Source organism: Burkholderia sp. BCC1998 (assembly GCF_905339875.1).
GTDB lineage: Bacteria > Pseudomonadota > Gammaproteobacteria > Burkholderiales > Burkholderiaceae > Burkholderia.
In genome coordinates, this window is the sequence record NZ_CAJPHE010000017.1 from 1 (window position 1) to 57,366 (window position 57,366).

The 57,366-nt window shown below is 68.8% G+C and carries 51 protein-coding genes and 1 riboswitch (1 of these 52 only partly in view); of the genes, 28 read left to right on the plus strand and 23 right to left on the minus strand.

Annotation, left to right across the window (positions count from 1 at the left end; all coding sequences use genetic code 11):
* Nucleotides 1–163 precede the first annotated feature (163 nt).
* Complete coding sequence (locus tag U5A56_RS25570; RefSeq protein WP_044849149.1) at nt 164–673, plus strand: hypothetical protein; 510 nt, start codon at nt 164–166, stop codon at nt 671–673.
* Nucleotides 674–804: 131 nt separating this feature from the next.
* On the opposite strand, the gene U5A56_RS25575 is transcribed toward U5A56_RS25570, so the two are convergent.
* Nucleotides 805–1,443 carry a lytic transglycosylase domain-containing protein gene (locus U5A56_RS25575; protein WP_044849148.1) on the minus strand — a complete coding sequence of 213 codons (639 nt, stop codon included), beginning with the start codon at nt 1,441–1,443 and terminating at the stop codon, nt 805–807.
* A gap of 531 nt (nt 1,444–1,974) precedes the next feature.
* Between U5A56_RS25575 and U5A56_RS25580 the strand changes: the two genes are divergently transcribed.
* Nucleotides 1,975–2,754: a response regulator gene (locus U5A56_RS25580; protein WP_044849151.1), complete on the plus strand. Its 780-nt coding sequence runs from the start codon at nt 1,975–1,977 to the stop codon at nt 2,752–2,754.
* Between the two features lie 13 nt (nt 2,755–2,767).
* Here the strand turns inward: U5A56_RS25580 and U5A56_RS25585 are convergent, their stop codons facing one another.
* On the minus strand, nt 2,768–3,886 hold the full coding sequence (locus U5A56_RS25585) for an ATP-binding protein (RefSeq protein WP_321811764.1): 1,119 nt from the start codon (nt 3,884–3,886) through the stop codon (nt 2,768–2,770).
* Nucleotides 3,887–4,559: 673 nt separating this feature from the next.
* Between U5A56_RS25585 and U5A56_RS25590 the strand changes: the two genes are divergently transcribed.
* The 13 genes from U5A56_RS25590 (at nt 4,560) to U5A56_RS25650 (ending at nt 16,022) form a co-directional block, all read left to right on the plus strand.
* Entirely contained in the window at nt 4,560–5,201 is a 642-nt protein-coding gene (locus U5A56_RS25590) for an SCO family protein (protein WP_415749235.1), read from the plus strand.
* Between the two features lie 29 nt (nt 5,202–5,230).
* Entirely contained in the window at nt 5,231–5,905 is a 675-nt protein-coding gene (locus U5A56_RS25595) for a response regulator transcription factor (protein WP_321925204.1), read from the plus strand.
* 216 nt (nt 5,906–6,121) lie between these two features.
* Complete coding sequence (gspG, locus tag U5A56_RS25600; protein ID WP_257776050.1) at nt 6,122–6,538, plus strand: type II secretion system major pseudopilin GspG; 417 nt, start codon at nt 6,122–6,124, stop codon at nt 6,536–6,538.
* 56 nt (nt 6,539–6,594) lie between these two features.
* Nucleotides 6,595–7,797, plus strand: a complete 1,203-nt coding sequence (locus U5A56_RS25605) for a type II secretion system F family protein (protein WP_321925205.1) — start codon at nt 6,595–6,597, stop codon at nt 7,795–7,797.
* A gap of 17 nt (nt 7,798–7,814) precedes the next feature.
* On the plus strand, nt 7,815–9,533 hold the full coding sequence (locus tag U5A56_RS25610) for a GspE/PulE family protein (protein ID WP_124894398.1): 1,719 nt from the start codon (nt 7,815–7,817) through the stop codon (nt 9,531–9,533).
* The gene (locus U5A56_RS25615; protein ID WP_321925207.1) at nt 9,514–10,389 is read left to right on the plus strand and encodes a hypothetical protein; all 876 of its coding nucleotides are present in this window, start codon (nt 9,514–9,516) and stop codon (nt 10,387–10,389) included. The genes U5A56_RS25610 and U5A56_RS25615 overlap by 20 nt, the downstream gene beginning before the upstream one ends.
* On the plus strand, nt 10,386–10,916 hold the full coding sequence (locus tag U5A56_RS25620) for a membrane protein (RefSeq protein ID WP_044849141.1): 531 nt from the start codon (nt 10,386–10,388) through the stop codon (nt 10,914–10,916). Before U5A56_RS25615 ends, U5A56_RS25620 begins: the two co-directional genes overlap by 4 nt.
* Nucleotides 10,913–11,479, plus strand: a complete 567-nt coding sequence (locus U5A56_RS25625; RefSeq protein ID WP_321925209.1) for a hypothetical protein — start codon at nt 10,913–10,915, stop codon at nt 11,477–11,479. Before U5A56_RS25620 ends, U5A56_RS25625 begins: the two co-directional genes overlap by 4 nt.
* Nucleotides 11,476–12,105 (plus strand): hypothetical protein, encoded by a 630-nt coding sequence (locus U5A56_RS25630; RefSeq protein WP_321925211.1) that lies wholly within the window; start codon nt 11,476–11,478, stop codon nt 12,103–12,105. Before U5A56_RS25625 ends, U5A56_RS25630 begins: the two co-directional genes overlap by 4 nt.
* Nucleotides 12,106–14,448 (plus strand): type IV pilus secretin PilQ, encoded by a 2,343-nt coding sequence (locus U5A56_RS25635; RefSeq protein WP_321925213.1) that lies wholly within the window; start codon nt 12,106–12,108, stop codon nt 14,446–14,448.
* A 3-nt stretch (nt 14,449–14,451) separates the two neighbouring features.
* Nucleotides 14,452–14,985, plus strand: a complete 534-nt coding sequence (locus tag U5A56_RS25640; RefSeq protein WP_044848032.1) for a type II secretion system protein — start codon at nt 14,452–14,454, stop codon at nt 14,983–14,985.
* 9 nt (nt 14,986–14,994) lie between these two features.
* Nucleotides 14,995–15,411: a type II secretion system protein gene (locus U5A56_RS25645; protein WP_044848031.1), complete on the plus strand. Its 417-nt coding sequence runs from the start codon at nt 14,995–14,997 to the stop codon at nt 15,409–15,411.
* Nucleotides 15,408–16,022 (plus strand): type II secretion system protein, encoded by a 615-nt coding sequence (locus U5A56_RS25650; RefSeq protein WP_082088716.1) that lies wholly within the window; start codon nt 15,408–15,410, stop codon nt 16,020–16,022. The genes U5A56_RS25645 and U5A56_RS25650 overlap by 4 nt, the downstream gene beginning before the upstream one ends.
* Nucleotides 16,023–16,223: 201 nt before the next feature.
* On the opposite strand, the gene U5A56_RS25655 is transcribed toward U5A56_RS25650, so the two are convergent.
* From U5A56_RS25655 to U5A56_RS25665, 3 genes are all read right to left on the minus strand, one after another.
* Nucleotides 16,224–18,182, minus strand: coding sequence for a PhoX family protein (locus U5A56_RS25655; protein ID WP_321925216.1), 1,959 nt, complete (start codon nt 18,180–18,182; stop codon nt 16,224–16,226).
* A gap of 191 nt (nt 18,183–18,373) precedes the next feature.
* Nucleotides 18,374–19,567, minus strand: coding sequence for an ammonium transporter (locus U5A56_RS25660; RefSeq protein ID WP_321925218.1), 1,194 nt, complete (start codon nt 19,565–19,567; stop codon nt 18,374–18,376).
* A gap of 253 nt (nt 19,568–19,820) precedes the next feature.
* A complete protein-coding gene (locus tag U5A56_RS25665) occupies nt 19,821–20,156 on the minus strand; it encodes a hypothetical protein (RefSeq protein WP_321925219.1) in 336 nt (111 codons plus the stop codon).
* 194 nt (nt 20,157–20,350) lie between these two features.
* On the opposite strand from U5A56_RS25665, the gene U5A56_RS25670 reads away from it, so the two are divergent.
* The 4 genes from U5A56_RS25670 (at nt 20,351) to U5A56_RS25685 (ending at nt 22,870) form a co-directional block, all read left to right on the plus strand.
* On the plus strand, nt 20,351–20,779 hold the full coding sequence (locus U5A56_RS25670) for a hypothetical protein (protein ID WP_124487519.1): 429 nt from the start codon (nt 20,351–20,353) through the stop codon (nt 20,777–20,779).
* A 90-nt stretch (nt 20,780–20,869) separates the two neighbouring features.
* Entirely contained in the window at nt 20,870–21,325 is a 456-nt protein-coding gene (locus tag U5A56_RS25675; protein WP_124487520.1) for an Rrf2 family transcriptional regulator, read from the plus strand.
* A 139-nt stretch (nt 21,326–21,464) separates the two neighbouring features.
* The gene (locus U5A56_RS25680; RefSeq protein ID WP_044848025.1) at nt 21,465–22,106 is read left to right on the plus strand and encodes an NAD(P)-dependent oxidoreductase; all 642 of its coding nucleotides are present in this window, start codon (nt 21,465–21,467) and stop codon (nt 22,104–22,106) included.
* Between the two features lie 293 nt (nt 22,107–22,399).
* Nucleotides 22,400–22,870, plus strand: a complete 471-nt coding sequence (locus tag U5A56_RS25685; RefSeq protein ID WP_044848024.1) for an Lrp/AsnC family transcriptional regulator — start codon at nt 22,400–22,402, stop codon at nt 22,868–22,870.
* A 94-nt stretch (nt 22,871–22,964) separates the two neighbouring features.
* Here U5A56_RS25685 and U5A56_RS25690 read toward each other — a convergent pair whose 3' ends face one another.
* Genes U5A56_RS25690 through U5A56_RS25700 form a run of 3 tightly spaced genes read right to left on the minus strand, consistent with a single transcriptional unit; the run spans nt 22,965 to nt 26,449 of the window.
* Nucleotides 22,965–23,738, minus strand: a complete 774-nt coding sequence (locus U5A56_RS25690; RefSeq protein ID WP_044848023.1) for an ABC transporter ATP-binding protein — start codon at nt 23,736–23,738, stop codon at nt 22,965–22,967.
* A gap of 4 nt (nt 23,739–23,742) precedes the next feature.
* Nucleotides 23,743–25,419 (minus strand): iron ABC transporter permease, encoded by a 1,677-nt coding sequence (locus U5A56_RS25695; protein WP_321925222.1) that lies wholly within the window; start codon nt 25,417–25,419, stop codon nt 23,743–23,745.
* Nucleotides 25,409–26,449: a Fe(3+) ABC transporter substrate-binding protein gene (locus U5A56_RS25700; protein ID WP_321801323.1), complete on the minus strand. Its 1,041-nt coding sequence runs from the start codon at nt 26,447–26,449 to the stop codon at nt 25,409–25,411. Before U5A56_RS25700 ends, U5A56_RS25695 begins: the two co-directional genes overlap by 11 nt.
* Before the next feature lie 243 nt (nt 26,450–26,692).
* On the opposite strand from U5A56_RS25700, the gene U5A56_RS25705 reads away from it, so the two are divergent.
* Nucleotides 26,693–26,854, plus strand: coding sequence for a hypothetical protein (locus tag U5A56_RS25705; protein ID WP_124487525.1), 162 nt, complete (start codon nt 26,693–26,695; stop codon nt 26,852–26,854).
* A 164-nt stretch (nt 26,855–27,018) separates the two neighbouring features.
* Here U5A56_RS25705 and U5A56_RS25710 read toward each other — a convergent pair whose 3' ends face one another.
* Both U5A56_RS25710 and U5A56_RS25715 read right to left on the minus strand, forming a co-directional pair.
* On the minus strand, nt 27,019–28,386 hold the full coding sequence (locus tag U5A56_RS25710) for an amino acid permease (protein WP_124571816.1): 1,368 nt from the start codon (nt 28,384–28,386) through the stop codon (nt 27,019–27,021).
* Nucleotides 28,387–28,685: 299 nt separating this feature from the next.
* Nucleotides 28,686–30,977, minus strand: coding sequence for an FUSC family protein (locus U5A56_RS25715; RefSeq protein ID WP_044848019.1), 2,292 nt, complete (start codon nt 30,975–30,977; stop codon nt 28,686–28,688).
* A gap of 181 nt (nt 30,978–31,158) precedes the next feature.
* Between U5A56_RS25715 and recC the strand changes: the two genes are divergently transcribed.
* Genes recC through arfB form a run of 4 tightly spaced genes read left to right on the plus strand, consistent with a single transcriptional unit; the run spans nt 31,159 to nt 40,902 of the window.
* Nucleotides 31,159–34,497, plus strand: coding sequence for an exodeoxyribonuclease V subunit gamma (recC, locus tag U5A56_RS25720; protein WP_321925226.1), 3,339 nt, complete (start codon nt 31,159–31,161; stop codon nt 34,495–34,497).
* Complete coding sequence (gene recB, locus U5A56_RS25725) at nt 34,494–38,198, plus strand: exodeoxyribonuclease V subunit beta (protein WP_321925228.1); 3,705 nt, start codon at nt 34,494–34,496, stop codon at nt 38,196–38,198. Before recC ends, recB begins: the two co-directional genes overlap by 4 nt.
* Complete coding sequence (locus U5A56_RS25730; RefSeq protein WP_321925230.1) at nt 38,195–40,501, plus strand: AAA family ATPase; 2,307 nt, start codon at nt 38,195–38,197, stop codon at nt 40,499–40,501. The genes recB and U5A56_RS25730 overlap by 4 nt, the downstream gene beginning before the upstream one ends.
* Complete coding sequence (gene arfB, locus U5A56_RS25735; protein ID WP_044848015.1) at nt 40,498–40,902, plus strand: alternative ribosome rescue aminoacyl-tRNA hydrolase ArfB; 405 nt, start codon at nt 40,498–40,500, stop codon at nt 40,900–40,902. Before U5A56_RS25730 ends, arfB begins: the two co-directional genes overlap by 4 nt.
* Nucleotides 40,903–40,945: 43 nt before the next feature.
* On the opposite strand, the gene U5A56_RS25740 is transcribed toward arfB, so the two are convergent.
* From U5A56_RS25740 to thiC, 5 genes are all read right to left on the minus strand, one after another.
* Nucleotides 40,946–42,226 (minus strand): EAL domain-containing protein, encoded by a 1,281-nt coding sequence (locus tag U5A56_RS25740; RefSeq protein ID WP_044848014.1) that lies wholly within the window; start codon nt 42,224–42,226, stop codon nt 40,946–40,948.
* Nucleotides 42,227–42,682: 456 nt separating this feature from the next.
* On the minus strand, nt 42,683–43,609 hold the full coding sequence (locus U5A56_RS25745; RefSeq protein WP_321925232.1) for a DMT family transporter: 927 nt from the start codon (nt 43,607–43,609) through the stop codon (nt 42,683–42,685).
* A gap of 220 nt (nt 43,610–43,829) precedes the next feature.
* Complete coding sequence (locus U5A56_RS25750) at nt 43,830–44,090, minus strand: hypothetical protein (RefSeq protein WP_321925233.1); 261 nt, start codon at nt 44,088–44,090, stop codon at nt 43,830–43,832.
* Nucleotides 44,091–44,299: 209 nt separating this feature from the next.
* Complete coding sequence (locus U5A56_RS25755) at nt 44,300–44,515, minus strand: glycine zipper 2TM domain-containing protein (protein ID WP_044848011.1); 216 nt, start codon at nt 44,513–44,515, stop codon at nt 44,300–44,302.
* A 253-nt stretch (nt 44,516–44,768) separates the two neighbouring features.
* A complete protein-coding gene (gene thiC, locus U5A56_RS25760; RefSeq protein ID WP_044848010.1) occupies nt 44,769–46,700 on the minus strand; it encodes a phosphomethylpyrimidine synthase ThiC in 1,932 nt (643 codons plus the stop codon).
* Nucleotides 46,701–46,824: 124 nt separating this feature from the next.
* A riboswitch (TPP riboswitch) is annotated at nt 46,825–46,941 on the minus strand.
* Nucleotides 46,942–47,211: 270 nt separating this feature from the next.
* Between thiC and U5A56_RS25765 the strand changes: the two genes are divergently transcribed.
* The 3 genes from U5A56_RS25765 to U5A56_RS25775 all read left to right on the plus strand — a co-directional run bounded on the left by U5A56_RS25765 (nt 47,212) and on the right by U5A56_RS25775 (nt 49,038).
* On the plus strand, nt 47,212–47,478 hold the full coding sequence (locus U5A56_RS25765; RefSeq protein WP_044848009.1) for a pentapeptide MXKDX repeat protein: 267 nt from the start codon (nt 47,212–47,214) through the stop codon (nt 47,476–47,478).
* Nucleotides 47,479–47,587: 109 nt separating this feature from the next.
* Complete coding sequence (locus U5A56_RS25770) at nt 47,588–48,220, plus strand: cytochrome b/b6 domain-containing protein (RefSeq protein ID WP_044848008.1); 633 nt, start codon at nt 47,588–47,590, stop codon at nt 48,218–48,220.
* A gap of 29 nt (nt 48,221–48,249) precedes the next feature.
* Entirely contained in the window at nt 48,250–49,038 is a 789-nt protein-coding gene (locus tag U5A56_RS25775) for a molybdopterin-dependent oxidoreductase (RefSeq protein WP_124487535.1), read from the plus strand.
* Nucleotides 49,039–49,080: 42 nt separating this feature from the next.
* Here the strand turns inward: U5A56_RS25775 and U5A56_RS25780 are convergent, their stop codons facing one another.
* Together U5A56_RS25780 and U5A56_RS25785 are read right to left on the minus strand one after the other, a co-directional pair.
* The gene (locus tag U5A56_RS25780) at nt 49,081–49,362 is read right to left on the minus strand and encodes a helix-turn-helix domain-containing protein (protein ID WP_124487536.1); all 282 of its coding nucleotides are present in this window, start codon (nt 49,360–49,362) and stop codon (nt 49,081–49,083) included.
* Nucleotides 49,359–49,712, minus strand: coding sequence for a type II toxin-antitoxin system RelE/ParE family toxin (locus U5A56_RS25785; RefSeq protein ID WP_044848006.1), 354 nt, complete (start codon nt 49,710–49,712; stop codon nt 49,359–49,361). The genes U5A56_RS25780 and U5A56_RS25785 overlap by 4 nt, the downstream gene beginning before the upstream one ends.
* A gap of 502 nt (nt 49,713–50,214) precedes the next feature.
* On the opposite strand from U5A56_RS25785, the gene U5A56_RS25790 reads away from it, so the two are divergent.
* On the plus strand, nt 50,215–51,414 hold the full coding sequence (locus tag U5A56_RS25790; protein WP_044848005.1) for an EamA family transporter: 1,200 nt from the start codon (nt 50,215–50,217) through the stop codon (nt 51,412–51,414).
* 21 nt (nt 51,415–51,435) lie between these two features.
* On the opposite strand, the gene U5A56_RS25795 is transcribed toward U5A56_RS25790, so the two are convergent.
* The 6 genes from U5A56_RS25795 to U5A56_RS25820 all read right to left on the minus strand — a co-directional run.
* The gene (locus U5A56_RS25795) at nt 51,436–52,635 is read right to left on the minus strand and encodes an MFS transporter (protein WP_321925237.1); all 1,200 of its coding nucleotides are present in this window, start codon (nt 52,633–52,635) and stop codon (nt 51,436–51,438) included.
* A gap of 396 nt (nt 52,636–53,031) precedes the next feature.
* Nucleotides 53,032–53,856 carry a phosphodiesterase gene (locus U5A56_RS25800; protein WP_321925239.1) on the minus strand — a complete coding sequence of 275 codons (825 nt, stop codon included), beginning with the start codon at nt 53,854–53,856 and terminating at the stop codon, nt 53,032–53,034.
* A 38-nt stretch (nt 53,857–53,894) separates the two neighbouring features.
* A complete protein-coding gene (locus U5A56_RS25805; protein ID WP_124487540.1) occupies nt 53,895–54,926 on the minus strand; it encodes an ABC transporter ATP-binding protein in 1,032 nt (343 codons plus the stop codon).
* A 24-nt stretch (nt 54,927–54,950) separates the two neighbouring features.
* Nucleotides 54,951–55,847, minus strand: a complete 897-nt coding sequence (locus U5A56_RS25810) for an ABC transporter permease (protein WP_321925240.1) — start codon at nt 55,845–55,847, stop codon at nt 54,951–54,953.
* 10 nt (nt 55,848–55,857) lie between these two features.
* On the minus strand, nt 55,858–56,682 hold the full coding sequence (locus U5A56_RS25815; RefSeq protein WP_044844947.1) for an ABC transporter permease: 825 nt from the start codon (nt 56,680–56,682) through the stop codon (nt 55,858–55,860).
* 15 nt (nt 56,683–56,697) lie between these two features.
* On the minus strand, nt 56,698–57,366 hold the 3' portion of the coding sequence (locus tag U5A56_RS25820) for an ABC transporter substrate-binding protein (protein WP_321925242.1). 360 nt of this gene lie beyond the right edge of the window; 669 of the gene's 1,029 nt are visible here — the last part of the coding sequence; its start codon lies beyond the right edge, outside the window; it ends in the stop codon at nt 56,698–56,700.

A 57,366-nucleotide genomic window follows, 5' to 3' on the forward strand; every position in this document is an offset into this window, starting at 1 on the left:
GGGGCTGCACAGCTACGGGCAACTCTGACGCATGCGCGGCGTTGCCTACCATGTTCTACCCATGCGCTTCGGCGAGCATTACCCCTACCCGCCGCCGGCGTGCCGGACCAGAATGTCCGAACGAGCATCGCCACATTCCGGATGCGACGCAGGAGGAACTGCCATGAGACGCGTCTATTTTCTGTTGCCGACGGCGCAATGCGCGCGATCGATCGTCGGCGAGCTGCTGTCGCTGCGAATCGAGTGGCGACATATCCATTGCCTCGCGAATCACGATGTCTGGCGCGACGACTTGCCGGAAGCCACGCTGGTGCAACGCAGCGACCTGCTGCCGTCGCTCGCGCGCGGCACCGCGGTCGGCTCCGCGACCGGCATGCTGATGGGGCTGATCCTGCTGCTGGTCCAGCCCGCGGGTTTGCCGATCGGCGGCGGCATCGTCGTGGCGATCACGCTGTTCGGCGCGGCCTTCGGCGCATGGGTGGCGACGATGATCGGCATCGACATGCCGAGCACGCGCCTGAAGCGTTTCGAGGAGGGCATCGAGCATGGCGAGCTGCTGATGATGATCGACGTGCCGACCGACCGCGTTCGCGAGATCGAAGACGCGATCAGGCTTCACCATACGGATGCGCATCTGCAGGGAGAGGATCCGACGGTCCCGGCATTTCCATGAGTGGCGGGGCGGCCCGAATGCCGGCCGCTACGGCGCTACACGTTGCCGGACGCCATCGCTTCATGGCGCCCGGCAGCGCGCCGTGCGCACGCTGCCGCGGGTCGCGCGTGTTGCGCGTTTTTCAGCGTTTTTCAATTCGCGGCGAGCAGCCGCTTGTAGCGCGCGAGCACGCGCGGCACGTACTCGCGCGTCTGCGGCATCGCCGGGATGCGATACCCGGCCCGAATCACGGCATTCTCTCCGGCGTTGTACGCAGCGAGCGTGAGTTCGACGTTTTCCTTGAACAGGTCGAGCAGGAAGCGCAGATACCGTGCGCCGGTCAGCACGTTGGCGCGCGGATCGAACATGTCGCCGCCCGAGAAGCGCCGGGCCGTTTCCGGCATCAGTTGCATGAGCCCGAGCGCGCCTTTGTCCGATACCGCCTTCGGGTTGTATCCCGATTCGACGTCGATCACGGCGCGAAGGAGTTCGGGCGGAACGTTGAACGACCGGCTCGCTTCGGCGATCACGTCCTCGAACGACGACGCGACGACGTGTTTCGGCGCGACACGCTTCGTCGTGGATGCGGCCGGCCTGGCGGCTGGCCTCGCGGCCGCGACGATCACTTTCAGATTGACCGTAGTGGGCACGTTGGTCAGGACGATGACCCCGTTCTTCGCCACCATGCCGAATATCTGCGCGTGAGCGGCGCACGACCATGCCGAGCCGATTCCCGCGCATGCTGCGACGATGATGGTCTTTCGTAATCCGGACGAAGGTTGGCAGTGCATCTTTCAGGCCTCCTGCATCTGCATTTTCGTGGCCGGGTGTTCGCATCGGCAATGGGGCATCCTCCTACAATTCGATGCCGGAAGAGACGCGCCGCGCGGCGCTGCAAAACTGTTACACAAGTAATCGCCGGTAGGATCCGGTAATCCGGCGAAGTTGACGATCCTTACGCGCAACAGTTGTTTTCTGCTCGATGCAACCGTGGGTGCAGAAGAAATCATTTCTCGCGCGGCGAAAGCGATCGGATAGTCCCGCCATCCGTAGTCTTACTGATGCGACGCACCACCCCGAAACGATTCACGCCTGAAACATTCCCGTCGTCGCACGACGTTTCCGCAGATGCATGCCCGGCGCGGGCGCTCGCGCGCGGCGCGGTGGCGCGATCCTTGCTCGGACGAGGAGCGTGGCCAATCGCTCGCGAGGCGGGCCACCAGACCGGACCGAGGAAATCATCAGAAAGGGCGTCCGGCACCGTGCAACCGAGGCATCGATGTCCAACGGGGGTGCAAGCGCGGGAACATTTGGGGGAAGTCGTGAATACTAAATATCGCGTGATAATTGCAGAAGATCACGATCTGCTGAGAAACGGGCTCCGGTCGATGCTTTGCGCACAAGGCGACTACGAAGTCGTCGGCGAAGCGCGGGACGGCAAGGAGGCATGCCATCAGGCAATGACGCTCGCGCCGGACCTGATCCTGATGGATCTGTCGATGCGCGGGATGAACGGCATCGATGCGAGCGCGACGATCAAGCGCCGAACGCCGTCCGTCCGGATCGTCGCGCTCACGGTGCACCAGAGCGAAGAGTATGTGCGCGAGGCGCTGCGCGCGGGTGTCGACGGCTACGTGCTCAAGGACGTTTCGTTCGACGAATTGCTGCTCGCGATGCGCATGGTCATGCAGGGGAAGAAGCACCTGAGTGCCGACGTGTACGGCTACATGGTCGACTCGTTCGTCAGCGGTCGCGAAATGCCCGCGCCGAAAAAGGCGTGGGACATCCTGACCGCACGCGAACGCAGCGTGCTGAAACTGATCGCGGAAGGACGCACCAACCGGCAGGTCGGTCAGTACCTGAACCTGAGCCCGAAGACGATCGAGAAGTACCGGGCGAGCATGATGCACAAGCTCCATCTCGCGAATCTGACGGAGCTGGTGCTCGTCGCGATGAACATGGGTCTGTTGACGACACTCGCGGCGAAATGCGCGGAGCCGAATGTGGACGAGGTGTCGACGCACGCAGTCGCCGACGGCGTGCAGGCGGCAGGCGCCGTCGCGCGGCTGGACGACTATCCGGCGGGCGGCGTGAAGGGCTGAGCGCGGCTGCGCGTCAGAGCGGCCAGGTTGCCGAGACGCGCGTACCCGTCGCGGCGGACGACTGGATCGCAAACGTGCCGCCGTGCGCCTCGATGCGGTGCTGCATGCCGATCAGGCCGAGCCCGGCCGTGCGCGCGTCGTCCGTCGAAAGCGGGCGACGTTCGTAGCCGACGCCGTCGTCGTCGATCGTCAGCATCAGGCTGCCGGCATCGTGTTGCAGGCTGAGCACGATCTCGGTGGCCTGTGCATGCTTGACGATGTTGTGGAGTGCCTCCTGCGCGACTCTGAACGCGTCGGCCTTCAGATGATCCGGTATGTCGTCGTCGTCGACGTCGCAATTGAACTCCACCGACAGCGGGTCCGCGTCGCGCTCGATGCGCCGGCACAGCGAAGCGAGCGCGGCCGGCAGTCCGAGCTTGTCGAGTATCGGCGGCCTCAGTTCGCCGCAGATCTGGCGGACTTCGCCGATCGTCTCGCGAATGCGCAGCACGGCGTCGTCGAGCAGCGTCGTCGCGTCCGCGATCTCGCCGCGGCGAATGCGCATGAGCGCGTCCTCGTTCATCAGCTTGATGAGCGTCAGCGCCTGGCCGAGCCCGTCGTGCAATTCCGCGGCAAGCCTATGCCGTTCCTTCTGCTGGCCCATCAGGAGATAGGTGTTGCAGGCATGCACGCCCGCATCGTTCGCGGCGGCGCCGCGCCGTTCGGGCTCGGGCGTCGACGGTTCCTCGAACAGCGTCAGCGACAGGTGCGTGTCGGGAAGTGCCTGCTGATGTACGACGAATCGCGCGGGATGGCCGCTTCGCCCGCTGAGCATCGCAGTGAACGAATGATGCTGAAGGGCGACGCTCGTGGACAGCTCGCTCGCCAGCTCGGCGTGGGCGTCGTCGGGCGCCAGGTCGGACAGATGCCGGCCGACGAGTTCGGCGGCCGTGTAGCCGAACAGCGCCGCGGCACTGCGATTGACCGATACGAAGGTGCCGTCGTCGGCGAGAATGGCGAGCGCCGCTCCACGCGCATCGGTGACGACAGCACTGCGGCGATCATCGGGACGCACCGCGCTGCGCAGCTTGCGCATCGCATCGATCAGATCGAGCAGCCTGATTCGTGGTCCTTCCGGCTGGCGTTCAGTCATGGTATCTCCCGAAGCGCAGTTTTCAGGAAACCGTAAGGTTTCGGTCATTCTAGGACGTGACCGACTCGGCCCGCAACATGGGGATTTCGCGCGTACGTCTTGGGGAAATACCTTCCGTATGCAACGGGAAATCCCGCCAAGCGGGCATGTCCTACCGGCCTTTGGGGGGCGTCATCCCATGACGCTCGCGACCGGATTCATGACACTTCAGTGGCGGGGCACGGAATTGTCCGCTGCCTGGGCGCGTCTCAGGGAGGCTGGTATGAACAGGATCGGAAGATCGACGATGGGCGCACTCGTGGTCGCGGGCGTTGCGCTTGCCGCGACGCCCGCGTGGTGTGCACCCGATGGCAGCGCGATCGAGAACGCCGGCGGTGCGGCCGCGGAAAACGCCGCCGCGAGCACGAGCGTCACGGAGAATGGTGCGCCGGATGCCGTCGAGAGCATGACGGGAATGAACATGCAGAACGGTGGCGAAGATTCCGTCGGAAACGCCGCCGATGGCGCGGCGACGCACGCCGCGGAGCACGCGATGGAGCCGGCCGCGGAGCACGCGACGGAGCCCGCCACCGAACCCGCAATGCAGCCCGCCGCAGGGCACGCGATGGAGCCCGCAACCGAACCCGCGATGCAGCCCGCCGCGGAGCAGGCGACGGAGCCCGCAACCGAGCCCATGACGCAGCCCGCCGCGGCGCCCGCCAACGATAGCCCCGCGCCGGCCGCACCCGCCGCAAAACCGGCGGACAAGGCCGCCTCGCAGATGACCGACGGCGCGACCGGAGCCGCCGGCATGCACATGCATCATCACGCCGTGATGCCGGGCACCGTGCACACGATGGTCCAGTATGTCGAGCCGTCGGTCCAGCTCGTGCGCGACGACGGCCGGACCGTCTCGCTGGTCAAGGAACTGGACGACGGCCGGCCGGTGATCCTGACCTTCATCTACACCAGTTGCACGACCATCTGCCCGATGATCAGCCAGACGCTCGAGCAGCTGCAGGGCGAACTCGGCGCCGACCGCGACAAGGTGCACATCATGTCGATCTCGATCGATCCCGAGGCGGACACGCCCGAGCGGCTCAGGACCTACGCGGCACGCTTCGAAGCCGGCCCCGAATGGCAGCACTACACCGGTACCGTCGATGCGAGCGTCGCCGCGCAACGCGCGTTCAACGTGTATCGCGGCGACAAGATGAACCACACGCCGGTGACGTTCGTGCGGGCCGCGCCGGGCCAGCCGTGGCTGCGTATCGACGGCTTCGCGACGCCGACCGAGCTGCTCGCGGCCTATCGCGATGTCGTTGCGTCCAACTAGGTATCGCGTCTCTGAAAGGAGCGTCGAAATTGGACAACAAGCACCGTGTGCTGATCGTCGAGGATCAGCATCTGTTGCGGGTCGGCCTGAGTCACCTGGTTTCCGAGCTGGCCGACTACTGCATCGTCGGCGCGGCGAGCGGCGGGGTCGAGGCCTGCCGTCTCGCCGAGAAGACGCGGCCCGACCTGATCCTGATGGATCTGTCCATGCCGGGCGGCAGCGGCTTCGAAGCGATCGCGACGATCAAGCGCGACGTGCCGCATGCGCGGATCATCGTCCTCACGGTTCATCGCAGCGAAGACAACGTCAGGGAAGCGTTTGCCGCCGGCGCGGACGGCTACGTGGTCAAGGATTCGCCGTTCGCCGACCTGGTGCGCGAGATGCGCTTCGTGATACAGGGCAAGTGCGTGGTCAGCCTCGACGCCTATCGCGCCCGCGCCGGCCTGCACGGGCTGCACGACGCGAACGCGCACCGGGCGCGATTGTGGAACGCGCTGACGAATCGCGAGCGCACGGTGTTGCGTCTCGTCGTCGAGGGGCACACGAGCCGGCAGGTCGGCGAGTGCCTGAAGGTCAGCCCGAAAACGGTGGACAAGCACCGCGCCAATCTCATGCGCAAGCTCGGCGTCGTGAACCTGACCGGCCTCGTTCACTTCGCGATCGACGTCGGTGTGCTCGCGCTGAACGACGACGACCGTGTGTAAATCCCCTCCATTCGGGCAGGGCCCAACAGGGGGGGATTTACCCATGGGGATGGACGGCACTCCCTACTTCTGACCCGTACCGGCGTGAACAAGAATGCAATCAACGGCATCGGCGGCGCCGGTGCCGCGGGTCGATACAGGGAGGCAGCCGTGAGCCACGAATCGTTCTCGATCCCGGCCGGCGCGCCGGGCCGGCGGCAGCGTGACGCACGACGCGTGTGCCGCGCGTGTGCGAGTCGCGGCTTCACGCTGCTCGAGCTGCTCGTCGTGATGGTCATCATCGGATTGCTGGCAGGGCTCGTGGCGCCACGGTATTTCGAACAGGTCGGCAAGTCCAACGTCAAGATCGCGCGTGCGCAGATCGTGTCGCTCGGCCAGGCGCTGGATCAATACCGGCTCGACGTCGGTACCTATCCGACGACCGAGGAGGGGCTGGATGCGCTCGTGAACAAGCCGCAAAGCGCATCGCGGTGGAGCGGCCCCTATCTGCAGAAGGCCGTCCCGGTGGATCCGTGGGACCGGCCCTATCAGTATCGTTCACCGGGCGAGCACGGCGACTACGACCTGTTCTCGCTCGGCAAGGACGGGCGCGGCGGCGGTACCGGCGAGAACGTGACGATCTCGTCGTGGTAGAGGCGCATGGCCGCGGTCGCGGCGCGCGTCGTGAGCAGCTCGCAAGGAGGCTCGACGTGAAATTCGTGCTGCATGTATTCGATACGAGCGGCTCGGTGCAGACGCTTCGCATCGACAGCGATTCGCCGGCGAACGCGGCCTCGCTCGCGCGTGCGCGCGGCCTTCGCGTCGTATCGGTCAGCACGGACGCCGGGCGGCAGCGGCGCGGCGCGAACCGGCTCGGCATGCCGCGTGCGCGGTTCGACGTCGACATGTTCGCGCGCGAGCTGGCGGCGCTGCTCGATGCGGGTGTCGGCCTCGTCGACGCGTTGCGCACGCTCGGCGGCAACGCGCGGCGCGAAGCGTCCGCACAGGTGTGCCGCGACCTGCTGCGGCAGCTCGAGGAAGGGCAGTCGCTGTCGGCGGCGCTCGAGCACGCGAGCCCGATCTTTCCGCCGGTGCTGGTGGCGTGCGTGAAGGCGAGCGAGCAGACCGGCGGCCTGGCCGACAGCCTGACGCGCTATTCGCACAACAGCGCGACGCTGCGCGAGTTGCGCGCGCGGGTCGTGTCGGCGGCGATCTACCCGACGGTGCTGCTGTTCGTCGGTGCGGCCGTCGTGCTGTTCCTGCTCGGCTTCGTGGTGCCGCGCTTCGCGACGCTGCTCGAACACAGCGGCCGCGAGCTGCCGCTGATGTCGCGGCTGCTGATGGCGTGGGGCGGCATGGTGCACGCGCACGGCACCGAGCTGGCCAGCGGCCTCGCGGTGCTGGCGGTGGCCGCCGGTATCGCGCTGCGGCGGCCGGCGCTGCGCATCTGGCTCGCGGATCGGCTGCTGGCGCTGCCCGGCATCGGGCAACACTTCCGCGTGTTTCGCCAGTCGCAGTTCTATCGCACGACGGCGATGCTGGTCGACGGCGGCATTCCCGCCATTCGTGCGTTCGATCTCGCACGCGGCCTCGTCGGCCGCGCGGACCAGGCAGCGCTGGCGCGCGCGCTGCAGCAGGTCCGCAACGGCGCGAAGATGTCCGACGCGTTCCAGCAGGCCGGTCTCGCGAATGCGATCGGCTACCGCCTGCTGACGGTGGCCGAGAAGACCGGCGGGCTCGGGCCCGTCCTCGACCGGATCGCCGCGTTTCAGGAAGCGCAGGTGTCGCGCACGATCGACCTGATTTCGCGGCTGATCGAACCCATGATGATGATCGTGATCGGCGTGGTGATCGGCGGCATCGTCGTGTTGATGTACATGCCGATCTTCGAGATCGCGTCGAGCATTCAGTAGCCGCCCCGGAGACGCGCGTGGACACCCTCACATCCTCCCCCGACAACCCGCCCGACGCGGACGCCGAACTGCGCGACCTGCTGCGCACGCTCGGCGAACGGCACGGTTCGGGCCTGCGCGCGCTCGAGGCATTGACGGCGCAGACGGCGCTGGGTGCGGACGAGATGCGCGAGCGGCTCGCGTCGCAATTCCGGATGAAGCCGATCGGCATGCGCGAACTGAATCGCCTGGAGCCGGATTTCGAGCTGGTGCCATTCGTCGAGGCAACGGCGCGCCTTTGCGTGTGCCTGCGCGATCCCGACTGCGGCGCGCTGCTGTTCGCGATCGCCGATCCGCTCGATGCCCGCACGCGCGGCTGGATCGAGCACCGGATGCGTGCGCACCCGGCGCTGCCGTACGGATGGGCGCTCGCGAGCGCGGGCGACCTGGGCGCCTATCTCGCCGTGCGGGAGAAGGACATCCGCGCGATGGATTCGCTCGCGTTCGACGATCCGATCCAGAGTGCGCCCGATCCGGCGTCGCTCGCGTTGACGCTGCAGGGCATCAGCAGCGACGACAGCCCGGTGGTGCGTCTGCTCAACTCGACGATCTACGACGCGCTCAAGATGCTGGCGAGCGACATCCACCTCGAATGCCGGGCGAACGGCTTGATGATCAAGTGCCGGGTCGATGGCGTGCTGACGGTGGTGGGGCGCGTCGAGGGCCGCGACGTCGCGGACCAGGTGCTGTCGCGCGTGAAGGTGATCTCCGAGCTCGATATCGCGGAGCGCCGCATTCCGCAGGACGGGCGCTTCAAGGCGATGTACGCCGGACGCGAGATCGATTTTCGCGTATCGATCATGCCGAACCAGTTCGGCGAGGACGCGGTGTTGCGGATTCTCGACCGCTACCAGCTGTCCCAGGCGTCGGGCGGCCTGACGCTCGAGGCGCTGGGGTTCCAGCCCGCCGACACGCGCTTCATGCGGTCGGTCGCGTCGATGCCGTACGGGATGCTGCTCGTCACGGGCCCCACCGGCAGCGGCAAGACCACGACGCTTTATGCAATCCTCACCGAAATCAACAACGGGCTCGAGAAGATCGTGACGATCGAGGATCCGGTCGAATACCAGCTCGGCGAGATCCTGCAGATACCGGTCAACGAGGCAAAGGGCCTGACGTTCGCGCGCGGCTTGCGGTCGATCCTGCGGCACGATCCGGACAAGATCATGGTCGGCGAAATCCGCGATCCCGAAACCGCGCAGATCGCCGTGCAGGCCGCGCTGACCGGCCACCAGGTGTTCACCACCGTGCATGCGAACAACGTGTTCGACGTGATCGGCCGTTTCACGAACATGGAGGTCGATCCGTACAGCTTCGTATCGGCGCTGAACGGCGTGATCGCGCAGCGGCTGCTGCGCCAGTGCTGTCCGGACTGCCTGGACGAGGACACGGTCGACGCGGATGCGCTCGCCCGCTCGGGCATCGACCCGGACACGGCCGGCAGCTACCTGTTTCGCCGCGGTACCGGGTGCGCGATGTGCCGCGGCAGCGGCTATCGCGGCCGGCGCGCGATCGCGGAAGCGCTGCGCATGAACGACGAACTGCGGCAACTGCTGTCGGAGCGCGCGCCGCTCGGGCACATCAAGGCGGCGGCGCTGCGCTACGGCATGACGACGTTGCGCGCATCGGCGATCGACCTGGTGAGGCGCGGCGAAACGACGCTCGAGGAGATCAATCGTGTCACCATGGTCGAATGATCGGCTCGCGATCGGCGTCGGCACGCGCGAGATCGTCGTCGGCATCCGCCCGCGCGCATTGTGGCGGCCGGGCCGGCGCGGGTTCGCCGCCGATCCGCTCAGCGTCGTCATCCCCGACGAACGGTTCGGGAGCGAGACGGGGGTGCTCGATGCGCTGGCTGCCGCGCTGGCCGCGACAGCCACGACAGCCGGCAGCGACGGCAACGCGAAGCGGCCGCCCGCGCGCGGCGCGCACATCGTGCTCGACGATTTCTGGTGTTGCCATGCGATCCTGCGCGGCGACTTCCGCGCGCTGCACGCGCGCGAGCTCGAGGACATCGCGCTCGCGCATTTCTCCGACACCTACGGGGTCGCCGCCGAGTCGCTGGTCACGCGCTTCGACGTGCGGCGCGGCGGCCGTGTGCTCTTTGCCAGCGCGCTGCCGCGCACACTGTACGACGGCATTCTCGGGACGGGCGCAGCCGGCGCCGTCCGCATCCGCTGCCTGCGCGCGGGGCTTCCGGAGACGCTCGATCGGGTCGCGGTGAAGCCGGACGGCGACGCGATGCTGCTCGTCGTCGGCGAGGCGTTGCTGCAGGCGGTCATGATCGAGCGCGGCGAGTGGACCGCGTACGACGCGCAGCGCCTCTTTCCGGGCGAGTCCGGCGATGCGTCGAGGCTTGCCGAACTCGCCGAGCAGCTGTTCGAGCGCTCGGCGACGCGCACGGGCCTGACGCGCGACGACTGCAAGGTCTATCTGTCCGGCGTCGACACGGATGCCGCGCCGTTCGAGGCGCGTTTTGCCGCGGCCGTGCTGCCGGGCCCCGCGGCGCTCGACGGTTCGCCTGCGCGCCGGTTGCTGGAGTACGCATCATGAGCCGCACGCTCGACATCGATTTTTGCCGGCGCCGCGCCCGTATCGGCGTGAGCGGCGCGATCCTGCTCGGCGTCGCCGCGCTGTTGTGGGGCGCGTGCGCCGTCCGGCTCTGGCACGCGTATGCGGAGAACGATCGCATCCGGGACGCGCTGGCGCTCGTTCAGCATCGCACGTTCGCGCAGCAGCACGTCGTGAAGCCGCCGCCGACCGCGGCCGCGCGGCTCGCGGAAAAGCAGAGCCAGGCCGTGCTGCGCGAACTGACCGTGCCGTGGCAGACGCTCTTCTCGATCGTCGAAGACTATCCGGGCCATGACGTCGCACTGATCGGCATCGACCAGAACCCGGCACAGGGCCAGATTCGCATCACGGCCGAAGCGAAGGACCCGGACGCGATGATCGCGTACCTGAAGTACTTGCAGACGAGCGACGTGCTGCGCGAGGCGACGCTCAACGGCCACCTCGTCGAGGAGAACGTGGCGGGAAAGCCGGTGCGTTTCCAGATCACGGCCGTCTGGAGGAAATCATGAAAGCCGATCGTTTCGCGGACCGCCTGCTCACGCTTCAGTTCGCGTGGCGCCGTGCATTCGGCCTGCCGGGGCTCGCCGGGATCCTGATGCTCGGTGCCGCGGGCATCACGTATGCGGCGCTCGCCGGCGTGGAGGCCGACACGCGCGCGATGCAGGCGCCGGCGGGCGTCGTGCGCGCCGCACGCGGCCATCGTCCGGCCGACGTGCGCGGCACGGCGGCGGACGCGACGACGCTCGACACGTTGCCGGCGCTCTTTCCGCGCTTTTCGCAAAGCGCGGACGACATCGCGTCGATCTTCGAGCAGGCGCGCGACAGCCATCTGGCGCTCGGCTCCGCCGAGTACCAGATGACGACCGAGTCGGGGGCGCGCTTCACGCGCTACCAGGTGCTGCTGCCCGTGAAGGATCAGTACGGCGCGATCCGGCATTTTCTCGCATCGGTGCTGAACCACGTGCCGAACGCGGCGCTGCAGGAAATCCACGTCGAGCGTCCGGCGGTGGGCAGCAGCATTCTCGACGCGCGGGTTCGTTTCGAACTCGTCTATCGGAGCGCCCAGCCATGATCTCCGCCGTCATGAAACCCGCGTCGCGCAATCGGCTCGTGCTCGTGCTGGGCTGCCTCGTCGTCGCCGGTACCGGATATCGCGTGCTGGTGGCGGCGATGCAGCAGCCGGCTCCGGCCGCTGCAAGCGGCATCGTCCATCGCGACGGTGCGCGCGTGGCGCCGGTGCCGGCACGCGCACATGTCGCGGTGGCCTCGCATGCCGCGGCGCCTGCGCCCGCGTCGTTGCCCGCGGCGCATGACGTACCCGCGCCGCATGACGCGGCGGCGACCGCGCGGGAACAGCTCGCCGCATTGCGTGCGCCCGTGTCCGTCGAAGCTGCGCACGATCCCTTCACGGCGTCGTCATGGCTGCCGCCGCCGCCCGTCGAGCCGCCGCCGCCGGAAACGCGTCCGGCGCCGCCGACCGCGCCGCCGGTGCCGTTCATCTATCTCGGCCAGCAGGATGCCAAGTCGGCGAAGCCGCAAGTGTTTCTCGGCAACGGAGACCAGTTGCTGATCGTTTCGCCGGGCGATGTGATCGACAGCCAGTATCGCGTCGAGTCGGTGTCCGAGTCGAACGTGGTGCTCACCTATCTGCCGCTGAACCAGATCCAGATGGTGCCCATTTCAGTGGAAGGAAAGTAAATGGAAACCGTACTGACACGGGATGTGCGCCGCAACGGGGACGGCGGCCCGTCGACACGCCTTTGCTCCGTCACCCCGGCCGGTGCGCGACCCGCACCGGCGCCCCGCTGCGCGACGCAACGCGCGCTGGCGATCGCCGTGGCGCTGCTCGCGTGCGGCGGCTGCGCGCATGTGCCGAACCTTCAGGACGATCCGACCAACGCGCAGGTGAAGATCGACGCCTTGCACGAGCGCAACGACGCGATCGGCCAGCTGCTCGACAACGCGGACGCGTTTCGTCAGCAGAACGAATTCGACGACGCGGCGCGCTCCGTCTACATGGCGAAGCAGCTCGATCCGACCAGCGAGCGCGCGCGCCGGATCGGCGCGATGATCGACCAGGACCGCAAGCATCTCGCGATCCTGCAGGAAGCGGACCGCATGATGAAGCGCGGTTCGTACACGCAGGCCGCCGAACGCGTGCATCGCGTGCTGGTCGAGGATCCGGCCAATGCGATGGCGATGCGGATGCAGGCGGAACTCGACGAAAAGCGCCGCCAGCAACACGCGGACCGCGACGACAAGCTCGCGGCGTCGTCGATCATGCGCACGCCGGTGTCGCTGCAGTTCCGCGACGCGAACGTGCGGATGGTGTTCGAGGCCTTGTCGCGGACGTCCGGGCTGAACGTCATTTTCGATCGCGACGTGCGCGCCGACCTGAAGACGACGATCTTCGTGCAGAATGCGTCGCTGCAGGACACGGTCGACATGATCCTGTTGCAGAACCAGCTCGACAAGAAGCAGATGAATGCGAACACGCTGTTCATCTACCCGGCGACGCCGGCCAAGGAGCTCGAATACCAGGAGCTCAAGGTGCGCACGTTCCAGCTGTCGAACGTCGATGCTAAGCAGATCCAGTCGCTGCTGAAGAGCCTGCTGAAGGTGAAGGAGGCCGTGATCGACGAGCGCGCGAACTCGGTGACGATCCGCGGCACGCCGGACACGATCAAGGTCGCCGAGGAAATGATCACCGCCCAGGACTTGCCGGAGCCGGAGGTGATGCTCGAGGTCGAGGTGCTGGAGGTATCGCACGACCGGATATCGCAACTCGGCATCAACTGGCCGAACTCGTTTACGGTGTCGACGCCGAGCTCGGCCGATACCTGGGGCGTGCTGCATCATCTGCCGATCAATGCGCTGAACGTGAGCGGCCTGTCGGCCACCGCGGACTTCAAGCTGACCGACACCGACGCGAACCTGCTCGCGAGCCCGCGCATCCGCGCGCGCAACAAGGAGAAGGCGCGCATCATGATCGGCGACAAGGTGCCGGTGATTTCGAGCTCGAGCACGCCGAGCACCAGCGGCCCGTCATTTACGCAGATGATCCAGTACCTCGACGTGGGCATCAAGCTCGAGGTCGAGCCGCAGGTTTATCGCGACGGCGACGTCGGCATCAAGCTGAATCTCGAAGTCAGCAACATCACCAACACGATCTCGAGCGGCAACTCGCAGGGGCTGAGCTCGCTCGCGTATCAGATCGGCACGCGCAGCGCGTCGACCAGCCTGCGGCTTCGGGACGGCGAAACGCAGATCATGGGCGGCCTGATTTCGGACGAGGACCGCCGCAACGCGAACAAGGTGCCGGGTCTCGGCCAGTTGCCGGTGCTCGGCCGCCTGTTCTCGGATCACGGCGGCGATCACAAGAAGACCGAGATCGTGCTGCAGATCACGCCGCATATCGTCCGCCCGCAGGTTGCGGCGGATGCGGACACGCAGGAAGTGTGGTCGGGCACCGACGTCAACGTGCATGCCGACCAGCTGCGACTCGATCCGGTGGCGCTGAATGCGGAGGCGCCCGCGGCGACGGACGCGAAGGCGCCGGCGGCGCCAGAGGCGAAGGCCCCCGCGGCGCCGGAGGCGAAGGTCGTTCCGGGCAGCGTGGGCGGCGGGACTTCGGGCGGCGCGGCGCCGTCGCCGCTGGAGGCCGCGGCGAACCGTGCGCAGCCATCGCCGCAGAGCGGCGCGTTCGGGCAGCTGCCGGCCGCACCGCGCACGACGCCTCCGCCCGACCCGTACGGCGGGCGGTTTTCGAGGTCTCAGCCGGGATTGCCCGCGCCGGCCCCCGGGGCCGCCGCGGCGGAGCAGCCGGCTGGCGGCGTGGCGCAGGCGGCCGCGCCGGCGGGCAATGAAGCGGCGCCCGCGCCGGGCACCACCGTGACGCCGGTTGCGTCGCCGGCACCGGCCGAGCAGGCGGCCGCGGCGGCCAATGCGCCGGCCGCCGCGCCGGCGTCGCCCGCTCCGACGCTGCAGATGCCGGCGGGCGATATCCCGAACGAAAACCCGCTTCGCCCGATCGGGAAGTGAGCCGTGAACGCCCGCCGCGCAGCGCCTCGCATTGGCCGCGTCGGTCGGCGCGGCTTCACGTTGATCGAGATGGTCATCACGCTCGCGCTCGTGTCGATTCTCGCGCTCGCGATCATGCCGTTCTCCGAACTGATCGTGCAGCGTCAGAAGGAGCAGGAGCTGAGTGCCGCGTTGCGCGAGATTCGCACGGCGCTCGATGCGTACAAGGATGCGAGCGATGCGGGGCAGATCGAAAAGGAGGCGGAAGCGTCCGGCTATCCGCCGTCGCTGGCCGTGCTCGTGACGGGCGTGAAGAACGTCCGCGACCCGAAGGGCGGCATGATGACGTTCCTGCGCCGCGTGCCGCGCGATCCGTTCTTCGCCGGCGATCCCGATACGCCGGCCGAGGACACCTGGGATGTGCGCGCGTACGGCACGCCGCCGGACCCGTCGGCCGACGCGGCTCCTGCCGGCATGGAGCCCGGCAAGGACGTGTTCGACGTGACCTCGAAATCCGCTCGTGTCGGCATCAACGGCATTCCGTACAAACAATGGTGACGGTTCATCATGAAACCCGCTCGCATGCGCAGGATCCGCGGCTTTACGCTGATCGAAATCGTGGTCGTGATGGCCATCATCGGGCTGCTTCTGACCTTGGCCGTGCCGCGCTACATGCACAGCATCGAGCGCGGGAAGGAACAGGTGCGGCGGCAGAACCTCGCGGTGATGCGCAATGCGATCGACCAGTATTACGGTGACAACGGGCAATACCCCGACACGCTCGACGAACTGGTCGCGAAGCACTATTTGCGGGCGGTTCCGGTCGATCCGGTGAACGGCGACGACAAATGGGCGACGATCGCATCGCCGGACGACACCAAGCCGGGCGTCTACGATGTGGGGCCCGCGAGCGGTGTGCAAGGCGCGCCGCCGGGCGTGGCGGGAACGGCGGGAACGGCGGGCGTGGCCGGGGCGGTGAAATGAGCCGGTCCGGCCGGGCCGCGCGCGCGCGTGCGATGCATGCCCGCCTGCGCGGCGGGCGGCAGCGCGGGCTCGTGCTGCTCGCGCTGCTGATCGCGCTGATGCTGATGTCGATCGCGCTGGCCGGCGCGCTGGATGTCTGGTCGCTGCAGCGGCGCCGCGAACAGGAGCGGCAACTGCTGTTCGTCGGCGATCAGTACCGCAGGGCCATCGTCGCGTACTACCGTGTCGGGCGCGTATATCCGCAAACGGTCGACGACCTGCTGGACGATACGCGCTTTGCCACGCCCATGCATCATCTGCGCCGCGCATATCCGGATCCGGTCAGCGGCAAGAACGACTGGTCGTTCCTGTGGCGGGCCGACCGGTTCTACGGCGTATCCAGCAGCTCGGATGGCGCGCCGATCAAGCGCGCGGGATTTCCGGATCGATACAGGGACTTCGAGGGCCTCGAAACCTATCGGCAATGGAAGTTTCTTTACCTCGCACCGGGTATGGCCGCATCGGCTGACGAAGCGTCGCCGGCGGCGCCGGCGCGGCCGGCCAGTGCGCCGAGCCTGTCCGGTTTTCCGGGCGGCTCGCTGCCCGGACAGGTGCCGACGGGCTTGCGTTGACGCGGATTCGGCACCACGCGATACAGGCCGCACGCAAAAAAGCGCGACGCCCGCAACGGGCATCGCGCGTAAAACGGCGTGGAGCGCCGACGAATGAAACGTGATGAAGAAAGGGGCGCCCGGCTAGGGACGCCCGGTTAGGGACGTCCGACCAGGGACGCCCGGTTAGGTGCGCCCGGCCAGGGACGCCCGGCCAGAGGCTCAGGCCTTCGCGAGCTTGATGCTGGTCGGCTCGGCCGTCAGGTAGCCGACGCTCGCGCCGAAGCGGTCCTTGTAGTTCGCGCGCACCAGCGGGTCGAGCGTCGCCTTGACCTTGTCGTGCAGCGGCGTCTCCCAGTCGCCCACGTGCTGGAAGTTGCTCATCACGTAGGTCCAGCCGTTGATCTCGTCGACCGCGTGCAGGCCGGTCGATTCGGCGCCGGCCGGGCACGACAGCACGCGCGCGAGCGATTTCGTGTCGACGTTGTACGCCCACAGGAAGTTGTTCACGTGCATGCCCGAGTCTTCGCCGATGAACAGCGTGCGCAGCTTTTCGGAGAACTTCAGGTTGTCGGGGTTCGCGATCTTGTCCGGGTTCGCGAGGTTGCCGAGCGCATCGGCCGCGGCGAGGTCCTCGCCGACGAGCGCGGCCGGCGCGCTCATGTCGACCGGCACCCACTCGCTGTCGATCGCGCTGCCCGACTTGTCGCGCTGGCCGGCCTTCAGGTTCAGCGCATAGACGGCGCCCGCGGCGATCTTCTTGTCCACCGCGACGTCGCGCGACACCGCATTGCCGCTGACCATCGACGTCTCGATCCGCGACATCGCCGTGTAGACGATCTTGTCCTTCGCGTTGACCGTCGTGCCTTCGAGCTTCGTGAACGCCATGCTGCCGCCGATCAGCGCCGCGTAGCGGTGCGTCTCGAGGAACGCGGCCGCCTTTTCCATCCCGGGCTTCACGCGCATCCAGTTGAACTTGCCGCCGAAGTGGATCTTCGTGTAGCTCGCGTCGTTCGGGTCGGTCGTCGTCAGGTCCATGATGTCCGACGCCTTCAGCGTGTTCGCGAGCGTCTCGATCTCGCTGCTCGTCGCGTGTCCGATCCTGATCCACGTGAGCGTCGCGCTGCCCGCGCCGGCGGACGACGTCTGCGTCCACTTCGCGACGTAGAGCGTGCCGGCCGACAGGTCGGCCGCCTTGTCGGCGACGAACATGAACAGGCCGCCGTTGGTGGCGTCGTCACCCATCATCACGGTGCGCTGGTCCGGCATCACCTGGATCAGCTCGTGCGAGATGCGGCCGAGACAGTAGTGCTTCTTCACCGTGCCGGTGCCATCCGGATTCACCGTGATCTCGGGCAGGTGGCCGTAGTGGTAGGGGTTTGCCTTCGTCTCGTCGCCGAACGTGTTCCGGCTGAATGCCTTGAACTGGGCGTCGGTCGCGGCCTTCGTCGCATCCGGCTCGTATTCCTCGCTCGACAGGTGCGTGCCCCACGGCGACAGGCTCGCGCCGCACGTGATCCACAGGCCGTGCGCTTTCGACGTGTCGACGTTGTGATACTTGACGACCTTCAGCGCGCCGCTGGACGGATCCTGGTCGAGCGTGATCACCGCGATCGGCGACGGCAGCTGGCCGTACTGTGACGCGCTTGCCTGGTCGCGCGTCGTGTATTCGAACTGCACGACCGCGAACACCGTGTTGCCCTTCACGCCGGCGACGCTGGCGTTCTTCAGCGTCAGCAGCGAGCTGCCGTCCGGGCAGTCCGAGTAGAACTGGCGCTCCTTGCCTGCCACCGAGCGGTCGATGATCGGCTGGTTGTTGATGTCGTAATAGCCGCCCGCGAGGGTCGTGCCGCCCTTGCCGTCCGGCACCATGTCGCCGGTCACGAAGAACGGCCGGTACGCGAGCTTGAAGTTGCGCGACGAGCCGTCCGAGAACGCCACCGACAGCGTTGAGCCGACCGTCGTCGTGGCCATCGCGGCCGCGTTGTCGAGCGTGGGCGCGGCCATCGCCGAGAACGTCGCCGACGTGTACGCGGCGGCCGGCGTCGCCGCCACCGGATTGTCGTCGCCGCCGCAGCCGGTCAGCAGGGCCGGCAGCGCGAGGCCGGAGAGGGGCAGCATGGGCGCGCCGGCGAGGATCTTCAGGGCCTGACGACGGGAAGCATTGGGCAACGCGGGCATGTGGAGTCCAGTTTCAGATATTGGAAGAATGGCCTTCCGCGAAGCAGGCGATCAGCAAGCAAGGCGAAGGCAAGTTGAAAACTGGACCGAAGTGTAGGGACGCTAGATGAAAGTTTTTTGAATAGAAAACGTAATGATGTGTCGGGCGTCCGTCAGGCGGGCTGCCGGACGCCGGTCGCAAGCGTTTGCGCTCAGTCGCGCTCGGGCGTCGCCGAGATGCGGTGGATCGACAGGTCGGCACCGTCGAATTCGGCTTCGCGATCGAGGCGCAGCCCGACGGTCGCCTTCAGCGCGCCGTACACGAGCGTGCCGCCCGCGCTGGCGATCGCGATGCCGCCGAGCGTGCCGATCAGCTGCGACACGAACGACACGCCGCCGAGGCCGCCGAACGCGGGTTGCCCGAACACGCCGGCCGCGATGCCGCCGAGCGCGCCGCACATCCCGTGCAGCGGCCACACGCCGAGCACGTCGTCGATGCGCCACTTGTTCTGCACGCAGGTGAACATCGCGACGAACAGTGCGCCGGCCGCGGCACCCGTGACGAGCGCGCCGATCGGGTGCATCACGTCGGAGCCCGCGCAGACGGCGACGAGGCCCGCGAGCGGGCCGTTATACGTGAAGCCCGGATCGTTGCGGCCGGCCATCCACGCGGCGAGCGTGCCGCCGACCATCGCCATCAGCGAGTTCACGGCGACGAGGCCGCTGATCTTGTCGAGCGTCTGCGCGCTCATCACGTTGAAGCCGAACCAGCCGACCGCGAGTACCCACGCGCCGAGCGCGAGGAACGGGATGTTCGACGGCGGATGCGCGGCGATCCGGCCGTCCTTCGCATAGCGGCCGTGGCGGGCGCCGAGCAGCAGCACGGCCGGCAGCGCGACCCAGCCGCCGAACGCGTGCACGACGACCGAGCCCGCGAAATCGTGGAACGGCGCGCCGAATGCATGCGTGAGCCAGGCTTGCACGCCGAAGCGCTCGTTCCATGCGATCCCTTCGAAGAACGGATAGATGAAGCCGACGATGATCAGCGTCGCGACGAGCTGCGGATTGAATTTCGCGCGCTCCGCGATGCCGCCGGACACGATCGCGGGGATCGCCGCCGCGAACGTCAGCAGGAAGAAGAAGCGGACGAGCGCGTAGCCGTTGTGCTGCGACAGCGTGCCGATGTCGTCGAAGAACTCGACGCCGTACGCGATCGTATAGCCGATGAGGAAGTACGCGAGCGTCGACACCGAGAAGTCGACCAGGATCTTCACGAGCGCGTTGACCTGGTTCTTCTTGCGGACCGTGCCGAGCTCGAGAAATGCGAAGCCCGCGTGCATCGCGAGCACCATGACGGCGCCGATCAACAGGAACAGTGTATCGACGCCGGATTTCAGACCATCCATGCCGTGGCTTCCTTGCGCAAAAAACGGGCGAGGAATGCAAGTATCGGGCCAACTTGGTGAACGGCTGCGTGCAATTGGTGCAGAGGGCCGTTTGGTGCGGCATTCCGGTGATGCCTGCACGATGGCGGGGCAGGCCACATGCGCCGCGGCTGCCATAACGAATGCACGTGCGTGGTGCGATGCGTGCGCAATTGGTGCGTTCGATGCGCGCCGCGGTGCGGCGTGGTGCGCCGCGATGCACCGGTGTGGCGCGTCAGCGGCGCGCGAACAGCGCGCGGGGGCGCCGCAGCCGCCACGCGCTGGCGCACCAGTAGACGGCGACGCTCGAGAGTCCGAGCGCCGCGAACGACAGCGCGGCGAGGCCCGCGCGCGACGGGTCGTCGCCGTCGGGGCCGAGGATCCCTTGCTGGACGATCAGCGCGGCCGTCCAGAAGCCGATCACCGCCTTCGCGAGCAGCCGGGCGCACGCGACGCGGCGCCTGTGCCCGGCATCACGCAGGCGTGTCGCGGAGGGGGCGCGAAGACACAGGAACAGGGTGGCGGCGAGCACGGCGGCCAGCGTGATGAACCAGTCGATGAGGAAAGCCATGAAGGAAGCGGAAAGCGCGTAGAGCGGATTGGAGCCTGCCCAATTCAGTGTCGGCGCGCGTGCGATTGAATCAGACAATTCCGAAATTGAAAGGCATTCTTAATCGGGAGTCGGCGTTGGCCCCGTTGCGGAGGCGGTATCATCGACACCGGTCCAACCCTGCAGGCCGTGCGGCGCACGGCCGGAGATTGCTGATGAAGATGAAGACTTCGCGGGCGCGTCGCATGCCCGGGTCCGTGCTGGCGGCCGCGGCCGTCGGCGCGGTGTTGTTGCTCGCAGGCTGCGAGAAGTCCGGCACGCCGGCCACGCAACCCGATACGGCCGCGAGCGCGGCCGCCGATGCCGCGAACAACGCGGCCAAGGCGCTCGACCAGGTGGCGAGCACCGTCAACCAGCAGATCAATGCCGCGAAGGCCGGCATCGCGAGCGCGGCATCGGCGGTGCCGCCGCTGTCGGCGAGCGGCCTCGCGTCCGCCGCGCAGGCGCAGATCGATGCGGCCGCTTCCGCGGTCGTCGCGCACGCGGCATCGGAAGCCGGCGCGAAGATCGCGGAGGCCGGCAAGAAGCTCCAGCAGTGGAGCCAGCAGAACGCATCGGGTGCGAAGCCGGCCAGCGGCGAGTAGCGGCCCTTGCGCAATCCGAGAAATGTAATTATAGTAGTTACACATTGTCGCCGGCTGCCGTTCGGGCCGGCGTCGCCGAGTGAGTGAGGAATGAATACCAGCAGCCGGTTCGCGTTTGCCGTTCACGTGCTCGCCTTGCTGTCGATGCAGGAAGGCGCGCCGCTGTCGTCCGACATCATCGCGGGCAGCGTGAACACGAATCCGGCGCTGATTCGCCGTCTGTTGTCGATGCTGGCGGCCGCCGGGCTGACCACGTCGCAGCTCGGCGCTGGCGGCGGGGCGCTGCTGGCGCGCGAGCCGGGCGAGATCACGCTGCTCGACGTGTATCGCGCGGTCGACGATGCGCAGCTGTTCGCGCTGCACCGCGAGGCGCCGAATCCCGCGTGTCTCGTCGGGCGGCACATCCAGGGCGTGCTGATCGACTATATCGGCGACGCGCAGCGCGCGATGGAAGCATCGCTTGCCACGCGCACGCTCGCGGACGTCACGGCCGACGTGCTCGCATCGGAGCAGCGCGGCCGGCCGGCGGGGAACGCGAGCGGCTGAGCGCAGGCAGCGGATGAGGTAGGGCAGGAGGCCGGGTGGCGCGCATTGCGTGGCGCCCGGCACAGCGGAGTGCGGCTCCGTTTTTTTTCGGTCTTATATGTAATTGCTGTAGTTACTTATTTATTTCTGGAGAATCGACATGACGCAACGTTCCTTGAACATCGCACTGTTTGGCGCCACCGGGATGATCGGCTCGCGCATTGCCGCGGAAGCCGCGCGCCGCGGCCATCGCGTGACCGCGCTGTCGCGCCATCCGGGGGCGGCGGCCGACGGCATCACCGCGAAGGCGGCCGACCTGTTCGATGCGGCCAGCATCGCGGCCGCGCTGCCGGGCCACGACGTCGTCGCCAGCGCGTACAGCCCGAAACAGGACGATCCCGCCAAGGTCGTCGCCGCGGCGAAGGCGCTGGTGGAAAGCACGCGCCAGGCGGGGCTGAAGCGGCTCGTGGTGGTGGGTGGCGCCGGGTCGCTCGAGGTGGCGCCGGGCAAGCAGCTGGTCGACACCGAAGGTTTCCCGGACGCGTACAAGGCGGTCGCGCTCGCGCACCGCGATGCGCTCGACTATCTGAAGACGGTCGGCGATCTCGACTGGACGTTCTTCGCGCCGGCCGCGCTGATCGCACCGGGCGAGCGCACGGGCACGTTCCGCACGGGCGTCGGCAAGCTGATCGTGGACGCGCAGGGCAACAGCAAGATCTCGGCGGAAGACTATGCGGTCGCGTTCGTCGATGCGCTCGAGCAAGACAGCTTCGTGCGCGAGATCGCGACCGTCGCGTATTGAGCGGCATCGTGGCGAGGCGGCACGCGAGTGCCGCATTCGCCGTGAGCGGCGCGCGGCACGCAGCGCAGCGCAGCCGCAGTGACCACGGGCGATTCCATCTCGACGGGTGGAATCGCCCGTTTCGTTTGGGCGCCGATGATTCATGGAGCGATGCGCACGCGACCCGTGCGCGACGCGGATCCGTCCCAGCCTGATTGGTATTTATCCCGGTCGACGCCGCGCAGCGGTTTCCATATTGTTCCCCGTCATGCAGGATGCATAGAAAAAATTTCTATCTACGAGGGACTGGGTAAATGGATGCCATCGATCGCAAGCTGCTGGAGCTGTTGCAGGCAGATGCCACATTGCCGATCGCGGAACTCGCGCAGCGCGTGAACCTGTCGCAGACACCCTGCTGGAAGCGCGTGCAGCGGCTCAAGGAAACCGGCGCGATCCGCGCGCAGGTCGCGCTGTGCGATCCGCGCAAGCTCGGGGTCGGCACGACCGTGTTCGTCGCGATCCGCACGAACCAGCACACCGAGGAGTGGGCGCAGCGTTTCACGCAGGTCGTGTGCGACATGCCGGAAGTCGTCGAGGTCTACCGGATGAGCGGCGAGACCGACTATCTGCTGCGGGTGGTGGTGGCCGGTATCGACGATTTCGATCGCGTGTACAAGCAACTGATCCGTGCGGTGCCGCTGTTCGACGTGAGCTCGTCGTTCGCGATGGAGCAGATCAAGTATTCGACCGCGCTGCCGGTGCGCGATCTGGCCGAGCCGGCGTAGCGCGCGGAACGGCAACGCGTCGCGGCGCATCGCGTCGGTGCGGGTGGGTTGCGTGTTCCCGCCGCCGTGGCCCGACGTCGTCGTAATGGCCCGCTCAGCGGCCGCGCGACATGGCGCGTGCACGTTCGTCCGCCAGCGCGTCGCGGCGCACGAACTCCGCGACGAACGGGCTGGCCGGATGGTGATGCAGCGCGTACGGCGTGTCCCATTGCGCGAGCCGGCCGTCCTTCATCACGCCGATCCGGTCGGCGATCGCGAACGCTTCAGCCTGGTTGTGCGTGACGAGGATCGCGGTGTGACCCGTGCGCTTGAGGATGTCGCGCAGCTCGAATGCGAGCCGCTCGCGCGTATCGACGTCGAGATTCGAGAACGGCTCGTCGAGCAGCAGCAGCTCAGGCGACGGCGCGAGCGCGCGGGCGAGGGCGACGCGCTGCTGCTGGCCGCCCGACAGTTCGTGCGGATACGCGCTGCCTGACGCGGCGAGGCCGACGAGTTCGAGCAGGTCCGCGACGCGGGCGCGCCGTTCGGCCTTCGGCATGCGCCGCAGGCCGAACGCGACGTTGTCGGCCGCGCTCAGGTGCGGGAACAGCGCATAGTCCTGGAACATCATGCCGATGCGGCGCCGCTCGGGCGGCACGTCGAGCGACGGTGCCGAGACGGGCGTGCCGTCCAGCACGATGCGCCCCATGCGCACGGGCTCGAAGCCCGCGATCGCGCGCAGCACGGTGGTCTTGCCGCAGCCCGATGCGCCGAGCAGGCAGCCGATGTCGCCGCGCGGCAGCGCGAGGCTCAGCCCGTCGACCACCGAGCGGCGGCCGTGCGGCGTATCGTAGGCGACGCAGAGGTCGTCGAGTTCGAGCAGGTTCACGGTGTCAGGCTCCGATCTTGTGACGGGTGCGCGCGAGCAGGATCACGGGCACGAGCCCGGCCAGCACGATCGCGAGCGCGGCGACCGCGCCTTCCTCGTAGGTGCCGCGCGCGGCTTCCGCATACAGCCAGGTCGCGAGCGTGTCGAAATTCAGCGGACGCAGCAGCAGCGTCGCCGGCAGCTCCTTCATCGCATCGACGAAGACGAGCAGCGCGCTCGTCGTGAGCGCGGGCCGCAGCAGCGGCAGGTGCACGCGGCGCAGCGTGCCGCCGGCCGTCTCGCCGAGCGAGCGCGCGGCCTGTTCGAGCGACGGCGGAATGCGCGCGAGGCCGGCTTCGATGCTGCCGGCCGAGATCGCGAGAAAGCGTACGGTGTACGCGATCACGAGCGCGGCCGCCGACCCCATCAGCAGCAGCCCGTCGCGGCCGAGCGCGGCACCCAGCAGCCGGTCGGCGGCCGCGAACGGGATCAGCAGGCCGATCGCGAGCACCGTGCCCGGCACCGCGTAGCCGAGGCTCGCGATTCGCGCGCACACGCGGGCCGGGCCCGCGCGCGCGCTGTCGCGCTGCGCGCGCGCCGCCCACGCGACGACCAGCCCGCATGCGAGCGTCGCGACCGTTGCGGCGGCGGCGATCGTCAGCGTATTCGCAAGCCCGGTCAGCAACTGCGCGGATACGCCGCCGACGAGATGCAGCCGCTTGCCGGTCTCGACCGCGAGGTACGCGGCCGGCGCGCCGAAGCCGAGCAGCACCGGCAGCCAGCCGAGCGCGGCGGCGCTCCACGCGGCCGCGCCGGTCAGCTTGCGTGGTGCGAGCGGACGCATGCGGCGGCTGTGCGCGTAGCGCTGGCGGCGGCGCCCGTGGCGTTCGAGCGCGATCATGCCGACCACGATCGCGAGCATCGCGAGCGCCACCTGCGCGGCGCCCGCGAGATCGGAGCGCGTGATCCACGTGGTGTAGACCGAGACGGTCAGCGTCTGCACGCCGAGGAATTCCGATGCGCCGATGTCGTTCAGCGTTTCGAGCAGTGCGAGGCTCACGCCGACCGCGATCGCGGGCCGCGCGAGCGGGACGACGACGCGCCAGAACGTCGCGATGCGTCCGGCGCCGAGCGTGCGCGCGGCTTCGAGGAGGCTCGCGGACTGCGTGACGAACATCGCGCGCGTGCTCAGGTACACATACGGATACAGCACGAAGCCGAGCACGAAGATCGCGCCGGGCAGCGAGCGCAGGTCGGGCAGGCGGAACTGGCGCGGGCTGTCGAAGCCGAGCAGCCAGCGGATCGCGCCCTGCACCGGGCCGATCGGGTGGAGCAGGTCGAGATACGCGAACGCGACGATGTAGGTGGGCACCGCGAGCGGCAGCAGCAGCGCCCAGGTCAGCGTCCGGCGGCCCGGAAAATCGTACGCGGTGACGAGCCACGCGCAGCCGGTGCCGACTATCGTGACAATCGCGCCGACGCCCGCGAGCAGCAGCAGCGTATTGGCGAGCGCCTGCGGCAGCACGAATTCGGCGAGGTGCTGCCAGTGCGCGAGATCGGCGCCGAGCGCGGCGGCGACCAGCACCGCGAGCGGCGCGGCGACCGCCGCGGCGATCGCGACGGCCGCGCCCAGCCAGAGGCTGCCCGCGCGCGAACCGAGCGGCCGGCGGCGCGCGCGCACGAACGCTGCATCAGTTGTCAAAGCCGACCTTGTCGACGAGCTGGCTGGCCGCCTTGCGGTGCTTCGCGATGTCGGCCAGCGGCAGCGGGTCGACCTTCAGCGTGCCGAAGCTCGCGATCACCGGATCGAGCTTCACGTTCGCGCGCACCGGGTATTCGTAGTTCGCCTGCGCATACAGCGCCTGCGCTTCCGGCGACACGAGGTACTCGAGCAGTTTCACCGCGTTGGCCTTGTGCGGCGCGTGCTTCGCGACGGTCGCGCCGCTGATGTTGACGTGCGTGCCGCCGCTCTTCGCGTTCGCGAACGTCGGCCGCACGACCTTGATCGCGTCGCCCCACTTGCGCGCGTCGCTGCCGGCTTCCGCGTTCTTCATGTGACCGACGTAGTACGCGTTCGCGAGGCCGACGTCGCAGATGCCGCCGAGAATGTCGCGCGCGACGTCGCGGTCGCCGCCCGTCGCCTTGCGCGCGAGGTTCGCCTTCACGCCGCGCAGCCACTTTTCGGTCGCGGCTTCGCCGTCGTGCGCGATCATCGCCGCGACGAGTGCCGTGTTGTACGGATGCTGCCCCGAGCGGATGCAGACCTTGCCCTTCCATTTCGGATCGGCGAGATCCTCGTAGCGGAACGCGTCGACCTTCAGGTCCTTCTCCACGTACAGCACGCGATCGCGCAGCGACAGCGCGTACCAGTCGCCCTGCGCGCCGCGCAGGTTCGCGGGGATCGCGTCGTCGAGCACCTTCGAGCGCACCGGCTGCGCGAGCCCGCCGTCGACGAGATCGAGCAGGTTGCCGATGTCGACCGTCATCAGCACGTCCGCCGGCGACTGCGCGCCTTCCGCCTTCACGCGCTCGAGCAGGCCGTCCTTCACGAACACCGTATTGACCTTGACGCCGCTCTGTTTCGTGAACGCGTCGATCAGCGGCTGGATCAGCTTCGGTTCGCGGGTGGTGTACAGGCTCACTTCCTCGGCCGCGTGGGCCAGCGGCGCGAACGCGGCGGCAAGGGCGAGGGCGCCGGCGAGCGGCAGCAGGCGGGTGCGCGGATTCGACATGGAGACTCCGATGAGGCAGGCGGACGAGGAAGCGTTCCGGGGCGTGCCTGCCGCCCGAGCGACCCGGAACATTACAAAGCGAAAGATTTCGGATTCTAGATCGAAATGGGAATGATTATCAAATGAAAGGTGATGGAAAGTGATGCGGAAGGAACGGGGAGGGACACGGAGACGGGGCGTCGCGGCACGGGCGCAAGCGCGTAGAATGCCCGCTTCAACGAATTCGACGGAGCCGCACCGACCATGAACGATCAGCGCAAGAAGAACCCTGTCCGCAACGTGAGCATCCTGATCGTCGTGGTCGTGCTGTTCGTGATCGGGACGATCCTGTACAACGCGATCTCGCAGAAGCGTGCGTACGACGAGGCCCATCCGGCCGAGGCCGCGAGCGCAGCGTCGCACTGACGCGGACACGGATGCGCATGATCGCTGCGTGGCCCGGTCGGGCGGCCAGCGATGTGTCTGTGGGAAGCGGGAAGCGGCGGCGGGCGACGCGCGAAGCGCCGCGTTACGCCAGGAGAGACGCGGGCGCCGAAGCCGGCGCGCCGCATGCAAGGATCAGGCGTGCGTCATCGTGACGCAGGCGCAAACTTCGGGCGGATCCGAGCGTAGAACACGGCCGCGAGCAGCGCGAGCCATGCCGCGCCGACGTAGAGCGCGACACGCGTATCCTCGAACCAGCCGAGCATCACGATCACGAAGCCCATGAACGCGATCGTCAGCGCGGGCGCGACGGGCCACAGCGGCACCTTGAACTTCAGCGCCGCGACTTCCGCGCTCGACAGGCGACGGCGCATCGCGACCTGCGACAGCAGGATCATCAGCCACACCCACACGGTCGCGAACGTCGCGATCGCCGCGACCACCAGGAACACGTCCTTCGGCATCAGGTAGTTGAGCAGCACGCCGACCAGCAGCGCGCCGGCCATCACGAGCACCGTGACCCACGGCACGCCGTGCCGCGACGTCGTCATCAGCACGCGCGGCGCCTGGCCCTGCCGCGCCATCCCGAACATCATCCGGCCCGCGCCGAAGATGTCGCTGTTGATCGCCGAGATCGCCGCGCTGATCACCACGAGGTTGAGGATCGTCGCGGCCGACTTCACGCCGAGCGCCGAGAAGATCTGCACGAACGGGCTGCCGTCGCTGCCGACGCCGGTCCACGGGCTGATCGACATCAGCACGACCATCGTCAGCACGTAGAACAGCAGGATGCGCGCGGGCACCGCGTTGATCGCGCGCGGAATCACGCGCTCCGGGTCCTTCGCCTCGCCGGCGCTCATCCCGATCACCTCGATGCCGCCGTACGCGAAGATCACGACCGACAGCGACGCGATCAACCCGCCGATCCCGTTCGGGAAGAAGCCGCCATGGTTCCACAGGTTCGCGAACGTCGGCACGTCGGCCGAATGGCCGAAATGCATGCCGCTCAGCAGGATCGCGACGCCGCCGCCGATCATCGCGACGATCGCGCCGACCTTGATGATCGACAGCCAGAATTCGAGCTCGCCGAACACCTTCACGTGGCACAGGTTCAGCCCGCAGATGACCGCGACGACGCCGAGCACCCAGATCCATTGCGGGACGTCCGGAAACCAGAAGCCCATGTAGATGCCGAACGCGGTGATGTCGGCGATCGCGACGATCACCATTTCGAGCGTGTAGGTCCAGCCGGTGACGAAGCCCGCGAACGGCCCGAGGTTTTCCGTCGCGTAGTGGCCGAACGAGCCGGCGACGGGCTCGCGCACGGCCATCTCGCCGAGCGCGCGCATCACCATGTAGACGGCCGCGCCGCCCAGGATATAGGCCAGGATCACCGCCGGGCCCGCGAGCTGGATCGCGGACGCCGAGCCGTAGAACAGGCCGGTGCCGATCGCCGAGCCCAGCGCGAGAAAGCGGATGTGCCGCGCGCTCAGGTGGCGCTGCAAGTTTTTCATCGAGTCTCCGATATCGTTTTATGCGACGGACCGGGCAAGCGGGGCCGGTCCCGATGGCTCAAGTTGTCTATACAACTTAAATGTGAACGAATGATAACAAGCCGGGCCATGTGACCGGAATCGGGTATTCCCTGACTGGCGCAACCAGCGGAATCGGGCGTGGGGCCATCGCGCGGCGGGCGCGCGGGCCCTGTGGGGCGGGCGGAGCATGCGTCGGAAGGGGATTGCGGGAGCGGGGCGCGCCGCCGGCCGGCCCGCTTGCATGCGCGGGCGGCCGGCGGCGGGACAACTTCATGCCGTCATGCGGGCAGGCGAATGACGCTTGCGTCCTTGCGGATCAGCAGCGACGACGCGAGCATCTGCTTGCACTGGTGCGCGAGCACCTTCAGGTCGTGCGTGAGCTCGGCGCCCACCGCGTCGGATTTTTCCGCGGACACGACCATCGCGTCGAGCTCGCGCGTGATCTGCTTCGTCGCGTCGAGCTGGTCGGCCGGCGGCGGCTCGCCGGCTTCCGCCTTCTCGAGATTCTCGAGCACGGCGGACAGGCCGCGGCGCAGCGCATCGTCGTGGACGAGGTGCGCGTCGGCCGCGCATGCGCTTCGGATCAGCGGGGCGGCGGCGGTGATCTGCGCGCCGAGCACGTGCGTCTGCACGAGCAGGTCGTTCAGTTCGGGCACGAAGCGCTGGTGCGCCTTCGGCTCGATCATCATCCGCTGGAACGCCTGGCCGAGGTTCGCGAACGCGATGTGCACGTCCTTGCGCGCGAGGCGGTAGCGGTAGTCGTCGTCGAGGGCGGCGGCCGGTGTCTCGATCGCCGCGGCGACGACCGGCACGACGGCCGCGCCGTCGGCGGCCGGCACCGGCGGCGGCGATGCACCGCGCCCGGCGCGCCAGACGGCCTCGAAATACTTGCGGGTCGACGTCAGCATGTCGGTGACGAGCTTGCCCATCAGCCGGTATTCCCAGTACGGGAACAGGCGGCTCGCGGCGATCGCGATCATGCAGCCGACCACCGTGTCGATCGCGCGCTCGCCGATGATCCGCATGCTGCCCGGCGCGAGCAGGTGGAACATCAGCAGTACATAAGACGACGTGAATACGACGCTCGCCGCGTAGTTGAACAGCAGCAGGCTGTAGCTCATCACCATCGACCCGAACATGATCGCGATCAGCAGGTGCGGCTCCTTGACCGTGTAGATCAGCGCGATGCTCGCCGCGCAGCCGATCAGCGTGCCGACGATACGCTGCGCGTTGCGCTGCTTGGTGAGCGAGTAGCCGGGCTTCAGGATGATGATGGTCGTCATCACGATCCAGTACGCGTTCGTGAGCGGCAGCAGCCGGCCGAGCCAGAAGCCGACCGCGACCGCGATCGTCACGCGCAGCGCGTGGCGGAAGCTCGGCGAGCGCATGTTCAGGTTCGAGAAGATCAGCAGCGGCGACATCCGGCGCCGCTGCAGGAAGCGCGTGAGCGCCTTGTCGATCTTCAGTTCGGTCTGCTGCGGGTCGGCATGGCCCGACAGGTTGCGGCGCATCCGGTCGATCAGGCGCGTCGCGCTCCAGATGCGCCGGAACGTCGCGAGCACGGCCGCGTAGGCTTCCGCGTTGGTGGCCGGGAAGCTCTTCTTGCGCATCAGCTCGATCTCGTACTCGATCGCGCGCAGTTCGGCCTTCACGCTGATGCGCGAATGCGGCGCGCGGTTCTCGAGCACCGCGAGACCGATCTCCTCGAGATCGGCGGCCGCCTTGCAGATCAGGTCGCGATAGAAAATGATCAGGTCGGAGCCGCCGAACGTGTTGCGTATGAGCGGGTAGTCGGTGTGTGCGCCAACGAACAGTTCGTGCAGGTCGACGCTGTTGATGAACAGGTTGTACATCGTCGCGCGGCCGGGATCGAGCTTGCCGCGGCGCAGCTTCGGCAGGTTGCGCAACACGATGTCGCGCGCGGTTTCCTGCGTTTCGACCGCGGTGATCTGCTTCGCGACGAGATTGCGGTAGCACTCGTCGAGATCGGCGTCGAGATCGTAGAACCGCGCGCGCGCGAGCAGGTAGTCGGCGCACGCGAACAGGCTTTCGGCGAGCGCCTGCTGCTCGATCCGGCGCGCCTGCCATTGCGACACGAGCGTCGCCCAGTACGTGTACCAGAGGCCGCCCGCGAGAATCCAGCCGGCATTGATGAACGCCTGCAGCGGCGTGAACTTCTCCTCGAGCGTCATCACCATCATGAACAGCGTCGCGAAGCTGATCTGCGGCCAGCGGTTGCCGTAGACGACGATCAGCGACAGCACGAACGTGAGCGGCACGATCGTCAGCCACAGCGCAAAGATGTTCGGCGTGGCGAGGCCGGTCGCGAGCGCGGCCAGGAAGCCGATCACGCTGCACGCGAGCATTTCGTTGTGCTTGTACTTCAGCGGGCCCGGCATGTCGACGACGCACGCGCCGAGCGCGCCGGTCGAGATCGTGAAGCCGAGCTCCCGGTTGTGAAACACGATCAGGCACAGCACGGCCGGCAGCGATACGCCGACCGCGATCCGCAGGCCACCGAAAAAGTACTGGCTGTAGAAAAACTTTCTGATTTCGACCGAATAGCGCATCGATGGGCTGAATGACAGACGAAGACGCCCGGGGCGGCGTATTGACTGGCGACGAGTCTATCGTATTTCGCGGTCCGCAAAACCTGGCCGTTCGGACGACGTTCATCGCGACGGCCCTTTTGCTATCCTTGGTGCTCCCGTGCGCCCGGCCCGTCCGGCGCGAGGCTCCGACACCCGCTTCATGCTCCATCTCTTCTATTCGAACCGTCACGAGACGCTGGCCGACGCGCTGCTCGACGACCTGGCCGCGTTCCCGGCCCGCAACGGCCCGTGGGCGCCGCAGCAGGTCATCGTGCCGAGCGCGGCGCTGCGCCGCCGTCTGGAACTCGACATCGCCGCGCGCCACGGCGTGTGCGCGAACGTCGAGTTCACGTATCTCGCGCAATGGCTGTGGGCGCAGATCGGCCGCGTGCTGACGGTGCCGGCACGCTCGCCGTTCGCACCCGATCGCCTCGTGTGGCGCTGCTACCGGCTGTTCGCGCAGGGCGCGGGCGGCGCGCCGTGGCTCGCGTCGCCGCGGCTGGCCGCGTATCTGTCCGCGTCCGACGATGCAATGCGCTACGAGCTCGCGCAGCGCGTCGCGGCCGTGCTTGATCATTACCTGACTTACCGGCCCGAATGGCTGGCCGCGTGGCAGGCCGGCGAATCGGTGCTCGCGGGCGACGCCGCGCCGCGCGGGATCAGCGACGCCGCACGCGACGACGAGCGCTGGCAGGCCGCCCTGTGGCGCGCGCTGCTCGCGGAGCTGAGCGACAGCGGCACGCCGCCCGCGCATCGCTTCCTCGTGGAGGCGCGCAACCTCGATCCCGAAACCGTCCCGCGTGCCGACTGGCCGGAATCGGTCAGCGTGTTCGCGCTGCCGACGATGCCGCCGCTGCACGTCGCGCTGCTGCGCGAGCTGTCGCGCTGGATCGACGTGCGCGTCTATGCGCTCAACCCGTGCCGCGAATTCTGGTTCGACATCGTCACCGCCGCGCATGCCGAGGCGCTCGACGCGGCCGGCCGGCTCGACTACCAGGAAGTCGGCCATCCGCTGCTCGCCGAGTGGGGCCGGCAGACGCAGGCGCAGCTGCACATGTTGCACGAACTGACTGAAAGCGCCGCGTCGGGCGATGCGTCGCGTTTCGTCGGGAATCCCGCGCCGACCTGGCTTGCGCGCGTACAGAACGCGATCCTCGACCTGCAGCCGGAGGCCGCGCTCGGCGAAGCGCCGGTCGAGCGCGGGATCGAGGTGCACGTGTGCCACAGCCTCGCGCGCCAGCTCGAGGTGCTGCACGACCGCCTGCTCGCGTGGTTCGATGCGGACGCGACGCTGCAGCCGTCCGACGTGCTGGTGGCGGTCGCCGATCTAGCCGCGGCCGGGCCGCTGATCGATGCCGTGTTCGGCACGGCGGGCGCCGGCGGCGCGCGCGTGCCTTACCGGATCACCGGCCTGCCGCCGTCGCAGGCGAACCCGGTCGCGCGCGTGCTGCTCGAATGGCTCGCGTTGCCGGAACGGCAGGTCGGCGCGCCGGAGCTGGTCGAATGGCTGCGCGTCGACGCGGTGGCGGCCCGTTACGGCATCGACGCGGCCGCGCTCGAGACGGTGCAGACCTGGCTCGCGGCCGCCGGCGCGCGGCGCGGGCTGTCGCCGACGGCGAGCGACGATGCGGCGGTGCCTGCACCGCGCCATACGTTTTCCGATGCGCTCGCGCGGCTGTTCCTCGGCTATGCGATGCCCGAAGGCGCGGCACCGGTCGGCGCGTGGCTGCCGATCGAGGCGGCCACCGGCAGCGAGGCCGAACTGCTCGGCCGGCTCGCGCGCTTCACGGACGATCTCGACGGCTTCTCGCGACGGCTTGCCGACGCACACACGCCGCGCGCATGGAGCGAACTGTTCGCCGACACGCTCGCACGGTTCTTCGACTCAGGCGCCGCGTATGCCGATGCGCTCTCGGGCGTGCGCGACGCGCTCGACGCGATGCTCGCCGCGATGACGGAAGGCGCGCCCGACGAGGCGCTGCCCGCGGCCGTCGTGCGCGCGGGGCTGGCCGCCGCGCTCGACGATCCGGCGCGCGGCGGGGTGCCGTGGGGCGGCGTCACGTTCTCGTCGCTGACGAGCTTGCGCGGGCTGCCGTACCGCGTCGTGTGCCTGCTCGGGATGGACGACGGCGTGCTGCCGAGCCTCGCCCGCGCGGACGAGTTCGACCTGATGGCCGTGTTGCCGAAGCTCGGCGACCGGCAGCGCCGCGACGACGAGCGCAACCTGTTCCTCGACCTGCTGCTCGCCGCGCGCGACCGGCTGCTGATTGCCTATACGGGGCGCAGCATTCGCGACAACGCGCCGTTGCCGCCCGCGGCGCTCGTCGACGAACTGCTCGACCATCTCGCGCTCGTCACGGCCGGCGAGGACGCCGCGCCGGACGCGGTCGATGCCGCGCGGCGCGCGTTCATCGTCGAACATCCGCTGCAACCGTTCGCGGCCGAGTATTTCCGGCCCGGCAGCGAACTGGCTTCGTACGACGCCGAGCGCGCGACACTCGCGTCGCTGCTGGCAGCCGAAGCCGCGCGCGACGCGACGCGCGAGCAGCCGTTTTTCGCGCAGCCGCTGCCGGCCGAGCCGGTCGAGCCCGTCGCGTTCAGCGAATTCGAACGGTTCTGGCGGCATCCGGCCCGCGCGCTGCTGCGTGCGCGGCTCGGCATCGTGCTGTCCGACGCGCAGGCCGAACTGCTCGATACCGAACCGTTCGCGCTCGACTTCGCGGGCAGCGACGCGCTCGCCGAGCGCGTGCTGCCGCTTTTGATCGAATCGGACGAAGGCGGCGTGCACGATCATGCGCTGCGCATCGCGGACGCCAGCCCGGAACTGCCGGGCGGCGCGACGGGCGCGGTGTGGCGCGACCAGGCGCTCGGCTCGATGACGCAGCTTGCGTCGAACGTGCGGCGCGCGCTGGCCGACGGCATGGAACGGCGGCCGTTCGCGCTCGCGATCGCGCCCGCATGGCCCGACACCGACCAGGCGCTGTTCGGCGCCGACGACGCGATGCTGTCGCGCGATGCGGTGAGTGCACCGCTCGAGCTGCACGGCACGCTGAACCGGCTGACGCCGGCCGGCCAGATCATCTATCGCTATGCACGGCCGAGCGCGCGCGACTACCTGTCCGCGTGGCTCGCGCATCTCGTCTATTGCGCGGTGGAGCCCGAGGGTCCGCGCCGCACGCTGTGGTTCGGCAGCGGCGGCGCCTTCGAGCTGACGCCGGTCGCGGCGCCGCTCGAGCGCCTCGCGCCGCTCGCCGCGCTGTTTCGCGCGGGGCGGCGCATGCCGCTGCGCTTCTTCCCGCGCAGCGCATGGGCGTGCGTGTCCGACGGCGAGGCGAAGGCCGCGAGCGTATGGATCAACGAGCGCGTGGTGAGCGAAGCCGACGATCCGGCCATCGCGATCGCATGGCGCGGCGCGCATCCGTCGCTCGACGAGCCGTTCGGCACGCTCGCGCGGCTCGTGTTCGAGCCGATGCTGGAACACCTGAAGGAGGTCGCATGAGCGCCGCATCCCAGCCGCAGGCGGCGCTCGAACTCGACGTGTTCGCGTGCCCGCTCGACGGCGTCAACCAGATCGAGGCGTCGGCCGGTACCGGCAAGACCTGGAACATTTGCGCGCTTTACGTGCGCCTGTTGCTGGAGAAGGATCTCGGCGCGGACGAAATCCTCGTCGTGACCTTCACGAAGGCGGCGACGGCCGAATTGCACGAGCGGATCCGCGGCCGGCTGGCGCAGCTCGCCCATGCGCTCGATACCGGTGACGACGGCGGCGATCCGTTCGTCGCGCGCCTGCTCGAGACGACGCTCGGCGCAGCCAGCGCGCTCGACCCCGAGACTGCCGCGAAGCGGATCCGGCGTGCGTTGCGCGCATTCGACCAGGCGGCGATCCACACGATCCACGCGTTCTGCCAGCGTGCGCTGCAGGAAGCGCCGTTCGCGGCCGCGATGCCGTTCGCGTTCGACATGCAGGCCGACGATGCGGCGCTGCGCTTCGAGCTTGCGGCGGACTTCTGGCGCACGCGCGTCGAACCGCTCGCCGCACGCTGGCCGGGCTTCGCGACGTGGCTCGTCGATTCGGGCGCGGGGCCTGCCGCGCTCGACGCGCAGCTGGCACGCCGGCTGAAGAAGCCGCTCGCCGCGCTGCGCTGGGACGGCGTCGTCGAACCGGACGAATCGGCCGAGGCCGCTGCGGCCGAATGCTTTGCGGAGGCCGCACGGATGTGGGCCGCCGAGCGCGACGCGATCGACGCGTTGCTGCGCACCGCGCAGCCCGCGCTGAACCAGCGTTCGCACAAGCCCGACGCGCTCGCCGATGCGCTCGCAGCGTGGTCTGCGCATTTCGCGCAGGGCAATGCCGTGGCCGCGCTGCCGAAGGCGGCGCTCAAGCTCACGCGCACCGCGCTCGTGAAAGCGACGAAAAAGGGCGGCGCAACGCCCGAGCATGCGTTCTTCGATGTCGCCGATGCGCTCGAAGCGGCGGTGGCCGCGGCCGAGGCCGCGCAGCGCGCGCGCTGGCTCGCGCTGATCGCCGACTGGCTCGACACCGCGCCGGGCGCGCTGGCCGAACGCAAGCGCACGCGCCGCGTCGTGTCGTTCGACGACCTGCTCGCGAACCTGTATCACGCGCTGCATGCGCATCCGTGGCTCGCCGAGACGCTGCGCGCGCGCTATCCGGCCGCGCTGATCGACGAATTCCAGGATACCGACCCGCTGCAGTTCGCGATCTTCGACCGGATCTTCGCGCCGGGCGGCCCGCTCTTTCTCGTCGGCGATCCGAAGCAGGCGATCTACAGCTTCCGTGCGGCGGATCTGCACACGTATCTCGCCGCGCGAGCCAGCGCGAGCGCGTGCTACACGCTCGCGGTCAACCAGCGCTCGACGCCGGCGATCGTCGATGCGTGCAACCGCTTCTTCATGTCGAACCCGCGCGCGTTCGTGCTCGACGGGCTCGACTATTACGCGGTGCGAGCCGGCACGCGCGTGCGCGCACCGTTCGTCGACGGCACCGATCCGGGACCGGCCGGCGATTTCCGGATCTGGGCGCTGCCGGGCGGCGACGGCACGCTGCTCAAGCGCGACGCACAGGCACAGGCCGCGCAGGCGTGCGCGGCCGAGATTGCCCGGCTGATGCGCGGCGCGCGCGAAGGGCATGTGCGGCTCGGGCGTACGCCGCTGTCGCCGGGCGACATCGCGGTGCTGGTGCAGACGCACCGGCAGGGCAGCCTCGTGAAGCGCGTGCTCGCGACGTGGGGCATCGGCAGCGTCGAGCTCGCGCAGGCGTCGGTGTTTTCGACCGGCGACGCGGAGCAGCTCGAGCGCGTGCTGGCGGCGATCGATGCGCCGGGCGACCTGCGGCGCCTGCGCGCGGCGCTGGCGGCCGACTGGTTCGGCCTCGATGCGGGTGCACTGTGGCGAATGGAGCAGGGCGACGGCGGCGCGTCGCGCGAAGCGGACGACAGTGCGGACGCGATGAGCTGGGTCGAGCGCTTCTCGCGTTATCGGCTGCTGTGGCGCGAACGCGGCTTCGCGGTGATGTGGCGCACGTTCACGCGCGAGTTGCGGATCGCCGAGCGGCTGATGGCCGGCGCGGACGGCGAACGCCGCGTGACCGACATCAACCATCTGGCCGAGCTGACGCAGGCGCGCGCGTCCGCGCAGCCGGGCATCGCGCCGACGCTGCGCTGGCTCGCCGCGCAACGGCTCGACGGCGGCGGCGAGGAAGCCCAGTTGCGTCTCGAATCCGATCGCAACCTCGTGCAGATCGTGACCGTGCACAAGTCGAAGGGCCTCGAATACGCGGTCGTGTTCTGTCCGTTCCTGAACGACGGCGGGCTGCGCGAGCCGCCCGCGTCGGCGCTGCCCGACGCCCGCGAGTATCACGACGACGCGGGCGACGCCGTGCTGCATTACGGGTGCGACGACGAAGCCGCCGAGCATGCCGCGCGCCAGGCGCTGCGCGAACAGGCGGCCGAACGCGCGCGGCTCGTCTACGTGGCGCTCACGCGCGCGGTCTATCGGTGCTATCTCGTCGCCGGGCCTTATCTGTCGTCGCGCTCGACCCGCGAGGCGCGGCGCAGCGTGCTGAACTGGCTCGTGGCCGGCGCCGGCCAGTCGTTCGACGCGTGGCTCGACGAGCCGCCCGACGAAGCGGCGCTCGACGCGGCGTGGCAAGCACTCGCGAGCGGGCCCGTGAGCGTTGCACCGTTGCCGGTGCCGGCGCGCCGTGAGCGGCTCGTGGCCGGGCACGATGCATCGCAGACGCTCGCGGCACGTCATGCGACGCGCGTGTTGCGCGACGCGTGGCGGATGGCGAGCTTCAGTTCGCTGACCGCGTCGATGGCACGCGAGGAAGCAGGCGTCGCGCTCGTGCCGGACGACGAGCTGCGGCCCGATCACGATGCGCTTGCCGCCGTGGCGCCGGACGGCGCATTCGTCGTGCCCGACACGGCGGCGGTCGAGCCGCCGGACGACGACATCCTCGTGTTTCCGCGCGGTGCGGCAGCGGGTGAATGCCTGCACCGCCTGTTCGAACTCAGCCGGTTCACCGAGCCCGATTCGTGGCACCGGGCGGCGCTCGGCGCGCTGCACGACCGGCCGGTCGAGGCCGAGCCCGAACTCGCGACGCGCCTGCCGGCGATGATGGCGCGGCTCGTCGGCGATGTCGTGCGCACGGAGCTCGTGCCGGGCATGCGGCTTGCGGATCTCGATCCCGCCAGGCGGCTCGACGAAATGGGTTTCCTGTTTCCGGCGCCGTCGCTCGAGCTGGGCGCGCTGCGCCGGTTGCTGGTCGCGCACGGCTATCCGGACGTTGCGCTGGACGCGGGCATGCTCGCCGGTTTCATCAAGGGTTTCATCGACATGATCGTCGAACACGACGGCCGCTTCTGGATCGTCGACTGGAAGTCGAACCACCTCGGCAATACGCCGGATGCCTATGGTCCGCGCGCGCTCGACGTCGCGATGGCCGATCACGCGTATCACCTGCAGGCACTGCTCTATACGGTCGCGCTGCATCGCTATCTGCGCGGGCGGCTGCCCGACTATGACTACGACACGCACATGGCGGGCTACCTGTACCTGTTCGTGCGCGGCGTGCGGCCCGGCTGGCGCAGCGGCGGCGAACCGGCCGGCGTGCATGCGCGGCGGCCCGCGCGCGAACTCGTCGACGCGCTCGACCGGATGATGGAAGGGGGCCGCGCATGAACGTCACCGACGATACGCTCGAATTCACCGGTGGCCTCGTCGCGCGCCTGCCCGAGCCCGCGGATTTCGGCATCGCGCTCGCGGAAGGGTTCGCGCGGCGCATCGGCGACCTGTCGCGCCGCGCGGGTGCGCCGGCCGCGGCCGCGCGCTGGGCGGCGCGCGCCGCGTTCGCGACGAGCCGGGCGACCGCGGGCGGTCACGTGTGCGTGTCGCTCGGCGCGCTCGCGCAACGCTACGAGGAACCGGTCGACGACGTGCGCGCGGCGCTTGCCGCGAGCGGCGTGGTGGCGTTCGGCACGCTCGCGCGCGGCGACGAGCGGCCGCTGATCGTCGACCGGCTCGACCATCTGTATCTGTCGCGCTATTTCGACTACGAACGTCGGCTCGCCGATGCGCTCGTCGCGCAGGCCGGCGTCGCCGCGCCGGGCGACGCGCTGTCGCCGGACCGGTTGCGCGACAGTCTCGCGCGTTACTTCGGGCCCGCGACGGGCGACGTCGACTGGCAGCGCGTCGCGGCGATCGTTGCGCTGACGGGACGCGTGACGATCGTCAGCGGCGGCCCCGGCACCGGCAAGACGACGACCGTCGTCGGCGTGCTGGCGTGCCTGCTCGACGCGCATCCGGGCTTGCGCATCGCGCTGGCGGCACCGACCGGCAAGGCCGCGCAGCGGATGCAGGAAGCGCTGCACGCGCGGGCGGGCGACCTGCCGCCGGAACTTGCCGCGCGCCTGCCGGACACGTCGTACACGCTGCACCGCCTGCTGGGCGGCGGCGGCGCGGCGGGCTTCCGCCATCATCGCGACAATCCGTTGCCGTACGACCTGATCGTGGTCGACGAGGCGTCGATGATCGACGTCGCGCTCGCCGCGCATCTGCTCGATGCGCTCGCGCCCGGCGCTCGGCTCGTGTTGCTCGGCGACAAGGACCAGCTTGCCGCGGTCGAGGCCGGCGCCGTGTTCGCCGAACTCAGCGCCCGGCCGACGTTTACCGCCACGGCGCGCACGCGCATCGCGGACGCGCTCGGGATCGACGAAGCGGCGTTCGTCGCGGCGTTGCCGGTGCCGGACGGCGAGGCGGCGGGGGCGGCCGGGGCGGTTGCCGCGCCAATTCCAGCGCCAGCATCCGTTCCGTTACCGGCTGCTCCCGCGCGCAAGGCGTCGGCGCGGCGGAACGTGGATACGCGCCAGGCGTCGCTGTTCGACGACGAGCCGCAGGCTGAAGCGGTTTCGCCGGCCGATGCCGCGCCACCCGCGGCTTCGTTGCCGCCTGCGGCGCTTGCACCGACCGACACCGATCGCACCTCGGCGGCCACCGATCCTGCATGGATCGAGGCCGGCGAACTCGCGTGGCTCGACGCGGTCGAGCTCACGCCGTTCGATCCGGCCGCTGCGGGCGATTCGGCATGGGCGTCGACCGTTGCAACGCGCGCCGCCGAAGGCGTTGCCGCCGCGTCCCCCGCACCCGCACCGCTCGCGGACTGCGTCGTGTGGCTCGAACGCAATTACCGCTTCGGTCTCGATTCGGCGATCGGCCGCCTGTCGCTCGCGATCCGTCGCGGCGACGTGCAGGGCGCGCTCGACGCGTTGCCGACGGACGAGGCCGCGGCCGCGTCGTTTCATGACGATGCGGGCGACACGCTTGCGGCGTCGACCGTCGAGCGGCTCGCGCGCCGGTTCGGCGCCTACCTCGATGCGTTGCGCGCCGCGTTGTCCGCGCCGGTGCCCGACCCGTTGCCGTTGTTCGATGCGCTCAACCGCTTCCGGATCCTGTGCGCGACGCGCACGGGCTCGCGCGGCGCCGAGCACGTCAATGCGCTGGTGGCCACGCATGTGCGGCATGCCGCGCGCGTGCCGCTCGCGGTCGGCGCACACTGGTTCACCGGGCGGCCGATCATGGTGACGCGCAACGACTATGCGCTCGGGCTGTTCAACGGTGACATCGGCATCGCGCTGCCGGACGCGCACGGCGTGCTGCGCGTGTGGTTCCGCCGCGCGGACGGCTCCGCGCGCGCCGTGTCGCCTGCAGCGCTGCGGCCGCACGAAACGGCGTTCGCGCTGACCGTCCACAAATCGCAAGGCTCCGAATTCGACGAGGCCGCGCTCGTGCTGCCGGCGTCGTTCAGCCGCGTGCTCACGCGCGAACTCGTCTATACGGCCGTCACGCGCGCGCGTGCGCGCGTGCAGGTGATCGGCCCGCGGCGTGTGCTGGCGCAGGCGGTCGCGACGCGCACGCAACGCGATTCGGGCCTCGCGGCCCGCGTCGACGAGGCGCTCGCGCGGCGCCGCAAGGAGACGTCGCGATGATGATCCGCTACACGCTCGATCCGGCCGAAGTCGAATGGACCGCCGTGCGCGCGCAGGGCGCGGGCGGCCAGAACGTCAACAAGGTATCGAGCGCGATTCACCTGCGCTTCGACATCCGCGCGTCGTCGCTGCCGCCCGTCATCAAGGAGCGGCTGCTCGCGCTGTCCGACCAGCGCATCACGCGCGACGGCATCGTCGTGATCAAGTCGCAGGAATACCGCACGCAGGAGAAAAACCGCGAGGCAGCGCTCGCGCGGCTCGATGCGTTGATCGGCAGCGTCGCGTTCACGCCGCGCGCGCGCGTGGCGACACGGCCGACGCGCGCATCGAAGGAGCGGCGGCTCGAACACAAGTCGCGCCGCAGCGTGGTGAAATCCGGAAGAGGGAAGGTGATCGACTGACGGAAGATCGACCCGGCCGGCATGGCGGGCGCCGCCGCGCCCGTCAGCGCATCACGGTGCCCGCGCTGTCGAGCACGAAGTCGACGCAGAACACGACGAGGCGGCTTTGCGCACGAATGGCGACGGCCGCCGTGTAGCAGTCGCGGCCTTCGGTCAGCGAGAAGTGCGGGCCCATCAGCGCGACGCGCCCCGGCGCCGCGATCGCGCGCTGGAAGTACGGGCGCCGCGACCAGTTGCTGTGCGTCTCCGGGAACAGCGGTGCGAGCCGCGTGCCGCTCGCCTGGCCATCCTCGGGCCGCGCGCCGATCGACGGCAGGAACTGTTCGCCGATCTCGTCCGTGACGAACACGCGGCGCGCGGCCGGCACCGCGAATACGCGCTGCGCGGCGTCCTGCAGGTTGCCGCTCGCGGAAAAGGCAGCCGCGCCGGTGAGCACGAGCCGCTCGATCGCATCGAAGCCCGGCTGCTCGGCGATCGCCGGCGTATGCCGGCGCGCGATGAAGCGTTGCCACGCGGCGTCGAGCATCGCGGGCGCCGCGGCGCTCGCGTGCGCGATCGACGCATCGGGCTGGCCGAACTGGAAGCCCTGGACGAAATCGATATCGGCTTCCATCAGCGTCTGCAGCGCGTCGTCGCTTTCGACACCCTCCGCGAGCACCATCGCGCCGGCCTGGTGGAGCATCGATACCAGGTGATGCATGATTCGGCGATCGTCGGCCGACGCGTTCGCGCGCTCGACGAGCGAGCGATCGAGCTTGACGATATCGGGTCGCGCGCGCCACACGCGGTCGAAATTCGAGAATCCGGTGCCGAAATCGTCGATCGCGATCAGGAAGTCGCGATGCTGGATCATGTCGATCGTGCGGGCGAGTGCGGCTTCGTCGCGCGACGGCTGCTCGACGACTTCCAGCACGATGCGGTTCGGCGGCAGCGCGAAATGACGGCACAGCGCCTCGACGAATTCGCGCTGCACGAGGCCCGAATCGAGCACGCGTGGCGTCACGTTCAGGAACAACCAGCCGTCGCCGATGCCCTGCGCGACGAAGTTGGCCGTATGCAGGCAGCGGGCGAGCCGGTCGAGCAGCAGCGCGTCGGCAGCAGCGCGCGTCTTGTCGAACAGCGCGACCGGCGAAGCCAGCGTACCGTTCTCGTCCACGACGCGCAGCAGCGCTTCATAGCCGACCACGCGCTTGTGCGTGATCGACAGCACGGGTTGGAACACGCTGCGCAGCGTCGTGTCGCGATACGTGGCGATCCAGCCGCTGGGCGTCGGTGTCAGGCGTTCGAGCAGGGAATCGAGAGAGATGTCGCGGGCGGCCTTCATGTCAACGACGCCCTGGGGCGATCGGGGGACGGTATCGTGCGCGCCACGCAGAAGCCGTCGCACGCGCAGGTGGACGCGAAAGAACGTGGTGCATCGTGACCGCCTTCTGCGGATGAGTGTTACGAGTGTAACGGGAATGGCGCGGCGCGCGTATCAGGGTAACTCCAGACGCAAACGCTACACCGCCGCGTGGACCGGGCTGTCCGCCCGCAAGCGCGACACGCAAGGGCCGCCGGTCGTGCACGCGGCGACAGCGCCGCGTGTGCCGCGTGCATTGCGTGCGAAGAAGACCGGCGGATCAGGAAAACGGAAAACGGGCAAGCCATGCGGCTGCATCGGCATCAGGTGAAAACGACCTGCGCCGTCGCGCACCGGTCCATGCGCGGCGCTCGACGAACGGTGGCCGCCGCCTCGCGGGAAACCGGCAACCGGCAGGCGCGGGGTCCTGCGCGTCGCTCAGGTCGCTTCGCCGCCGCGCGGGCCCAATCCGGGAATCCGCTTGATCACGCCGGTCGCAAGCGCGGTGCCGACGAGCACGATCGCGCAGCCTTCGATCATCACGACCGACACGTGTTCGCCGAGGAACAGCGCGCCCCACAGCAGGCCGAACACCGGGATCACGAACGTCACCGTAATCGCGCGTGCCGGGCCGACATGCGCGATCAGGTAGAAGAAGATGAAATACGCGATGCCCGTGCAGGCGATGCCGAGCGCGAGCACGGCGCCCCACGCATGCGCGCTGACGGCAGCCGCGGGCCAGGTCGCGATCGCGAACGGCAGCAGCAGCACGGTCGAGCCGATCATGCTGCCGGTCGCGTTGACGAGCGGGTCGACGCCGCTGAGCGTGCGCTTCGTGTAGTTGGCCGCGATGCCGTACAGCAGCGTCGCGCCGAGCGCGGCGGCGGCAGCCAGCGCGGTGGCGCTGGCGCCGGTGCTGCCGCTTGCGTTGGCGACCTGGTCCCACACGAGCGTGAGCACGCCGGCAAAGCCGATCACGAGGCCGAGCGCGCGCGGCAGCGACAGCTTGTCCTTCAGCCAGAGGTAGGCGACGAGCGCGCCCCACAGCGGCGTCGTCGCGTTGATCACCGACGTCACGCCGGCCGACAGCGTCAGTTCGGCGAACGCGAACAGGCAGAACGGGATGCCCGAGTTCAGCGCGCCGACGACGAACAACGGCCATGCGCGACGGCGCAGCTGCGCACCGAGCTCGGCGGGCTTGAAGCGCGTCAGCGCGAAGCCGGTGAGAAACAGCGCGCCGATACCCACGCGCAGCGCCATCAGCGGCGCGACACCGAAGTCGGCGACGCCGACCCGGATGAACAGGAACGACGCGCCCCACAAGGCGGCGAGGACGGTCAGCAGAAAGGCGTTCTTGGGTGACATCGAGCGTGGCGGGCGAGGGGACGGGATGCAAAGGATCTTACACCGCGTTACCGCGCCGTCGTTTCACGATCTGATGAAACGGCAAGAAACGGCAAGAACGGACAGGAAACGGGAATGCCGCCGGTCGCTGGCGCGGGGGACCGGCTTCGGGCGACCGGCCTCGGGCGACCGGCGGCGGGCGGCATGCTTCGGGCGGCCGGCTGCGCATGGAGCGGCACGCTCAGTGATGGTGGTGCCAGCCGCCGCGTCCGCCGAAGCCGAGATTGAGCGACAGCGCGGGTCCCCAATAACCGCCCCATGCCGGCGCATACGCAGGCGCCGGGTAGTAGTAGGCGGGGCCCGGATCGACGTACACGGGCGCCGGCTGTACCGGTGCGGCCGCGTAATAGCCGCCGGGATAATAGCCGTACGGGTAGTAGCAGCCGGCGAGCGTCGTGCACGCGAGCGTCGCGGCGGCGAGTGCGACGAGGGTCCTGTTCATGATGTCTCTCCGGCGGAGCCGGCAATCGGCAGATGCTTAAGCTTAGGCCGCGCGGCGATGACAAGATGCGCAAAACGGTAACGGATCATTTCCGGGCCGCTGCGTCGTGTTGCGGCGCCGCATACGAAAAACGGCGCTTCCGCCGCGCGGAAACGCCGTCAGGCCGGAGCTTGCCGCGCGTCGCGCGGCAGCCGGGTAAGCCGGTCGGCTTATTTGCCGACCTGGTTGCCGATGATGCCGCCGGCGGCTGCGCCGCCCAGCGTCGACAATGCGTTGCCGCCGATCGCCGCGCCCGCGACGCCGCCCACACCCGCACCGATTGCCGTATCGCGCTGGCGCCGCGTCATCGAATCGCAGGCCGACAGGCTGGCCACCGTCGTGACGAGCAGCGCGCATACCCCAAAACGCCGAATCGAAGCATTCATGATGGTTGTCCTCGCGATAGTGAACGGAAGGTCGCACGAGCGCATCGCGGCCGCGCATGAAACCAATCTACCTGCCGTCCCAACGGGCTGCTGTAAGGACTTGTTAAGGCTCGGGCGGTTTCGTAATCAATTGTTTCCCTTGCGCCGGCAGGCACGACGCATGCGCGCGCACGCAAAAAAGCCCGCTCGAAAGCGGGCCTGGTGCAGTGCGCCACGATGCGGTCCGTGCGGACCGCCGCGTTCGCTGGCCGGCTTACTGACGGTGATAGATCTCGGCGCCGGTCTTCACGAACTCGACCGCCTTGACTTCCATCCCCTTCTTCAGCGCTTCGCTTTCCGACACGCCCTGTTGCGCCGCGAACTCGCGCACGTCCTGCGTGATCTTCATCGAGCAGAAGTGCGGGCCGCACATCGAGCAGAAGTGCGCGACCTTCGCGGAATCCTTCGGCAGCGTCTCGTCGTGGAATTCGCGCGCCTTGTCCGGGTCGAGGCCGATGTTGAACTGGTCTTCCCAGCGGAACTCGAAGCGCGCCTTCGACAGCGCGTTGTCGCGGACCTGCGCGCCGGGGTGACCCTTGGCGAGGTCGGCCGCGTGCGCGGCGAGCTTGTACGTGATGATCCCTTCCTTCACGTCGTCCTTGTTCGGCAGCCCGAGGTGTTCCTTCGGCGTCACGTAGCACAGCATCGCGGTGCCGAACCAGCCGATCATCGCGGCGCCGATGCCCGACGTGATGTGGTCGTAGCCCGGCGCGATGTCGGTGGTCAGCGGCCCGAGCGTGTAGAACGGCGCTTCCTTGCACCAGTCGAGCTGGAGATCCATGTTCTCCTTGATCAGCTGCATCGGCACGTGGCCGGGGCCTTCGATCATCACCTGCACGTCGTGCTTCCACGCGATCTGCGTGAGCTCGCCGAGCGTCTTCAGCTCGCCGAGCTGCGCTTCGTCGTTCGCGTCGTAGATCGAGCCGGGGCGCAGGCCGTCGCCGAGCGAGAAGCTCACGTCGTACGCCTTCATGATCTCGCAGATCTCTTCGAAGTGTTCGTACAGGAAGCTTTCCTTGTGATGCGCGAGGCACCACTTCGCCATGATCGAGCCGCCGCGCGACACGATGCCCGTCATCCGGTTCGCGGTGAGCGGCACGTACTGCAGGCGCACGCCCGCGTGGATCGTGAAGTAGTCGACGCCTTGCTCGGCCTGCTCGATCAGCGTGTCGCGGAAGATTTCCCAGGTCAGGTCCTCGGCCTTGCCGTTGACCTTCTCGAGCGCCTGGTAGATCGGCACCGTGCCGATCGGCACCGGGCTGTTGCGGATGATCCACTCGCGCGTTTCATGGATGTGCTTGCCGGTCGACAGATCCATCACCGTGTCGCCGCCCCAGCGGATCGCCCACGTCATCTTGTCGACTTCCTCGCCGATCGACGACGTGACGGCCGAGTTGCCGATGTTCGCGTTGATTTTCACGAGGAAGTTGCGGCCGATGATCATCGGCTCGGATTCCGGGTGGTTGATGTTCGCGGGGATGATCGCGCGGCCGCGCGCGACTTCGTCGCGCACGAACTCGGGGGTGATCTCGGCCAGCGCGTTCGCGCCGAAGGCCGCGGCGCCGAACGCCTGGCCCGGGTGCTGGCGGCCCATCATCGCGGCGAGCTTCGCGCCGTTCGGGCCGCTCGACTTCAGGCTCTCGATGTATTCGGCGCGGCGCTGGTTCTCGCGAATCGCGATGTATTCCATTTCCGGCGTGATGATGCCTTGCCGCGCGTAGTGCATCTGCGTGACGTTCTTGCCGGCCTGCGCGCGGCGCGGGTTGCGGTGCAGGCCCGGGAAACGCAGGTCGGCGGTAGCCGGGTCGGCCGCGCGCTCGAGGCCGTACTGGCTCGACAGGCCGTCGAGCACTTCGGTGTCGCCGCGTGCCTCGATCCAGCGCTGGCGCAGCGCGGGCAGGCCCGCGCGGATGTCGATCTTCGCGTCCGGATCGGTGTAGGGGCCCGACGTGTCGTACACGTAGATCGGCGGGTTCTTTTCGCCGCCGAAGCCGGTCGGCGTGTCGGCCTGCGTGATTTCACGCATCGGCACGCGGATGTCGGGCTGCGAGCCGGTTACATACACCTTTCGCGAATTGGGCAGCGGCGCGACGGCAGCAGCGTCGACGTGGGCGTCGGCAGACAGAAACTTCGGATTGGCGTTCATGCAATCTCCTGTGTGAGCGCCGGGCAGGCGCTTCGGCGCTTGCCCGGAGCCCTTGACGAATGTGGGGCTCGAGCTAAGCAGGAGACGAGGCTTGGTGAGGCGGCGGATTTCGTCAGAAGGATGGCGGTGAAATCCGTACGCTTCCCTGCGCTGGCATTATCCAGATCAGGTTCAAAGGGTATTTCTCACCCGCAATGCCGGTTGTTTGACCGAACGCATTGCAGGACCCCCGCGTTAGCAGCGCACACGATACACTGGCTTGGCGGCGGTTTCAACCGGGACGGGATCGGCCGTCCCGGTGCGGCCGCAGCATGGCGGGCGGTGTGATGGCCCGTCGAAATGACAGCGAGCGTCGCCACCGCGCGGCCCCACGGCGCGGCCGGCCGCGGCGAAGCGGTGCAACATGGCGCGCCTTCGCGCGACCTCACAAAAAAAATTTCGCAGCGGCTGTCATTTCCCGCGACGTCGTCCGTCTATTCGGCTCCTTAAACCCATGTTTTGGAGAGATGTCATGAAAAACGTACTGATCGCCACCTGTGTCGCTGCTTTCGCCACGCTTGCAACGGGCGCGTATGCGCAGAACGACGCGATGTCGCAAAACGGCTCGTCGATGTCGAAGGACGCGATGGGGCACGACGCGATGGCGAAGGACGGCGCAATGAAGAAGGACGCCATGAAGAAGCATGCGATGAAGAAGGACGCGATGAAGAAAGACGCGATGTCGCACGACGAGATGGGCAAGGCGAAGTCGGACGACAAGATGGCGCCGTCGAACTGACGGAGCCGGGCAGGGCGTGCGGCCGGCGCATGTGCTCGACGACGGCCGCCCGCGTCTCGTTTTGTCTCGACTCGACTCGTCTCGTCGACGCGTTCCGGGAGTTTTCATCATGCAAACCGTTCCCGCCACCGGGCGCGCGGCCGTCACGCCGCCCGCCCGCAAGATTCATCCCCTGTGGGTGCGCGTGAGCCACTGGCTCAACGCGCTCGCGGCGATCCTGATGGCGCTGTCCGGCTGGCGCATCTACGATGCGTCGCCGATCTATCCGCCGTTCGTGTTTCCGCACGGCATCACGCTCGGCGGCTGGCTCGGCGGCGCGCTGCAATGGCATTTCGCGGCGATGTGGCTGCTGGTCGGCAACGGGCTGTTCTACCTGGCGATGTCGATCGCGACCGGACGCCTCGCGCGCAAGATGCTGCCCGTCACGCCGGCGTCCGTGTGGCGCGACGTGCGCGCCGCGCTGCGCGGCCGGCTCGCGCACGACGATCTGAGCGTCTACAACGCGGTGCAGCGTGCCGCGTACCTGGTCGCGATCGTCGATCTGATCGTGCTGGTGCTGTCCGGGCTGACGATCTGGAAGTCGGTGCAGTTTCCGCTGCTGCGCGAACTGTTCGGCGGTTACGACAACGCGCGCGTCGTGCATTTCTGGGCGATGTCGCTGCTCGTCGCGTTCTTCTTCGTGCACGTCGCGATGGCGCTGCTGGTGCCGCGCTCGCTGCTCGCGATGCTGCGCGGGCGCTGACCCGTCAACTCCGGGTGAAGGAAATCATCATGTCCGATTCCGAATACAGGCGCGCCGATTCGCGCTGGACGCTCGACCGCAAGTCGCTCGAACTCGACGTGCGCCGCGAGCTGGAGATGCCGTCGCGGCGGCTGTTCAACCGCCGCATCCTGACGCTCGGCGGCCTGACGATGCTGACCGGCTGCACGCTGAAGGACGACGCGTCGGTCAACACGTTCCTCGAGAAGGTGTCGCGCATGAACGACCGCGTGCAGGCGTGGCTCTTCAGCGGCGAGCGGCTCGCGCCGACCTACACCGAGGCCGACATTACGCGGCCGTTCCCGTTCAACGCGTATTACGGCATCGACGACGTGCCGCACGTCGACGCATCGACGTACCGGCTCGTGCTGTCGGGCCGCGTGACGGGCAAGCGCGTGTGGACGCTCGACGAGCTGTATGCGCTGCCGCACGCGGAGCAGATCACGCGGCACATCTGCGTGGAAGGGTGGAGCGCGATCGGCCGCTGGGGCGGCACGCCGTTCGGCGCGTTCCTGGCGCGTGCCGGCGCCGATACGCACGCGAAATACGTCGGCTTCAAATGCGCGGACGACTACTACGAAAGCATCGACATGCCGACCGCGCTGCATCCGCAGACGCTGCTCGCATTCGACTACGACGGCCATCGCCTGCCGCCGGAATTCGGTTTCCCGATGAAGCTGCGGATGCCGACCAAGCTCGGCTACAAGAATCCGAAGCACATCATGGAAATCTTCGTGACCGATACCTTCCCGGGCGGCTACTGGGTCGATCAGGGGTACAACTGGTTCGGCGGATCGTGAAGCGGCGGCGCGCGAACGCGTGCTGCCGTGCGTCGCGGCGTGTCACACGGATTCGCGCACCTGCAGGTCGACGCGCAGGCCGACCGCCGCCGCCATGTTCACGAGCGCGTCGAGCCCGAACAGGTTGATCTTGCCGCGCAGCAGGTCGGACACGCGCGGCTGCGTGACGCCCAGCCGTTGCGCGGCCTGCGCCTGGCTGAGCTCGAGCTGCGCGATGCGCTGCTTGAGCGCGATCATCAGCTCGGAGCGCAGCTTCATGTTCTCGGCTTCGGCCGGCCGGCCTTCGAGTGCGTCCCAGACGCTCGCATGACGTTCGTTGCTCATCGTTTCCTCTCCATCATCAGCGCCCGGTAGCGTCGGGCCGCCAGGTCGATATCGGTCTTGCAGGTGCGTGCCGACTGCTTGCGGAAGCAATGCAGCACGTAGATCGCGTCGGCGAAGGTCGCGACGTAGACGATCCGGAACGCACCGCTCGCGTCGCGCAGGCGAATTTCCCGCACGCCCGGGCCGACGGTGCGCATCGGCTTCCAGTCGTCGGGCGCGAGGCCGCGCTGCACCTGGTCGATCTGGTGGCCGGCTTCGCGGCGCGCGAGAAGCGGAAAGCCGCGCAGGTCGTCGAGTGCGGTGCCGACGAACACGACGGGCTTCGGCGGAAGAATGGTGGAATTATACAAAATTTTGTATGGGTGGTGTGCGGGTCGAAAGGGCGAATGTCGGCGGCCGGACGCGCCTGCCGACCGTCGCCGATCATCACCATAAGCGCGAAGCGACCGCTGAAGCGCATGACTGGCCATCAGGCCGATGGAGCGATCGCTGCTGCAGGACGGGATGCCGGGCGGCCCGCGCGACGCCCGCGCCGCGCGTATTCGGCCCCCGATCCGGTTGGTCCGGATGCCGAAAAATGTCGCGCCGAAACGTCAGTCGATAAGCTTTCAGACTGGTCTGATGATGCTTTCGAATCCTTGATGCCATAATGCCGAGCGTGCGCAGCCGAAGCGGCTCGCGCCCGCTTTTCGACCCTCTGCCGCCGCTTGCCGGTTCTTATTCGTCGCCGTTCGCACTGCCATGTCGTTCCGCACGTCCGTCTCCGCCTTCCCGGTCCAGTCAGGGCCGTTTGCCGGTCTCTCCGGCGTCTTTCAGCGGAGCACGCGACACGTCGTGCGGGCGGGCTGAACGATGACCCCGCTCGACCGCCTCCTCGATTTCCTCGCCCGCCTGCCGATCCGGATCCGCCTGCCGCAAAGCCGCGGCGGCCGCGTCGCGCTCGCCCTCGTCTTCATCTATTTCGTCTGGGGTTCGACCTACAGCGGCCTGCATTTCGCGCTGCAGTCGTTCCCGCCGCTGCTGCTGTCGGGGCTGCGCAACCTGCTCGGCGGGATCGGCCTGTTCATCTTCGCGCTGCGGCGCAAGCCCGAATGGCCGACGCTGCTCGAAATCCGCAACTCGGCGATCGTCGGCACGATGCTGGTCGCGCTGTCGTCGGGCACGATCGCGCTCGGGATGCGCACGGTCAGCAGCGGCTCGGCCGCGGTGATGGTCGCGACGGTGCCGCTGTTCGCGACCGTGATCGCGGCGGTCGCCGGACGCGCGGTGACGAAGGGCGAGTGGGCGGCCGTCGCGCTCGGGATGGTCGGCATCGTCGTGCTGAATTCGGGCGGCGCGGCCGCCGCGAACTCGGCGCTCGGCACGATCTGCGTGCTGGCCGGCGCGCTGTTCTGGGCGGGCGGCGCGCATCTCGCGACGCGGCTCAAGCTGCCGTCCGACCTGTTCCTGTCGACGTCGCTGCAGATCGGCCTGGGCGGGTTGATGTCCACGATCGGGGCGTGGCTGATGGGCGAGCGCATCGAGCAGGTCGCGGTCGCGCCGGTGTTCGCGTTCGTGTACCTGATGGTGTTCTGCACGATGGCAGCGTACGTCGCGTACGGCTACCTGATTCGCCACACGAGCCCGATCATCGCGAGCAGCTGCATGTATGTGAACCCGATCGTCGCGGTCGCGCTCGGCGCGCTGATGCTCGGCGAGCCCGTGACGACGGCAACCGTGGTCGCCACCGTCGCGATCCTCGGCAGCGTCGGGCTGTCGTTCCTGTTCGATCCCGCGCGCCGGCCCGCGGCGCGCGCGGCGGCCGATGCCGCGCCGGGCGTGGTGACCGTGGCGACCGCGGCAACCGTCGCCGCCGAATCGACGGCGGATGCGGCGTCAGTACCGGCTCAGGCGGCGATGCCGGAGCCGGCACCGATCCTCGCGCCTTCCGCGGTACCGCTTGCGGTGCCCGCACCGGCCGCCGTCGTGGACCCGGCCGCGGTCATGGATCCCGCGCAGGCATTCACGCCGCCGCCTGCCGTCAATCCGGCCGCGTCGCGGGCCGACGCATGACGCCGGTGCGCGACGCGGCGTTCAGTCGCGATGTGCGCCGCGATGGTGGGACCAGCCGGCGAGTGCGGTAAACAGCAGGCCGGCCGCGCACATGCCGATCCAGCCAAAGGCGTGCCACGCGGCGACGCCGGCCGACGAGCCGAGCGCGCCGCCGATGAAGTAGCACACCATGTACACGGTATTCACGCGGCTGCGCGCCTCGGGCTTCAGCGCGTAGATGCGCGACTGGTTCGAGATCTGCGCGGCCTGCACGCCGACATCCAGCACGATCACGCCGATCACGAGCCCGACGAGGCTCGTCCCCGACAGCGCAAAAATCACGAACGACGCCGCGAGCAGCGCGATCGCGAGCGAGATGATCGCGCGCGGGCCGCGCGTGTCCGCGAAACGGCCCGCGTACGGTGCAGCCAGCGCACCGGCCGCGCCGACGATCCCGAACAGCCCTGCGGCCTGCGGGCCGAGGTGGAACGGCGCACCGGCGAGCAGCAGCGTAAGCACCGGCCAGAACGCGCTGAACGCGGCGAACAGCGCGGCGCCCGTCAGCGACGCCTCGCGCAGCCCGCGCAGTTCGACCGCCAGGTGCCACATCGAGCCGAGCAGCTTGCCGTACGGCAGCGTCGACGTCGGCGAGCTGCGCGGCAGCCGCAGCACGATCACCGCGGCCAGCGCGACGAGCGCCGCGACCGACGCGCCGAACACCGCCCGCCAGCCGAAATATTCGGCGACGAAGCCGGCCGCCGTGCGCGCCAGCAGGATGCCGAGCAGCAGGCCGCTCATCACGGTGCCGACCGCATGCCCGCGCTCGGCCGGCGGCGCGATCTCCGCCGCGAACGGCACGGCCTGCTGCGCGATCGTCGCGAGCACGCCGATCGCAAGGCTCGCCACGGCCAGCACCGCCAGCGACGGCGCGGCCGCGGCGACGATCAGCGCGATCGACAGGCCCGCGATCTGCATCAGGATCAGCCCGCGGCGATCGAAGCGGTCGCCGAGCGGCGCGAGCAGGAACATCCCGGCCGCATAGCCGAGCTGCGTCGCGGTCGGCACCGCGCCGATCCACGACGCGCCGTCCGGGAAGGCCGAGCGGAAGCTGTCGAGCAGCGGCTGGTTGTAGTAGATGTTCGCGACCGACACGCCCGCGATCGTCGCGAGCAGCAACAGCAGGCTGCGCGAGTAGTGGGGCGAGGCGGCGTCGGTCGGACGGTCGGTGGAGGCGGCGGACATGGCGGCAACGGAACGGAGTTGGGCGGCGTGGCGCGCGGCGCGGCGTCGGTGGCGCAGGCGGCCGGGCGCCGATCGAGCGTGCCGATCATACCGGAGCACCGGGAATCGTGCCGGCGGCGCTGCGGCGCTGCGGCCAGAAGCCCAGAAGCCCAGAAGCCCGGAAGCCCGGAAGCCCGGAAGCCCGGAAGCCCGGAAGCCCGGAAGCCCGGAAGCACGGAAGCACAGAAGCGCAGAAGCGCAGAAGCGCAGAAGCGCAGAAGCGCAGAGGCGCAGTCGGCTGCGCGGCTGGCGCGATCACAGCATGGCCGGCCGCGCTCAGCCGCAATCAACCGCAATCATTCGACGCGGCCCCGACCAGCCGCAACCGCTCGTCATGCATCCGCGATTGCGTACCGTTCAGTCGACCAGTTCCCCGCTCGGCTCATAGAACGGATACGGCCCGTCGCCTTCGTCCACGTACACGTGATGGGACGTCATCCCCATGTCCGGCGTATGGACGTGCACCGCGAACGCGGGCGGCTCGAGCCGGAACGCGGACGGCGCGTCCGCTCGCAAATCGAACGCGACCTGGTGCGCGGGCGCCGGCACGGCCGATGCGAGCGTGCCGCCGAAGCGCGTGAACATCGTCCGGTGCACGTGGCCGCACAGCACGCGCTCGACGTTCGGATAGCGGCGCAGCAGCGCGTCGAGTTTCGTGGCGGCGATGGGCGCGAGGCGCAGCGCGTCCATATGTCCGATCCCGGACACGAACGGCGGGTGATGCAGCGCGACGATCACCGGCCGGTCGCGCGCAGCGTCGAGTTGCGCGGTGAGCCACGCGAGCCGCGCATCGCACAGGTCGCCGTGGCTCGTGCCGGGCACCTGCGAATCGAGTGCGAGCACGCGCACGGCGCCGACGTCGAGCGCGTACTGCACGAACTCGCCGTCCTGCAATTCGGGACGATCGGCGAACGCGCGGCGCAACCCCGCACGATCGTCGTGATTGCCGACCATCAGGTAATACGGAATCTCGAGCGGCGCGAGCAGGTCGCGCAGGTGGCGGTATTCGTCGTCGTGGCCGAAGTCGGTCAGGTCGCCGGTGACGAGCACCGCGTCGGGGCGCGGCACCAGCGCGTTCAGCTTCGCGATGCAGCGCGCGAGCGCGGCGGCCGTGTCGACGCGCCGGTACGCGAGCTGGCCCGGGCGCTTGATGTGGAGATCGCTGATTTGAGCAAGCAGCATCGTCGTTCCTCGGAATGTGTGGTTATCGTGGGGCGGTGTTACGCGGCGAGTGCGATCAGGCCTTCCGGCGCGATCGTGAGGCCGACCGCCGTGCCGCGCGCGAGCTCGATGCGGCCCGGCACGTCGATCACGAGCGCGTCGGGTGCCGCATGCTCGATCGTGAGCCGCGTGCGTTCGCCGAGGAACGCGCACGCGCCGATCGCGCCGCGCAGCGGCGCATGCGCGGGATCGGCGAGCTGCGCATCCTCCGGACGGAAGAACCACTCGTCGGCGGCGTGCGGCGTGACGATCGCGCCCCCCGTCGTCACGAGCGCGCCGTCCTGCCATTGTCCTGCAAGCCGGTTCAGCGTGCCGATGAACTGCGCGACCGTCCGGTTCGCCGGCCGGTAGTAGATGTCGCGCGGCGTGCCGATCTGCTCGATGCGGCCCGCGCCCATCACGACGATCCGGTCGCCGAGCTCCATCGCCTCGGCCTGGTCGTGCGTGACGTAGACGGTCGTCACGCCGAGCTCGCGCAACAGTGCATTCATCTCGCGGCGCAGCACGTCGCGCAGCTTCGCGTCGAGCGCGGTCAGCGGCTCGTCGAGCAGCAGCACGCGCGGGCGCACCGCGAGCGCACGCGCCAGCGCGACCCGCTGGCGCTGGCCGCCGGACAGCTGATCGACCGGTTTGTCCGCATGCGCGTCGAGCCGCATCATCGCGAGCAACTCGTCGACGCGTTCGCGCAGCGCGCGCGGCTCGGTCTTGCGGATCTTCAGTCCGTAGCCGACGTTGCCACGCACCGTGAGGTTCGGGAACAGCGCGTAGTTCTGGAACACCATGCCGACCTGGCGGCGCTCGATCGGCAGCGCGGTCACGTCGTCGCCGCCGAACCGGATCGTGCCGCCGGCATCCGGCGTGTCGAGGCCCGCGATCAGGCGCAGCGTCGTCGTCTTGCCGCAGCCCGACGGGCCGAGCAGCACGAGCGTCTCGCCCGCGCCGATCGACAGGTCGAGCGGTTCGAGCACGCGCGTGCCGCGGAACGTCTTCGCGCAGCGGGTCAGGGTGATGGGGGTGGAATCGAGTTTCATGGGAAGGGTAAGGTCAGCGCAGGGTCAGCGCGGGCGACGCTTCAGCGCGCGCGTGCCGGACGGATCGACGCCGAGCCACTGCATCGCGACGAGCAGCGGCAGCGTCATCAGCAGGAACACGATCGTGTACGCGCTGCCGACTTCGAGGCGCAGCGACGCGTAGGTATCGGCGAGCCCGACGGGCAGCGTCTTCGTGTCGGGCGTGTGCAGCATCCAGGTCAGGTTGAATTCGCCGATCGACAGCGTGAGCACCGCGAGCGCGCCCGCGACGATGCCAGGGCGCAGGTTCGGCAGCACGATCGTGACGAAGCGCGTGGCGAACGACGCGCCGAGGCTCGCCGCGCCTTCCTCGAGCGTGCGCAGGTCGGCGCCGGCGGCGACCGCCGCGACCGCGCGCACCATGAACGGCAGCGTGAACACGACGTGGCCGACGACGATGAACCACAGGCTCATCCGGAACGCGGTGAAGCCGCCGTACACGACCAGCAGCGCGAGCGCCGACGCGAGGCCCGGCAGCGCGACCGGCAGCACGAGCGCTTCCTCGATCACGCGGGCGACGCGGCTCTTGCTGCGCGCGAGCGCATAGCCGGCCGGCACGCCGACGGCGAGCACGATCGCGAGCGTCGCGAACGCGACGCCGAGCGACAGCGCGACCGAGCCCTGGTACTGCTGCCACACCTGTTCGAGCCAGCGCAGCGTGAGGCCGCTCGACAGCCCGCGGAAATAGTTGACGGTGAGGCCCGCGAGTACCGACATCACGACGGGCACGATCAGGAACGCGCACAGCAGCAGCGTGACGCCCCATTGCAGCGCGGCGATCGCGCGCGCGCCCGACACGCGCGGCGCGCGTCGGGCGGCGCCGTTCGCGTGCGACGGAGCGGGCGCCGGCGACGGCGCGGACGAACCGGAAAGCGATTGCATGCAGGAATCCTCAGGCCGCGGCGGCGGCGGTGTGGCCGGTGAACCGGCGCGCGAGCGCGAGCACGGCCCACGTGACGATGCCGAGCACGATCGACAGGCCGGCAGCCGTCGCGATGTTCGCGTTCAGCGTGAACTCGGTGTAGATCGTCATCGGCAGCACGTTCAGGTCGGTGGCGAGCGTGAAGGCGGTGCCGAACGCGCCCATCGCGGTCGCGAAGCAGATCGCGCCGGCCGCGACCAGGCCCGGCGCGAGCGCCGGCAGCACGATGTCGACGAAGATGCGCCACGGCGACGCGCCGAGCGAGCGCGCGGCTTCCTCGAGCGACGCGTCGAGCTTCGACGCGGCCGCGATCACGGTGACGATCACGCGCGGGATCGAGAAGTACAGGTAGCCGACGAACAGCCCGGCAACCGAATACGCGAACACCCACTTGTCGCCGGTCAGCTTCGCGGACAGCATGCCGATCAGCCCTTGCCGGCCGGCGAGCATGATCACCATGAAGCCGACCACGACGCCCGGGAACGCGAGCGGAAAGGTGAGCAGCGCGAGCAGCACGCGCTTGCCGGCGAATTCGCGGCGCGCGAGCAGCAGGCCCGAGATCGTCGACAGCGCCAGCGTCGCGAGCGTGACGCCGGCCGACAACGCGATCGTTTCGCCGAGGCTCGTCATGTAACGCGCGTTGCCGAGCAGCGCCGCGTATTGCGTGAAGAACGCGCCGTCGGCGGACACCCGCACGAGCGCCGCCATCGGCAGCAGCCAGAACGCGGCGAACACCGCGAGCGCCGGCGCGACGAGGGCGACGCGCCAGCGCAGCGGGAAAGTCAGGTCGAGCATGGCGTGGTCCGGCGCTTACTGCATCACTTGCAGATATTGCTGGCCGAACGCTTGCTGGCCGGCCGCCATCTTGCCGAAGTCGACCGATTTCGCCCGGGCGTATTCGCTCGCCGGCAGGAACTTCGCGGCGACGTCGGCGCCGAGCGTCTGCGCGCGCACCGGACGCAGGTACGCATTGGCCCACAGCTTCTGGCCTTCGTCGGACAGCACGAAGTCGAGCACCTTCCTGCCGTTCGCGTCGTGCGGCGCACCCTTCACGAGGCTCATCACGTACGGCACCGCGATCGTGCCTTCCTTCGGAATCACGAACTCGACGTTCGCGTGATCCTTGTACTTCGCGCGATACGCGTCGAAGTCGTAGTCGAGCAGGATCGGAATCTCGCCGGACAGCACGCGCGCATACGCGGTCTGCTTCGGCACGATCGGCGCGTTCGCCTTCAGCTTGCGGAACCAGTCGAGCCCCGGCTTGAAGTCGTCGAGGCTGCCGCCGAGCGCCTGGTTGACGGCCACGGCGCCTGCATAGCCGACGAACGCGCTCGACGGATCGAGGTAGCCGACCATGCCCTTGTATTCCGGCTTCAGCAGGTCGGCCCACGAGCGCGGGACCGGCTTGCCGTCGAGCGCGTCCTTGTTCACGAAGAAGCCGAGCGTGCCCGAGTGGATCGCGAACCAGTAGCCCTGCGG

Bases quoted from the DNA above. Each gene is read 5' to 3' on its own strand.
- U5A56_RS25635 (WP_321925213.1), top strand. From the start codon at position 12,106: ATGGAAACCGTACTGACACGGGATGTGCGCCGCAACGGGGACGGCGGC.
- U5A56_RS25570 (WP_044849149.1), top strand. From the start codon at position 164: ATGAGACGCGTCTATTTTCTGTTGCCGACGGCGCAATGCGCGCGATCG.
- U5A56_RS25650 (WP_082088716.1), top strand. From the start codon at position 15,408: ATGAGCCGGTCCGGCCGGGCCGCGCGCGCGCGTGCGATGCATGCCCGC.
- U5A56_RS25670 (WP_124487519.1), top strand. From the start codon at position 20,351: ATGAAGATGAAGACTTCGCGGGCGCGTCGCATGCCCGGGTCCGTGCTG.
- U5A56_RS25590 (WP_415749235.1), top strand. From the start codon at position 4,560: ATGACGCAGCCCGCCGCGGCGCCCGCCAACGATAGCCCCGCGCCGGCC.
- thiC (WP_044848010.1), bottom strand. From the start codon at position 46,700: ATGAACGCCAATCCGAAGTTTCTGTCTGCCGACGCCCACGTCGACGCT.
- U5A56_RS25810 (WP_321925240.1), bottom strand. From the start codon at position 55,847: ATGCAATCGCTTTCCGGTTCGTCCGCGCCGTCGCCGGCGCCCGCTCCG.
- U5A56_RS25770 (WP_044848008.1), top strand. From the start codon at position 47,588: ATGCAAACCGTTCCCGCCACCGGGCGCGCGGCCGTCACGCCGCCCGCC.
- recC (WP_321925226.1), top strand. From the start codon at position 31,159: ATGCTCCATCTCTTCTATTCGAACCGTCACGAGACGCTGGCCGACGCG.
- U5A56_RS25790 (WP_044848005.1), top strand. From the start codon at position 50,215: ATGACCCCGCTCGACCGCCTCCTCGATTTCCTCGCCCGCCTGCCGATC.
- U5A56_RS25765 (WP_044848009.1), top strand. From the start codon at position 47,212: ATGAAAAACGTACTGATCGCCACCTGTGTCGCTGCTTTCGCCACGCTT.
- U5A56_RS25775 (WP_124487535.1), top strand. From the start codon at position 48,250: ATGTCCGATTCCGAATACAGGCGCGCCGATTCGCGCTGGACGCTCGAC.
- U5A56_RS25800 (WP_321925239.1), bottom strand. From the start codon at position 53,856: ATGCTGCTTGCTCAAATCAGCGATCTCCACATCAAGCGCCCGGGCCAG.
- U5A56_RS25715 (WP_044848019.1), bottom strand. From the start codon at position 30,977: ATGCGCTATTCGGTCGAAATCAGAAAGTTTTTCTACAGCCAGTACTTT.
- U5A56_RS25645 (WP_044848031.1), top strand. From the start codon at position 14,995: ATGAAACCCGCTCGCATGCGCAGGATCCGCGGCTTTACGCTGATCGAA.
- U5A56_RS25585 (WP_321811764.1), bottom strand. From the start codon at position 3,886: ATGACTGAACGCCAGCCGGAAGGACCACGAATCAGGCTGCTCGATCTG.
- U5A56_RS25665 (WP_321925219.1), bottom strand. From the start codon at position 20,156: ATGGCTTTCCTCATCGACTGGTTCATCACGCTGGCCGCCGTGCTCGCC.
- U5A56_RS25575 (WP_044849148.1), bottom strand. From the start codon at position 1,443: ATGCACTGCCAACCTTCGTCCGGATTACGAAAGACCATCATCGTCGCA.
- U5A56_RS25675 (WP_124487520.1), top strand. From the start codon at position 20,870: ATGAATACCAGCAGCCGGTTCGCGTTTGCCGTTCACGTGCTCGCCTTG.
- recB (WP_321925228.1), top strand. From the start codon at position 34,494: ATGAGCGCCGCATCCCAGCCGCAGGCGGCGCTCGAACTCGACGTGTTC.
- U5A56_RS25705 (WP_124487525.1), top strand. From the start codon at position 26,693: ATGAACGATCAGCGCAAGAAGAACCCTGTCCGCAACGTGAGCATCCTG.
- U5A56_RS25680 (WP_044848025.1), top strand. From the start codon at position 21,465: ATGACGCAACGTTCCTTGAACATCGCACTGTTTGGCGCCACCGGGATG.
- U5A56_RS25660 (WP_321925218.1), bottom strand. From the start codon at position 19,567: ATGGATGGTCTGAAATCCGGCGTCGATACACTGTTCCTGTTGATCGGC.
- U5A56_RS25740 (WP_044848014.1), bottom strand. From the start codon at position 42,226: ATGAAGGCCGCCCGCGACATCTCTCTCGATTCCCTGCTCGAACGCCTG.
- U5A56_RS25700 (WP_321801323.1), bottom strand. From the start codon at position 26,449: ATGTCGAATCCGCGCACCCGCCTGCTGCCGCTCGCCGGCGCCCTCGCC.
- U5A56_RS25730 (WP_321925230.1), top strand. From the start codon at position 38,195: ATGAACGTCACCGACGATACGCTCGAATTCACCGGTGGCCTCGTCGCG.
- U5A56_RS25625 (WP_321925209.1), top strand. From the start codon at position 10,913: ATGAAAGCCGATCGTTTCGCGGACCGCCTGCTCACGCTTCAGTTCGCG.
- U5A56_RS25755 (WP_044848011.1), bottom strand. From the start codon at position 44,515: ATGAATGCTTCGATTCGGCGTTTTGGGGTATGCGCGCTGCTCGTCACG.
- U5A56_RS25655 (WP_321925216.1), bottom strand. From the start codon at position 18,182: ATGCCCGCGTTGCCCAATGCTTCCCGTCGTCAGGCCCTGAAGATCCTC.
- U5A56_RS25815 (WP_044844947.1), bottom strand. From the start codon at position 56,682: ATGCTCGACCTGACTTTCCCGCTGCGCTGGCGCGTCGCCCTCGTCGCG.
- U5A56_RS25710 (WP_124571816.1), bottom strand. From the start codon at position 28,386: ATGAAAAACTTGCAGCGCCACCTGAGCGCGCGGCACATCCGCTTTCTC.
- U5A56_RS25620 (WP_044849141.1), top strand. From the start codon at position 10,386: ATGAGCCGCACGCTCGACATCGATTTTTGCCGGCGCCGCGCCCGTATC.
- arfB (WP_044848015.1), top strand. From the start codon at position 40,498: ATGATGATCCGCTACACGCTCGATCCGGCCGAAGTCGAATGGACCGCC.
- U5A56_RS25780 (WP_124487536.1), bottom strand. From the start codon at position 49,362: ATGAGCAACGAACGTCATGCGAGCGTCTGGGACGCACTCGAAGGCCGG.
- U5A56_RS25745 (WP_321925232.1), bottom strand. From the start codon at position 43,609: ATGTCACCCAAGAACGCCTTTCTGCTGACCGTCCTCGCCGCCTTGTGG.
- U5A56_RS25750 (WP_321925233.1), bottom strand. From the start codon at position 44,090: ATGAACAGGACCCTCGTCGCACTCGCCGCCGCGACGCTCGCGTGCACG.
- U5A56_RS25805 (WP_124487540.1), bottom strand. From the start codon at position 54,926: ATGAAACTCGATTCCACCCCCATCACCCTGACCCGCTGCGCGAAGACG.
- U5A56_RS25630 (WP_321925211.1), top strand. From the start codon at position 11,476: ATGATCTCCGCCGTCATGAAACCCGCGTCGCGCAATCGGCTCGTGCTC.
- U5A56_RS25685 (WP_044848024.1), top strand. From the start codon at position 22,400: ATGGATGCCATCGATCGCAAGCTGCTGGAGCTGTTGCAGGCAGATGCC.
- U5A56_RS25795 (WP_321925237.1), bottom strand. From the start codon at position 52,635: ATGTCCGCCGCCTCCACCGACCGTCCGACCGACGCCGCCTCGCCCCAC.